Here is a 57,671-nt window from a genome sequence, read left to right on the forward strand (position 1 = left end):
ATGCCGTTTGAGTTGCTTGCGGCATTTGACCTGCTCATGGCTGTCGACACCATGAACTTGAAAAACCTGCTTTGCCAAATCCACGCCTATGCGTTTAAGTTTCATGCGGGCTCCCCCTCCGGGATTGCTTGTTTTACAACCTTCAGTCTGGCGCAATGACGCCGTAGGAGGGAGGAGTCCATCTCATTGGGCTACCGGCGTTTGCTCTGTTAGGCACACTCGCCCTGCTCGGCGGCTGCTCGACCTTCGGCGGCGGCTCGGGCAGCAGCGAAACCGGCAAGGCCTCCTACTACGGTGATCGCCACCACGGCCAGCGCACCGCCAGCGGCGAACGTTTTGATCAGAACGCGCTGACCGCCGCGCATCGCACCCTGCCCTTTGGCACACGCGTGCGGGTCACCAACCTCAACAACAACCGCAACGTGGTACTGCGCATCAACGACCGTGGCCCCTTCGTGCGCGGGCGCATCATCGACGTTTCCCGTGCTGCAGCGGTACGCCTGGACATGCTGCGCGCCGGCGTGGTGCCGGTACGGGTCGAAACACTGGACTGACCAACAATTGGCAACAAAATCTTTCTGCAGCCTCTAGCGGCCAACAATGCCATCGCTACACTAGCCGCACTTTTTCTGGAGCTACCCTGCAATGACTCTGATGACCTTCGTTTACCTGATCGCAGGCCTGGTGCTGCTGGTCGCTGGTGCCGAAGTGCTGGTACGCGGCGCCGCCAAACTGGCCGCGCAATTCGGCATTCCGCCACTGATCATTGGCCTGACGGTGGTGGCATTCGGCACCAGTGCCCCGGAAACCGCCGTGAGCGTGCAGGCGGCCCTGGATGGCAGTGGCGATCTGGCCATCGGCAATGTCGTTGGCAGCAATATCGCCAACGTCCTGCTGATCCTGGGCCTGACAGCTCTGATCGCGCCGCTGATCGTCTCGCGCCAGCTGATTCGCCTCGACGTACCGATCATGATCGGCGCCAGCCTGCTCACCTTCGGCCTGGCCTGGGATGGCTCGCTGAGCCGCCTCGACGGCGCCTTGCTGTTCGCCGGCGTACTGGCCTATACCGGTTTTCTGATCTATAGCGCGCGCAAGGACAAGGGCGGCGACGATGATGAGTTCGCCAAGGAATTCGGCCTCGACGAGGCACCCAAGCCCTACGCCTGGGCCATCAATCTGGGCCTGATCATCGCTGGCCTGGTGCTGCTGGTTACCGGCTCGAACTTCCTGGTCGAAGGCGCCGTGACACTGGCACGGGCACTGGGCATTTCCGAGCTGGTCATCGGTTTGACCGTCGTTGCGGTCGGCACCTCGTTGCCGGAGTTGGCCACCTCGATTCTCGCCGCCATCAAGGGTGAGCGCGATATCGCCGTGGGCAATATCGTCGGCAGCAACATTTTCAACCTGCTCTGCGTGCTGGGCCTGGCCTCGCTGGTCTCGCCGGCCGCCATTTCGGTGTCGCCCAATGCCCTGGCGTTCGATTTCCCGGTCATGATTGCCGTCGCCGTTGCCTGCCTGCCGATCTTCTTCGCCGGTTACCGCATCAACCGTTGGGAAGGCCTGTTGTTTCTGGCGTATTACGTGGCCTACACCCTCTACCTGATCCTGTCTTCCACGGGGCGCCCCTTCGCTGACGTGATGGGCGAAGCCATACTGGGTTACGTGCTGCCATTGACCGCTGTCACCCTGGTGGTCATCGCCGCACGCGCCTGGTGCAAACAGCGTGGCGAGCCGGTGTGACGATGAGCGAGAACCATGATCGCGGCCTGCAGGTACGGCGTGAGGTGATGGGCGACGCCTTCGTCGACCGCGCCCTGGGCAACGCCAGCGAGTTCACCCAGCCGCTGCAGGATTTCGTCAACGAGCATGCCTGGGGCGGCGTGTGGACGCGCAGCGGCCTGCCGCGCGCGACCCGCAGCCTGATCACCCTGGCGGCGTTGACCGCGCTGAAATGCCCGCAGGAACTCAAGGGCCACGTGCGCGGCGCGCTGAACAACGGCTGCACGGTGGAGGAAATTCGCGAAACCCTGCTGCACTGCGCGGTGTATGCCGGCGTGCCAGCCAGCATCGATGCCTTCCGCACGGCACAGGAAGTGATCGACGAGTACCAGAACAACGCCTCGTAGGAGCTGGCTTGCCGGCGATCCGTTAATCGCCGGCAAACCGAACCCTGAAGGACGAGCTAGCAGGCCGTTGAAAAACGTAGGCGACGACTGCATGGATGCAGGAGGTAGAGCGAAGCAGGAAGCCCGAGCCGAGGCAGCCAGTGCAATACCGATGGCGGCCCCGCAAAAACAGCCGAAAAACGACCGGGGTCGCGTCCGACTTTACGTGTTGTAAATGAGCATTTTTGACGGGGGCGCCTAGCCTGGGCTCGCACGCGAGGCTGTTTTTAACGCAGCAATGGCAACGTAGGTAGTTTTTCAACGGCCTGCTAGATCCAGCCACCCCACTGCAGCAATAGCAGGCCAATGTTGGTGGCGACCACCGCCGCCAGGGTGGTGATGACGATGATGGCTGCCGCCAGCTCATGGTTGGCGCCCACCGCACGGGCCATGACGAAGCTGGCCGCCGCCGTCGGGCTGGCGAAATAGAGAAACAGGATCGCCAGATCCGCCCCACGAAAGCCGAACAGCCAGGCGCCGAAGGTGCTCAGCAGCGGTAGCCAGACCATCTTCATCAGGCCCGAACCGATGGCCGTGCCGCTGCTGCGTCGCAACGACGCCAGGCTCAGGGTGCCGCCAATGCAGATCAGCGCCAGCGGCAGGGTCATCTGCGCGAAGTACTCGGCCGAGGTCAGGAACCACTGCGGCAGCGGAATTTTCCAGTAGGCAATCGGTACCGCCAGCAGTACGCCAATGATCATCGGGTTGGTCACGATGCTGCGCGCAATGGCCTTGGCACCAGGCTTCACGCCTGGGCTGTAGATGGCCAACACGACGGCCGAGAGCGCGTTGTAGCAGAGGATCGCCAGTGCGGCGAGCAACGAGCCGACTGACAGGCCATAGTCACCATACATGCTGGTGGCCAGCGCCAGGCCGACGATACCGTTGTTACCGCGGAAGGCCCCCTGGGTGTAGATGCCACGATCCTCGAACGGCACCCGCCAGATCGCCCAGGCCCAGGCGACGAAGAACGACGCCACGGTGGCTAGGAAGAAGTAGGACAGTAGTTGCGGCTGCATGGCCGCATCCAGGTCCGCCTTGAACACACCGAGAAACAGCAGGGTCGGCATGGTACCGCGAAACACCAGGCTCGAAGCGGTATCGATGAAGGGCGTATCGATCCAGCGCAGGCGTTTGAGTGCCACGCCGAGAAACAGCATGGCGAACACGGGCGCGGTGATGGCAAGAGTTTGTGCAGCGACGGCGAGCATGGCGACACCAGCAGGTTGTCTGACGACCTATGTTAGCTGGCTAAGTATTTATCTGCCATGGGCAAAAACCGCGCAGTTGTAGGATGGGTCAGGCGGCGATCCGCTTCAGCCCACGCGAACCCGCGTTGATGAGCTCAAGCCCATCTTGCGGCCTGCCCCCCCCTGGTGGGCTGAAGCCCACCCTACGGGTCAGAGCTTACTTCGCCATTGGCAAAAGCTACGCAATGGTAGGGTGGGCTCAGGCATACCAGGGCTCAGCGGCGAACAGGACGCTTCTGCAATTTGCGCTGCAGGGTGCGGCGGTGCATGCCCAGGGCGCGGGCGGTGGCGGAGATGTTGCCCTCGTGTTCGGCCAGCACACGCTGGATGTGCTCCCACTGCAGGCGGTCCACCGACATGGGGTTTTCCGGCACCAGGCTGTCGAGGTCGGCATGCTCGGAAAGCAGCGCCGTGAGCACGTCGTCGGCATCGGCCGGTTTGCACAGGTAGTTGGCCGCGCCACGCTTGATCGCCTCCACCGCGGTGGCGATGCTGGAATAGCCGGTGAGGATCACCACACGCATCTCGGCGTCCAGCTCAAGCAGCTTGGGCAGCAGCACCAGACCGGAGTCGCCCTCCATCTTCAGGTCGACCACGGCGTAATCCGGCAGGTCGTCCTTGGCCAGGGCCAGGCCTTCTTCGGCGCTGGAGGCGGTGGATACGCGCAGACCGCGGCGGCTCATGGCACGCGCCATCACGCGGGTAAAGGTGGGGTCGTCATCGACCAGCAGCAGATGGGGCTGCTCTTCGCCTTCGAACAGGGATTCGTCGCTCATGCTGGGTTTTCCTTGTCAGGCCACGCCATAGGCTCGCGGCAACTTCAATTCGGTAAGGGTGCCGCCTGCTTCATGGTTATACAACTTAACCGTGCCACCAGCACGGGTCACGCTGGCCTGGCTGAGGAACAGCCCCAGGCCGAACCCCTTGCCCTTGGTGGTGAAGAAGGGCCGCCCAAGCTGCTCGGCGATGGCCAGCGGCACGCCGGCGCCGTGATCGCGGATGCTCAGGCGCAGCCACTGGTGGTCCCAGTCCAAGCGAATGTCGAGTTTGTCCGGGCAGGCATCGGCGGCGTTGTTGAGCAGGTTGAGCAGCGCCTGGGTGAGATCGGCCGGTGGCATGATGCGCGGCGGCGTACCACGGCCCAGGCACTGGTAGCGGTAGCTGGCTTCCGGGCGCATCAGGTGCCAGCGATTGAGGGTGGTTTCCAACCATTCGACGCAGGACTGCTCGACCACTGCCTGACGCCGATCGTTCTCGGCGGCGCGCACCAGTTGCTGCAGGGTGAACTTGCACAGTTTCACCTGCTCCTGCAGCAGGGCCAGGTCATCCTGCAGCGCCGGTTTGTCGCGATATTCCTGGCGCAGCTCCTTGAGCAGCACGCTCATGGTGCCCAGCGGCGTGCCCAGTTCATGGGCGGCACCAGCGGCCTGAGTGGCCACGGCCAATAGCTGCTGGTCACGCAGGCTTTCCTCACGCCGTTCGGCGCGCAGCTCGTCCTGGCGGCGCAGCTCCTCGGCCATCTTGGCAACGAAGAACGTGATCAGCGCCGCAGACAGGGCGAAACTCAGCCACATGCCGTAGACCAGCAGGCTCTCACGCGCCGCCGGCAATTCGAGCGGGTGCGTCCACACCAGCAGCAGGGTGTAACCGGCCAGCGCCAGGCCCGCGAGGACGATGGTGAACATCCACGGCAGGGTCGCTGCGGCGATGGTCAGTGGCACCAGGTAATAGGACACGAAGGGGTTGGTCGAGCCCCCCGAGTAGTACAGCAGCACGCTGTGGATGATCAGGTCACAGGCCAGTTGTACGGCATATTCCACCTCGGTCACCGGCCAAGGCCCACGCAGGCGCAAGGCCGTGCCCAGGCACAACAGCAGGGAAATGCCGAGAGTGACTGACAACTGCAGCCAGGGCAGCGGTAGCATGCCGGACTTGTAGGCGAGCCCGACCGAGCCAGCCTGAGCGGCCAGCACCAGAATACGGATAAGCGTCAGGCGCCAGAGGTTCTGGCGACTGGCAGAAAGCAGCTGGACGTGTTCGAGCATGGCGACTCCAATGGTTGCGCCGAGTATAACCAAGCCTGCTGCGGCCTTGCGCCGCTGCGGCAACCGGCCGCACACCTCAACAACGCCCTGGATGAAAAAAGTTGTAGCGGCATTAACCCGGGTCGCGACTCGCCTTCGTCTAACCTCGGGAAACGGCCAAAAGGCCATCGAAAAAGGAACCGCACCATGCGCACCATGACCCGTATCGCCACCGCCCTCGCCCTCACCGCTGCCAGCCTGGCCAGCACCGGCCTGCTGGCCGCCGAGGCGCGCTACAACCAGATCGCCCTGCGCGCCGAGGTCAATCAGGAAGTGGCACACGATCTGATGCACGTCACCCTCTATACCGAAGCGCAGCACAGCGACCCGGCCAAACTGGCCGCCGAGATCACCACCACCCTCAACAAGACGCTGGAAAAAGTGCGCCAGGTCCGTGGTGTTTCGGTCAAGCTCGGCAGCCGCCACAGCTACCCGGTTTATTCTGAAAACAAGGGCGACGACAAGGGCCAGAAGATAACCGCCTGGCGTGAACGCGCCGAGGTGCGCCTGGAAAGTGCCGACTTCGCCGCGCTTTCCACGCTGACCGGCGAGCTGCTGCAATCGATGAAAATAGCCGGCATGGACTTCAGCATCGCCACCGACACCCGCAAGAGCCGCGAAGATGCCCTGCTCAAGGACGCCGTCAATGCCTTCAGGGCACGTGCGCAGCTGGCCACCGAAGCGCTCGGCGGCAATGGCTACAAGCTGGTCAGCCTGAACCTCAACACCGGTGGTTTCCAGCCACCAATGGCCATGCGCAACTTCGAAGCCAAGGGCATGGCGATGATGGACGCAGCCCCCACGCCGCAAATCGAAGCCGGCACCAGCCAGGTCACGGTCAGCGCCGACGGCGTCATCGAAGTGCAGATGCCCTGAATCACGCTCCGCAACAAAGCAGCGCCGTTATCGGCAGATAACGGCTTTTTGCCATCTTTTCCCTGCATATTTTCATAAATGCGACAGCGACTTATAACGCTGTAGCGCTAAGCTTGTTTGCCTCGAAAACGCACTTGCCTCAGGCACATGCCCTGCATATCTTGCCAGGAGGCTCCCATAAGGAGCTCCTCGACAAAAAGCACAAAAATGAAGAGGTCATGATGCGCAAGAACGCCGTTATCCAGGCTTTGCTTACCGCTGGGCTGATCGCCAGCGCTCCCCTCGCCAGCGCCGCCAACCTGGTGTTCTGTTCCGAAGGCAGCCCCGCCGGCTTCGACCCCGGCCTGTACACCACCGGCACCGATTTCGACGCCGCCGCGGAAACCATCTTCAACCGCCTGACCCAGTTCGAGCGCGGCGGCACCAAGGTCGAGCCTGGTCTGGCACAAAGCTGGGAGGTGTCCGAGGATGGCCTGGTCTACACCTTCAAGCTGCGCCCCGGGGTGAAATTCCACACCACCGAATACTTCAAGCCCAGCCGCGAATTCAATGCCGATGATGTGCTGTTCACCTTTGGCCGCATGCTCGACAAGGACCACCCGTTCCGTAAGGCGTACCCCACCGAGTTTCCCTACTTCACCGACATGGGCATGGACAGCAACATTGCCAAGCTGGAGAAGCTCGATGACCTGACCGTGCGCTTCACCCTCAACGAGGTGGACGCCGCCTTCGTGCAGAACCTGGCGATGAGCTTTGCCTCGATCCAGTCCGCCGAGTACGCCGACCAGTTGCTGGCGGCCGGCAAGGCCGCCGACATCAATCAGAAGCCTGTCGGCACCGGCCCCTTCGTGTTCAGCCGCTACCAGAAGGACGCAGTGATCCGCTACAAGGGCAACCCGGACTACTGGAAGCCCGAGGATGTGAAGATCGACAACCTGATCTTCTCCATCAACACCGACTCGTCCGTGCGCATGCAGAAACTGCGTGCCGGCGAATGCCACGTCACCCTGTTCCCGCGCCCGGCCGACATCGCCTCGCTAAAGCAGGATGCCAAGCTGAAGATGCCCGAGCAGGCTGGTTTCAACGTCGGCTACATCGCCTACAACGTTACCCACCCGCCGTTCGACAAACTGGAAGTGCGCCAGGCGCTGGACATGGCGGTGAACAAGCAGGCGATTCTCGACGCGGTGTACCAGAATGCCGGGCAACTGGCGGTCAACGGCATGCCGCCGACCCAGTGGTCGTATAACGAGGACATCAAGGACCCGGCCTTCGACCCGGAAAAGGCCAAGGAGCTGCTCAAGGCTGCAGGCGTCAAGGAAGGTACCGAGATCACCCTGTGGGCCATGCCGGTGCAGCACCCGTACAACCCCAACGCCAGGCAGATCGCCGAGATGCTGCAGGCCGACTGGGCCAAGATCGGCATCCAGGCGCGCATCGTCAGCTACGAATGGGGCGAATACCTCAAGCGCGCCAAGGCCGGCGAGCACGACGCCATGCTGATCGGCTGGAGCGGCGACAACGGTGACCCGGACAACTGGCTCGGCACCCTCTATGGCTGCGACGCGGTCGACGGCAACAACTTCTCCAAATGGTGCTTCGAGGACTACGACAAGCTGGTCAAGGCCGCCAAGCGCACCACCGACGTGGCCGAACGCACCGAGCTGTATAAGCAGGCGCAGGTGATCCTCAAGCGTGAGGTGCCGATCACCCCGCTGGCCCACTCCACCGTGTACCAGCCGATGCGCAAGGAAGTGCAGGACTTGCGCATCAGCCCGTTCGCACTCAACTCCTTCTATGGTGTAGGAATAGCCAAGTGATGGCAGGCGGCGCGCCTGCGGGTGCGCCGCCTCTACCCCGCTCAGGAGTTTCCATGTCACCCATGCCCTTTCTCCGCGGCGGCCTGCTGCTGGTCGCGCTGCTCTGCGTTCACGCTCAGGCGGCGGACAGCCTGGTGGTCTGCACCGAGGCCAGCCCGGAAGGTTTCGATATCGTCCAGTACACCGCGGCGACCACCGCCGACGCCACGGCGGAGACCCTGTTCGAGCGCCTGGTGGCCTTCGCCCCCGGCAGCACCGAGATCGTGCCGGCGCTGGCGCAGAGCTGGGAAATCGCCGCCGACGGCCTGAACTACACCTTCACCCTGCGCCAGGGGGTGAAGTTCCACGCCAACCAGGGCTTCACCCCGAGCCGCGCGTTCAACGCCGACGACGTGCTGTGGAGCTTCCAGCGCCAGCTCGACCCGGCTCACCCCTGGCACGGGCTGTCGCTGCGCGGTTTTCCCTACGCCGAGGCCATGGGCCTGGCGCAGTTGATCGAGCGCGTGGAGAAACTCGACGAGCACCGCGTGCGCTTCGTCCTCAAACACCCGGAGGCGCCCTTCCTAGCCAACCTGGCCATGGGCTTCGCCTCGATCTATTCGGCCGAGTACGCCGACCACCTGCTCGCAACGAACCAACCCGAACGTCTGAACAATGCACCCATCGGCACCGGGCCTTTCATCTTCGAGCGTTACGCCAAGGACGCCCAGGTGCGCTTTCGCGGCAACCCCGACCACTGGGACGGCGCACCGTCGGTCGAGCGCCTGGTGCTGGCCATCACCCCCGAGCCCAACGTGCGCCAGCAACGGCTCAAGGCCGGCGACTGCCAGATCGCCCTCTACCCGCGCCCGGTGGACATTCCCGCCCTCAAGGCCGACGCGAAGCTGCAGGTGCTGGAGCTGGATTCGCTGCTGACCGCCTATATCGGCATCAACACCCGCCACCCGCCGCTAGACGATGTGCGCGTGCGCCAGGCGCTGAACCTGGCCTTCGACAAGGCCGCCTACATCCGCGCGCAATATGGCGAAGGCAACGCCACGCCGGCCGTAGCGCCCTACCCGGCGACGTTGTGGGGCCACGATGCCGAGCTGCAGGACTGGCCGCATGACCCCGGGCGCGCCCGCCAATTGCTGGCCGAAGCCGGCCATGGCGAGGGTTTCAAACTGTCGATCTGGACGCGCCCCGGCGGCGGGCCGACCAACCCCAACCCCGGCATCGGCGCGCAGATGCTGCAGGCCGATCTCGCCGCCATCGGCATTCGCAGCGACATTCGCGTGTTCGAGTGGGGTGAGCTGATCAAGCGTGCCAAGAACGGCGAGCACGACCTGGTGTTCATGGGCTGGGCCGGCGACAACGGCGACCCGGACAACTTCCTCACCCCCAACCTGTCCTGCGCCGCCGCCAAGAGCGGCGAGAACCAGGCGGGCTGGTGCGACGAGCAGTTCGACGACTTGATTCGCCAGGCGCGCCAGGAAGCCGAGCAGGAAAAACGCGCCGCGCTGTATCGTCAGGCCCTGGCGATCTTCCATCAGCAGGCGCCCTGGATCGCCCAGGCCCATCCCAAGCAATTCGTCGCCCTGCGCAAAGGCGTCGAGGGTTTCGTGCTCAGCCCGATGGGCTCGAACAATTTCGCCCGAGTGAAACTGCCATGACCCCTCGCGACACCACGCTTGTGGGAGGCGCTTTAGCGGCGACAAGCTCGCGGCTGAAGCCCCTCCCACACTGCTCAGACCCAGCAGAGAGCGGCCACCTCTCGGCTACGCCCTGCCTAAAACAACGCCAGACCACGCCGTCCGGCACCCGCATCCCGCCACGGAGTAGAACCGCTTGATGCTGTCCTTTATCGCCAGACGCCTGGGGCTGCTGATCCCCACCTTCTTCGGCGTCACCCTGCTGACCTTCGCGCTGATCCGCCTGATCCCCGGTGACCCGGTGGAGGTGATGATGGGCGAGCGCCGCGTCGACCCGGAAATGCACGCTCAGGCCATGGAGCGCCTGGGGCTGAACAAGCCCCTGTATGCGCAGTATTTCGACTACATCGGTCAGCTCGCCAGCGGCAATCTGGGCGAATCACTGCGCTCGCGTGAAAGCGTGTGGAAAGAGTTTCTCACCCTGTTTCCCGCCACCGTCGAACTGGCCCTGGCTGCCCTGCTGTTCGCCGGCACCCTCGGTGTGATCGCCGGGGTAATCGCCGCCCTCAAGCGCGGCTCGCTGTTCGACCACGGGGTGATGGGCATCTCGCTGACCGGCTATTCCATGCCGATTTTCTGGTGGGGCCTGCTGCTGATCATGTTCTTCTCGGTTGGCCTGGGCTGGACGCCGGTATCCGGGCGCATCGACCTGCTCTACGACATTCCGCCGGTCACCGGCTTTATGCTGATCGACACGCTGCTTTCCGAAGAGCAAGGTGCCTTCGTCGATGCCCTGCGCCACCTGATCCTGCCGGCCGTGGTGCTCGGCACCATTCCGCTGGCGGTGATCGCGCGGATGACCCGCTCGGCCATGCTCGAAGTGCTGCGCGAGGACTACATCCGCACCGCGCGGGCCAAGGGCCTGTCGCCGACGCGCGTGGTCTTCGTGCATGGCCTGCGCAATGCCTTGATCCCGGTGCTGACCGTGTTCGGCCTGCAGGTCGGCGCCCTGCTGGCAGGCGCAGTGCTGACCGAAACCATCTTCTCCTGGCCGGGCATCGGCAAGTGGCTGATCGAAGCCATCGGCGCCCGCGACTACCCGGTGGTGCAGAACGGCATCCTGCTGATCGCCTGCCTGGTGATCCTGGTCAACTTCACCGTGGACATCCTCTATGGCCTGGCCAATCCACGTATTCGCCATCAGAAGTAAGGAAGGCGTGATGAATCGACAGACCCTAGGGTGTCGCGGGGCCGCCCAGGCCGTGCGCCCCAATAGCGGCGACCAACCATCGGTGCGCACAGCGCACCCTACCCAGGGGGTATGCCCATGACTGCAGCCACCAGCCTCGACCAGAGCCTGCTCTACCCCTCGCCGCTGAAAGAATTCTGGCAAGCCTTCAGCCATAACAAGGGCGCCGTCTGTGGCCTCGGCTTCATGCTACTGATGGTGTTCTGCGCGCTGTTCGCCCCCTGGGTCGCGCCGCACCATCCCAGCGAGCAGTACCGCGACTTCCTGCTCACCCCGCCGGTCTGGCTGGATGGTGGTCAGTGGCGCTTCCTGCTCGGCACCGACGAGCTGGGCCGCGACCTGCTCTCGCGGCTGATCCACGGAGCACGCCTGTCGCTGCTGATCGGCCTGGCTTCGGTGGTGCTGTCGCTGATTCCCGGCATCCTGCTGGGCCTGGTCGCCGGTTTTTTCCCGCGCCTGCTCGGCCCCGGCATCATGCGTCTGATGGACATCATGCTGGCGCTGCCATCGCTGCTGCTGGCGGTGGCCATCGTCGCCATCCTCGGCCCAGGGCTGATCAACACCATTTTCGCCATCGCCATCGTCTCGCTGCCCTCCTACGTACGCCTGACCCGCGCGGCCGTGATGGGTGAGCTGAACCGCGACTACGTCACCGCTGCGCAGCTGGCCGGCGCCAGCCTGCCCCGGCTGATGTTCTTCACCGTGCTGCCCAACTGCATGGCGCCGCTGATCGTGCAGGCCACCCTGAGCTTTTCCTCGGCGATTCTCGACGCCGCCGCGCTGGGCTTTCTCGGCCTCGGCGTACAGCCTCCTACACCTGAGTGGGGCACCATGCTGGCGTCGGCGCGCGACTACATCGAACGCGCCTGGTGGGTGGTGACCCTGCCTGGCCTGGCGATTCTGCTCAGCGTGTTGGCCATCAACCTGATGGGCGACGGCCTGCGCGACGCCCTCGACCCAAAACTGAAGAACGCCATCTGAGGAGGCCCATATGCACAAGATGATCTCGGTGCGCATGGCGCACCACAGCTGCGTAGGGTGGATGACGCTCTTTTCATCCACCATCAACGCACGGCGGTGGACGGGAGAAGCGTCGTCCACACTACGCACGGAGGGCGCCCGATGAGCCTGCTGGATATCCGTAACCTCTCGGTACGCTTCGGCGCGGCCGACGCCGTGCCGGTGGTCGACGGGCTCGACCTCAGCGTGGACAAAGGCGAGGTACTGGCCATCGTCGGCGAATCCGGCTCCGGCAAATCGGTGACCATGATGGCGCTGATGGGCCTGATCGACTCGCCCGGCATCGTCCAGGCCGACTGCATGCAGTTCGACAACACCGACATGCTGCGCCTGAAGGGGCGCCAGCGTCGGCGTATCGTCGGCAAGGACCTGGCCATGGTCTTCCAGGACCCGATGACCGCGCTCAACCCCAGCTACACCGTGGGTTTCCAGATCGAGGAAGTGCTGCATCAGCACCTCGGCCTTAAAGGCAAAGCGGCGCGCGCTCGCGCCCTCGAACTGCTCGAAAGGGTCGAGATACCCGGCGCGGCCAATCGCCTCGATGCCTACCCGCATCAGCTCTCCGGCGGCATGAGCCAACGCGTGGCGATCGCCATGGCGATTGCCGCCGAACCCAAGCTGCTGATCGCCGACGAACCCACCACCGCCCTGGACGTGACCATTCAGGCGCAGATCATGGAGCTGCTGCTGGATCTGCAACGCGATGAGGGCATGGCCCTGGTGCTGATCACCCACGACCTGGCCGTGGTGGCCGAAACCGCCCAGCGCGTCTGCGTGATGTACGCCGGGCAAGCGGTGGAGCTGGGCCAGGTGCCGACCCTGTTCGATGCGCCCAGCCATCCGTACACCGAAGCGTTGCTCAAGGCGATCCCCGAACACAGCGCAGGCGCTCACCGCCTGGCCACCCTGCCCGGTATCGTGCCCGGCCGTTATGACCGTCCACAGGGCTGTCTGCTGTCACCGCGCTGCCCCTACGTGCAGCCGCGTTGCCGCGACGAGCGCCCAACGCTGGACGCACACGAGCGCGGCGCCGCGCGCTGTTTCTTTCCTCTTGTACCAACGGCGGAGGTGGCCTGATGAGCACCGTACTGCAAGCCCATGAGCTGACCCGTCACTACAGCGTTTCCCGCGGCCTGTTCAAGCCGGCGGCTTTGGTGCAGGCGCTCAATGGCGTGTCTTTCAGCCTCCAGGCCGGCAAGACGCTGGCGGTGGTTGGCGAATCCGGCTGCGGCAAGTCCACCCTGGCGCGCGCCCTGACCCTGATCGAAGAGCCCAGTGCAGGCTCGCTGCAGATCGCCGGACGGGAAGTGGCAGGCGCCAGCCATGCCGAGCGCAAACAGCTGCGCCGCGACGTACAGATGGTGTTCCAGAACCCCTATGCCTCTCTCAACCCGCGGCAGAAGATCGGCGATCAGCTGGCCGAACCGCTGCTGATCAACACCAACCTGTCGCGCGTCGAACGCCGCGAGCGGGTCCAGGCGATGATGCAGCAGGTGGGGCTGCGCCCCGAGCACTACCAGCGCTACCCGCACATGTTCTCCGGCGGCCAGCGCCAGCGCATCGCCCTGGCCCGCGCCATGATGCTGCAGCCCAAGGTGCTGGTGGCGGACGAGCCGACCTCGGCGCTGGACGTGTCGATCCAGGCGCAGGTGCTCAACCTGTTCATGGACCTGCAGGAAGAGTTCGACACCGGCTACGTGTTCATCTCGCACAACCTCGCGGTGGTGCGCCATGTCGCCGACGACGTGCTGGTGATGTACCTCGGCCGCCCCGCAGAAATGGGCCCGGCCGAATTACTCTACAGCCGCCCGCTGCACCCCTACACCCGCGCCCTGCTGTCGGCGACACCGGCGATTCGCCCAGACCCGGACAAGCCCCGGATGAAGATCAGCGGCGAGCTGCCCAATCCGCTGAACCCGCCGTCTGGCTGCGCCTTCCACAAGCGCTGCCCGCACGCCGACGAACGCTGCCGCAGCGAGCGCCCGGAGCTGCGCCTGATCGATGCGCGGCAGGTGGCCTGTCACCATGTGGAGCGGATCGTCGACTAGCGCGCTGTTTGCGTCTTGCAGGGTGTGGCGCGGGTAATCCAGGCTGTAAGCACCCAGCACCTCGCTGCCCGCGGTGCGCACGGCGCACCCTACATAAGCCGGCGCCGCGTCACGGCGTCGGCGGCAGAGTCAGTTCGATGCTTTCTGCCAGCGAATCCTCCAACCGCTGCAGCTCTACGCCGACCGCAGCGGCATCATCGGCCAGGGTTTCGGCGATATGCAGGAACTCCGTCGTCGCTTCGACGAAGGCCAGCACCACCATAGGGTCGAAGCGCGTGCCGCTGGCCGCGCTGATCTGCGCCACCACCTGCGGCGGGCTGATGGGCGGCAGGTAAGGATGCCGACAGCTCAGCTCTTCGAAGTGGCCCACCAGCGCCATCAGACGCGCCGAAAGCGGAATCTGCTCGCCGAACAGCCCCTGCGGATAGCCTTTGCCATCCCAACGCTCATGCTGACCGTAGACGATGTCTTTGGCGTCGGACAGAAAGTCGGTGACGCTGCCCAGCTTGCGCTCGGCCCGTTCCAACGCGTCGCGCCCGGCGATCACACCCTCGCTCAGCAGGCGCAGGTCATTTTCATCCGGTTCGCCATGACTGAGCAGCACACGATCCGGCAGGGTCATCCGGCCGATCACATGCAGCATGGCCGACTTGCCCAACTGGGCGATGCGCTCCTCGCTCAGAGACTCCGACAGGGCCGGCTGCTGCCGCGCAAGCGCAGCGGTCAGGCAGGTCATGTAGCGCTCGATACGCTCCAGGCGACGACTGCTCGGGTTGTCACGCATGACTGCAACGCTGGCCATGGCCTCGATGGTGACATCCTGCAGGTTCTGGATATCGCGTGTGCGGCGCTTGACCTCGAGTTCCAGATACTCGCTCTTGTCACGCAGGTAGTCGGTGGCCGCCTTGAGCTGCAGCTGCGCCCGCACGCGCGCAAGCACGATGGGCGGGCTGACCGGTTTGGTGATGTAGTCGGCGGCACCGTGGTCGAAGCCCATTTGCTCGTCGGCCGCATCGCTTCTGGCCGTGACCAGGATCAGCGGGATATAGCGGGTTTGCGGATCACTCCTGAGCGCGCGACAGAGTGCGTAGTCGTCCTGCCAGCCCAGCAGAATCAGGTCTGGCTGCGGCCGCGCTCTGGCGGCGTGCAGCGCGTCCTCGCTGGCAACCAGCCTTACCTGATAGCGGTCGACCAACAGCGCGCCAAGCCGCTGGCGCGCGTCGACCGAATCGTCCACAACCAGAATCAGTTCCTGCTCCAGCCTATCGAGCATCCCGCGCATGGTGATCTCCGTTGGCACCTGCCTAACCATCATTAAAGGCGCTGGGCTGTATTTGCGCTCACGCCGTCATACAAATGACCTCGGCAGGGGTTTGAAAGTGCAATGCGGATTGGCAGAGCAGCGAGCGCAGCCGACAATCGTCAGAGGATCGTCACCGAAGGGCTGCCCCATGCTCGACCAGGAACGCTGCTGGCAAGCCGTCTGCGAACGTGATGAGGCGTTCGACGGGCGCTTCGTTTTCGCCGTGCGCAGCACCGGCATCTATTGCCGGCCGAACTGCCCGGCGCGGCGGCCACGGCGCGACAACGTCAGTTTCCATGCCGATGCAGCCAGTGCCGAGGCTGCCGGCTTTCGCCCGTGCAAGCGCTGCTCACCGCAGGGGCAAAGCCCGGCGCAGCAACTCGACGCGCTGGTCGCGGCCGCCTGTACGTTTCTAAGTGGCGAGCAACGCCTGACCCTGCCGCAGCTGGCGGCGCGTATCGGTCTGTCAGCCTCGCATCTGGCCCGTGCATTCAAGGCGCGCACGGGCATGACACCCAATGCCTGGGCCGCCGCTCTGCGCCGGCAACGCCTGGAAACCCATCTGCCACAGGCAGCTAGCGTGCTCGACGCAGCGCTGGCCGCCGGCTATGGCGGCACCCGCGCCCTCTATGCCCAGCCACAGGCCATGAGCCCGGCCCGCCGCCGCCAACAGGGCGCTGGGGAACGCCTGCGCTATACCATTGCCCCCTGCCCACTCGGCCAGGTGCTGCTGGCCACCAGCGAGCGCGGTGTTTGTGCCCTGCTGTTTGCCGATGAACCGCAACACCTGCGCAGCGAACTGCAGCAGCGCTTTGCCGCAGCGCAGCTCGAAGAGGATGCCGCGGGCCTGCGTGACTGGCTGCAGCAGGTGCTGGAGCAACTCGCAGAACCGCAGCGCGCCGCCCATCTGCCACTGGATATACGCGGTACGGCGTTTCAGCTGCGCGTCTGGCAAGCGCTGCAGAATATTCCCTGCGGAGAGACGCGCAGCTATGCCGAACTGGCCGGCCAGCTGTACAGCCACCCGCGCGCAGTGGCGCGCGCCTGCGCCAGTAATACCATCGCTCTGCTGCTGCCGTGCCACCGCGTGGTGGCCAGCGATGGCCAGCTCAGTGGTTATCGCTGGGGGCTACAGCGCAAGCGGCAGTTACTGGCGCACGAAAGCGAGGATCACTGAGCCCGTTAGGTGCCCCTTGGCCTAATGTCTGTCAGTTAAGCGTCGACGCTGCCAATGGGTAGGAGCGGCGCCCCGCCGCGAACCAGGGCGATACGCGATTGAAAAGCTTCGCCCCGGGGCGGGGCTCCTACGAAAGACCGCTTTGGCAAGCGTATCTGATCGGCATTGCCCCTTGGCCTGCTTGTAGCGACATGCCCGACACAGCCAGGGCAAAACTGTCTACCCGGTCATGAAAAGGCTGAAAAGGCCATAAATTCACCCGGCAAAACCTTGCTGGTATGATGCGCGGCTTTTGCGAAATCGAGCCATTTTCCCAGCTCATGCGGACGAATGTGCTTTGCTTTCTGCAGACCAATTTCGGCGCGTTCGCGCCTCGGGGAGCCACCATGCTGGAAAGACTGTTCCAACTCAACGCCCATAACACCACGGTGCGCACCGAGGTACTGGCCGGGATCACCACTTTCCTGACCATGGCCTACATCCTCTTCGTCAACCCCAACATGCTGGCCGAGACGGGTATGGATCATGGCGCGGTGTTCGTCGCCACCTGCCTGGCCGCCGCCATCGGCTCGCTGGTGATGGGCCTGTTGGCCAACTACCCGATTGCCCTGGCGCCGGGCATGGGCCTCAACGCCTTCTTCACCTACACCGTGGTGATGACCATGGGCTACAGCTGGCAGACCGCCCTGGGCGCGGTGTTTCTCTCCGGTGCGATCTTCTTCCTGCTGTCGATCTTCAGGATCCGCGAGTGGATCATCAACAGCATCCCACTGGCCCTGCGCGCCGGTATCGCCGCCGGTATCGGCCTGTTCCTGGCGATCATCGCGCTGAAGAACGCCGGCATCGTGGTCGATCACCCGGCCACCCTGGTCGGCCTCGGCGACATGAGCACCGGCGGCGCACTGCTGGCCTGCCTGGGCTTTTTCGTCATCGCCGCGCTGGCCTATCGCAAGGTCACCGGCGCCGTGATGATCGGCATTCTGCTGGTCACAGGCCTGTCCATCGCCCTGGGCCTGTCGGAAATGCCGAGCGTGGTCTCGATGCCGCCGTCGCTGATGCCGACCCTGTTGCAGCTGGATATCGCCGGCGCACTGGATATCGGCCTGATCAGCGTGATCTTCGCCTTCCTCTTCGTCGACCTGTTCGACACGGCCGGCACCCTGGTCGGCGTCGCGCAAAAGGCCAACCTGCTGGACAAGGACGGCAAGATGCCGCGTCTGGGCCGCGCCCTGCTGGCCGACAGCACCGCGACCATGGCCGGCGCTGCGCTGGGCACCAGCACCACCACCAGCTACATCGAATCGGCGGCCGGCATCAGTGCCGGCGGGCGTACCGGCCTGACCGCGTGCGTGGTCGCCGCGCTGTTTCTGCTCAGCCTGTTCTTCGCCCCGCTGGCCGGCTCGGTGCCGGCCTACGCCACCGCCCCGGCGCTGCTGTTCGTCGCCGTACTGATGATGAGCAGCCTGGCGCAGATCGACTGGGACGACCTCACCGTCGCCGCCCCGGTGGTGGTCGCTGCCCTGGCCATGCCGCTGACCTTCTCCATCGCCAATGGCATCGCCTTCGGCTTCATCGCCTGGACGGCGGTCAAGGTACTGGCCGGCCGCTGGCGCGAGCTGAACCCGGCGATGTGGGTGCTGTCTGCCCTGTTCATCGTCAAGCTGGCCTACTTCGCCTGATCAGCACATAAGGTAGGCGGCAATAGGTTTAGGGCGGACATCGCATTTCATGTCCACCAATACCTTCTCTCCAGGCACACAACCGGTGGATGAAAAAGCGTCATCCACTCTACGACCAGAAGTGTTATCGGTGGGCTGAAGCCCACCCTACGCGGCCGCTGCGCAAGTACGTCCTACGCCGCGCCCTGGATACTCTGAGTCATGATCGTTCCCACGCTCCGCGTCCAGCGCCACCAATGATCGACGACAACGGCACGCCGGCAACGGAATCGCTACAATGGCGCCCCGTTTTCCTGCCCGCATGAGTGACCGATGAGCCGCCCCGCATTCGACCCTGCCACCTACGACGCCCAACTCGCCGAGAAGAAGGCCCGCCTGGTCGAACTGCTGGCGCCCTTCGCCGCGCCGGAGCCCGAGGTATTCGACTCGCCACGCGAGCATTACCGCATGCGCGCCGAGTTTCGCCTGTGGCGTGAAGACGGCCAGCGTCACTACGCCATGTTCGCCCCAGGCGACAAACACACACCGATCCTGCTCGACGACTTCCCCATCGCCAGCCTGCGCATCAACGAGCTGATGCCGCGCCTGCGCGCCGCCTGGCAGGCCAGCGAAGCGCTGTCGTTCAAGCTGTTCCAGGTGGAGTTCCTCACCACCCTGGCCGGCGATGCGCTGATCACCCTGGCCTACCACCGCCCGCTGGACGAGGCCTGGCAGGCCGAGGCAGAGAAACTAGCCGCCGAACTGAACGTCAGCCTGGTGGGACGCTCTCGCGGTCAGCGCCTGGTGATCGGTCGTGACTACGTGGAAGAGGCACTGAGCGTAGCCGGACGCACGTTCCGCTATCGCCAACCGGAAGGCGCCTTCACCCAGCCCAACGGCCGGGTCTGCGAGAAGATGCTGGGCTGGGCCCATGACGTGCTCGGCGAGCGTGACGACGATCTGCTGGAGCTGTACTGCGGCAACGGCAACTTCACCCTGCCGCTGGCCACCCGTGTACGCAAGGTGCTCGCCACCGAGATCAGCAAGTCCTCGGTCAACGCCGCCCTGGCCAACCTGGCTGACAACGGCGTGGATAACGTCGAACTGGTGCGTCTGTCCGCCGAGGAGCTGACCCAGGCGCTCAATGACGTGCGCCCATTCCGCCGCCTGGCCGGTATCGACCTGAAAAGCTATGCGTTCGGCAGCGTCTTCGTCGACCCGCCGCGCGCCGGCATGGACCCGGACACCTGCGAGCTGACTCGCCGTTTCGAGCGCATCCTGTACATCTCCTGCAACCCGGAGACCCTGGCCGCCAACATCGCCCAACTGAGCGACACCCACAAGGTGACGCGCAGCGCGCTGTTCGACCAGTTCCCCTACACCCACCATATGGAAGCGGGTGTGCTGCTGGAGCGGCGCTGAACCGCTCCTCGTAGCCCGGTGCAATCCGGGCTTTGCCTGCTCGGCTCAGTGTGACACGCCGCGCAACGCCCACCAGGTCAAAGCGGCCGAGAGCACCTCGAGCAGCAGCGCGTAGAGATTGAAGGTCTGCTGCGCGCCGCCATCCAGCCACAGCCCGGCGAAGCGTGCCAGCGCCAGCACGCTGTACAGCAACACCAGCAGAAGCAGCGCCGGGCGCAACACAGCAGCGCCATCGCCAGGTAGGCTGCAAGCCCCAGTTGCAGCCCTCCGTAATAGGCACGCACTTCCGTGACAGCAGCGCTGCCCATCAGCAGTGCGCCGCTGAAGCTGGCCATTTCCTCGGGACGGATGAAATACGCCAGCCCCAGCGCAGTCAGGGCCACGATCTGGATCGACAGGATGATTCGGGCAGCATCGGCAGATTCCTGATCATCAAGGCATGGCCAGCATAGGCGTACCTGATCGCGACGCATAGTCGCAGGCACTTGGGCCGTGCCGGTAGCGGCGCTATGCTCAGCACTCAATCATCCGGAGCCTGCCATGCGTCGTCCCCTGCTCGCCCTCTGCCTCTTCACCAGCCTGGCCAATGCCAGCGAGCCCCTGAGCATCGATGTTCACCGCGATGCCAACTGCGGCTGCTGCAAGGACTGGATCAGTCACTTGCAGGACAACGGTTTCACCGTCAACGATCACGTCGAGACCGATATGCGTGCCGTCAAACAACGACTGGGCGTGCCGCCGCGTCTGGCTTCGTGCCACACCGGAGTGATCGACGGCAAGTTCGTCGAAGGCCACGTCCCGGCTGCCGACGTTCTCAAGCTGCTCGAACGTGTCGACCTGATTGGCGCCGCCGTACCCGGCATGCCCATGGGATCGCCGGGCATGGAATACGGCGACCGTGTCGATCCTTATCAGGTGATTGGCCTGGACAAGCAGCAGCAGGATGTCGTGCTCAGCGACTACCCCGGCAACTGACGCAGCTCAGACCGCGAAACGCCTGCACCACCAGGCCATGGCGCAGGCACCGGCGCCGCACAGGGCAATCACCAGCGCCATGGGCACTGCCGAACCATCATGCAGCCAAGCCACCAGCGCCGAGGCGCTGGCCGCCACGCTGAACTGCATGCTGCCCAGCAGCCCCGAGGCACTGCCGGCATGACGCCCCTGCCCGGCCATGGCGCAGGCCGTGGCATTGGGCAGCACGCAGCCCAGACAGGCCACGCAGATGAACAACGGAACCATCAACGGCCACAGTTGAGCTGGCTGCATCCAGGCCAGCACCAGCAGGCTCAGGGCGCTGAGCAGATACACCAGAACCATGCGCTGCAACCACAGCACCGGGCCACCGCGCCGCACCAGGCGTGCATTGACCTGCGCCATGATCACGAAGCCCGCCGCATTGGTGCCGAACAGCCAGCCGTAGCGCTCGGCCGGCACACCGTACAGTTCGATGAACACGAAGGGCGAGCCGGCGATATAGGCGAACATCCCGGCCATGGCGACACCGCCAACCAGGCTGTAGCCCATGAACGGAGCATTGCCGAGCAAGGCGCGGTACTGGCCGAAAGCCCCACTCAGCGGCGCCGGCTGCAGATGCTGCGGGCGCGTCTCCGGCAGCCCGAACATCACGGCCAGCAGGCACAGCCCGGAGAAAATCGCCAGGCTATGAAAGATCCATGGCCAGCCCAGCGTGTTGAGCAACAGGCCGCCCCCCAGAGGCGCCAGGATCGGCGCCAGGCCCATCACCAGCACCAATTGCGAAAAGACCTTGGCAGAGGCCAGCGGATCGCACACATCACGCACCACCGCACGGGTGATCACCATCCCGGCGCAGCCACCCAGCGCCTGAACGAAACGCGCCACGATCAGCCATTCCAGGCTCGGCGCCAGCGCACAGGCCAGCGATGCCGCCGTGAACAGTGTCACGCCTACCAGCAACGGCACACGCCGACCGAAGCGGTCGGCCAGCGGGCCATAGAACAACTGACCAATGGCAATGCCGACGAAATAGGCCGCCAGCGACAGCTGCACATGCTCGACGTCGGTGGCGAACTGCTGCGCCAGAACCGGGAAGCTCGGGAGATAGAAATCGATGGCCAGCGGGCCAAAGGCGCACAGCGCGCCAAGAATCAGAAGGGTACGCAGGTTCATGAGCATTCCGAGCTATTTGTTAGCTGGCTAATCATCTCACTGTTCGCGCCGCCCACGAAAGGCCAGCCAGTGCAACGCACTGTACCTGCGATTCCGCCAAAGTCTTGCGGCTCCGGCTCAGGGACATCGTGCCAGGTAAAACAGGGTAGCCACCAGCAAGCGGGACAAAGTCGGTAAACTCGGTAGCCTCTGAGCCCAGTTTCAACACCCGGATCACCATGCGCAGAACCAAAGAAGACGCGGAGAAAACCCGCCACGCCATCCTCGCTGCTGCGGAACAGTTGTTCCTCGAGCGTGGGGTCGCCCATACCAGCCTCGAGCAGATCGCCCGGCATGCCGGGGTTACGCGCGGTGCGGTTTATTGGCACTTCCAGAACAAGGCCCACCTGTTCCACGAAATGCTCAACCAGGTACGTCTGCCGCTGGAGCCGCTGGCCCAGCAACTGGCGGCGGTCGATGGCCTGTCATCGCTGCAGCTGCTGCGCGATCTGTGCATAGAGGCCATGGCCAATCTGGTGCTCGACGAGCAACGCCGGCGCATCCTCACCGTACTACTGCGGCGCTGCGAGTTCACCGAGGAGCTGCGCGAGGCCGAGGAGCGTCACGAGACCTTCGTCAATCAGTTCATTGACCTGTGCGAACAGCAGTTCGCCTTGCCGGCTGTGCAACCATACCTGCAGCCAGGCATCACCCCGCGCCTGGCCTCGCGCACGCTGCACGCGCTACTCGTCGGCCTGTTCAGTGACTGGCTGCGAGACCCCAACCTGTTCGATGCCCAGACCGATACCCCGACGATGATCGACAGCTGCTTTCGCGGCCTGCTGCGGCAGTGGCCTTAGCAGGCCCGAGCTCTACGCGGGGGCAACCTGGTAGCCCTCTTCGCGAATGGCGGCCTGTATCTGCGCAGCATCCAGGTTGCCCTCCACTCGTACCAGCCCCCCAGCCAGATCCACTTCGACTCTGGCCGTCTGCTCCAGCGCCTGGATCGCCTGGGTAATGGCACGCACGCAATGACCGCATGACATTCCGCTAACCTTGAATTGTTGCATTGCTGACTCCTTGAATCAGTGGTCGATGGGTGTAGTCTCAACCTTGCCACAATGGCAAGGTCAAGCCCTTGCTTCATGTCACCCGCGCCGTTTTCTGCATGAGGACCTTGCCATGCGCCTGCTCTGCTCCGCCCTTGCCCTGCTGTTGGCGACTCTGGCTCAGGCCGAACCACTGGCACCGCTGCCCTCGACAAGTCAGGGCGAAGGCTACGCAGTGCTGATCGTCTCGCGCGAACGCCTGGAGGTGGCCACCACCTGCGAGGTCGCGCTGTATCTGCATGACCAGATGGCCGCCCGCCTGCATCAGGGCCAGTCGGTGTCCTTCAACCTGCCGCCCGGCAAGGTGTCGTTACGCCTGGGCCTGACTGGCAGCGGCCGCTGCCAGGACGGTATCAACCAGCTCGCCGGTCAGTCGCTGGAACTGCAGGCCGGCGAAGTGCGCCGCTATCGCATCGCCATGGGCAGCGATGGACTGCGACTGCATGCCGCGCCGATGCTGAACTGAAGACTTGACCTTGCCATGGGGGTAAGGTTGATCCTGTAGCCACGACGTTACAGGGAGCCGAACCATGACCACCTTCGACCTGCCCATCCAGGGCATGACCTGCGCCAGTTGCGCCGGTCGTGTCGAGCGCGCGCTGCGCAAGCTGCCGCAAGTAAGTAGTGTCAGCGTCAACCTGGCCAGCGAGCAGGCGCGCATCGAAGCGCCGGCCGGAAGTCTGCCGCAACTGATCAGCGCTATCGAGGGCGCCGGTTACAGCGTGCCCAGCCAGCCACTGGAGTTGGACATCGAAGGCATGACCTGCGCCAGTTGCGTCGGTCGTATCGAACGCGCCCTGAGCAAACTGCCGGGCATCAGCCAGGTCACCGTCAATCTCGCCGATGAGAAGGCGCGCCTGCAGGTACTCGCCGGTTTCGACCCGCAACAGGCGCTGAAGGCGGTGGCTGCCGCCGGTTACAAGGCCAGCCTGCTCGATGGGCGCCCTGCCACGGATGAAGCCGGCAACCGCCTGCGTCGTGAGCGACTGACGTTGTTGGCGGCCATCATCCTGACCCTGCCACTGGTTGTGCCGATGCTGGCCGAACCCTTCGGCCAGCACTGGATGCTGCCGGCCTGGGCGCAATTCCTGCTCGCCACACCGGTGCAGTTCATCTTCGGTGCGCGTTTTTACCGTGCCGCCTGGCAAGCGCTGAAAGCCCGTGCTGGCAACATGGATCAACTGGTGGCCATCGGCACCAGCGCCGGTTACGGCCTAAGCCTGTACCAATGGGCCGTAACCCCGGCCGGGCAGATGCCGCATTTGTACTTCGAGGCCTCGGCGGTGATCATCAGCCTGATCCTGCTCGGTAAATACCTGGAAAACCGCGCCAAGCGCCAGACCGCTAGCGCCATTCGCGCCTTGCAGGCGCTGCGCCCGGACCACGCGGTGAGGCTGGTGGATGGCCGCGAGGAACGTGTCGGCATCGACGCGCTGGTGCTGGGCGACCGGATTCTGGTCAAGCCCGGCGAACGCTTCCCGGTCGACGGCCTAGTGCTGGAAGGCACCAGCCATGCCGACGAAGCGCTGATCAGCGGTGAAAGCCTGCCGGTGGCCAAACAGCCGGGCGACAAGGTCACGGCCGGCGCCATCAACGGTGAAGGTCGCTTGCTGGTGGAATCCACTGCCCTCGGCGCCGAAACCGTACTGTCACGGATCATCCGCCTGGTCGAAGACGCCCAAGCAGCCAAGGCGCCGATCCAGAAACTGGTGGACAAGGTCAGCCAGGTATTCGTCCCGGTGGTGCTACTGATCGCCCTGGCTACGCTGCTGGGCTGGCTGGCGTTCGGCGCATCACTGGAAAACGCCCTGCTCAATGCCGTCGCCGTACTGGTGATCGCCTGCCCCTGCGCGCTGGGCCTGGCCACGCCGACCGCGATCATGGCCGGTACTGGGGTCGCCGCGCGCCACGGCATCCTGATCAAGGACGCCGAAGCGCTGGAAGTGGCGCATGCCGTGCAGCACATTGCCTTCGACAAAACCGGCACACTCACCGAAGGCAAGCCACGCATCGTCCATATCGGCCTGGGCGAAGCAGACGAGGAAGAACTGCTGCGCCTGGCCGGCGGTCTGCAACAGGGCAGCGAGCACCCGCTGGCCAAGGCCGTGCTGCAGCGCTGCGCCGAACAGCACATCGCCCTGCCGGCGCTGAGCAACAGCCGTGCGTTGACCGGACGCGGCATCGCCGGCGAAATCGAGGGCCGCAGCCTGCAACTGGGTAGCAGCCGCCTGCTGGAGGAAAACCAGTTGCAGGCCGGCCCGCTGGCCGAGTCCGCCCGAGTATGGGAGGCCGAGGGCCGCACTCTGTCCTGGCTGATCGAAACCGGCAGCACGCCACGCCTGCTTGGCCTGCTGGCCTTCGGCGACCTGCTCAAGGACGGCGCCGCCGAAGCCATCGCCGAACTGCGTGCACAAGGCATCACCAGTCACCTGATCAGCGGCGACAACCAGGGCAGCGTGGCGGCGGTGGCCAGCGTTCTGGGTATCGACGAACCCCACGCCCAGGTATTGCCGGCAGACAAGGCGCGACTGATCGGTGAACTGCGCCAGCACGGCACCGTGGCCATGGTCGGCGACGGCATCAACGACGCGCCAGCGCTGGCCGCCGCGGACGTCGGCATCGCCATGGGCGGCGGCACCGATGCCGCCATGCACGCGGCCGGCATCACCCTGATGCGCGGCGACCCGCGTCTGGTGCCGGCCGCGCTGGAGATCAGCCGGCGCACCTACGCGAAGATCCGCCAGAACCTCTTCTGGGCCTTCATCTACAACCTGATTGGTATCCCGCTGGCCGCCGCCGGCCTGCTCAACCCGGTGTTCGCGGGCGCTGCCATGGCGCTGTCCAGCGTCAGCGTGGTGAGCAACGCACTGCTGCTCAATCGCTGGAAACCGCGTACATGAACATCGGCCAAGCCGCCAAACATACCGGCCTTAGCGCCAAGATGATTCGCTACTACGAGTCCATAGATCTGCTGCCCCATGCCGGGCGGTCGGAGAGTGGTTATCGGCAGTACAGCGCATCGGACCTGCACCGCCTGGCCTTTATCAAGCGGGCGCGGGATCTGGGCTTTTCGCTGGAGGAAGTCGGCAAACTGCTGGCGCTGTGGCAGGACAAGCAGCGCGCCAGTGCTGATGTAAAAGCACTGGCCGAAGATCACATCGCCGAATTGGAGCGCAAGATTGCCGAGATGACGGCCTTGCGCGACACGCTGGTGGATCTGGCGAACAGTTGCCAGGGCGATAGCCGGCCGGATTGTCCGATTCTGCAGGGGCTGGAGGAAGGAGTGAGTTGCGGCGCGGCGGGATGTTCGTCGCACCGTCAGCCGTAGGGCGGGTGAAACCCGCCAGACCGACAACGGCGGGTTGCACCCGCCCTACGTCAGTGGCGCCGCCAGTTCTAAAGCCCCTCCCATAGCACCGGGCGCAACGTGAGGATGTGCGCACGGCGCACCCTACGGAGCAGAGCCCGGCAAAAGCTTTATCAGCGCATCCAGGGCGGGATCGGCTCGGCGTCCTTGGGTTCGTCTTCGGCGTTGAGCAGGGCCTGCTTTTTCGCCTCTTCGGCCAGGGCGGCCTTGATCTCGCGCATCACCGCGTCGATATCGGCAGCGTCCTCGGGTTCGGCGAATTCGCCGGTCAGCTGCGTATCGGGCAGCAGTTTGCCGGCCTCGTAGAGCGCCCACATTTCCTTGGCGTACTTGGTGTATCTCAGCTCGGGGGCGAACTGGCCGAAGTACTCGGCCATGTTGCGTACGTCACGTTCGAGCATGCTGAAGGCATGGTTGTTGGCGGCGGCATCCACGGCTTGCGGCAGATCGATGATCACCGGGCCTTCGGGGCCAAGCAGCACGTTGAACTCCGACAGGTCGCCGTGCACTAGGCCGGCGCAGAGCATCTTGACGATCTCCTGGATCATGAAGGCGTGAAATTCACGCGCGTCGTCCGGGTGCAGGTCGACGTCATTGAGCCGCGGCGCAACATCACCCTCGCCATCACCGACCAGTTCCATCAGCAGTACGCCGTCGAGAAAGTCGTAGGGTTTGGGTACACGCACGCCGGCATTGGCCAGGCGAAACAACGCAGCGACCTCGGCGTTCTGCCATGCGCTTTCCTGCTCCTTGCGACCATATTTGCTGCCCTTGGCCATGGCCCGCGCCTGGCGACTGCCGCGTACCTTGCGGCCTTCCTGGTACTCGGACGCCTGGCGGAAGCTGCGTTTGTTGGCCTCCTTGTAGACCTTGGCGCAGCGCAATTCATCGCCACAGCGCACCACATAGACCGCTGCTTCCTTACCGCTCATCAGTGGTCGCAGCACCTCATCCACCAGGCCATCCTCGACCAGGGGTTCAATACGTTTGGGCGTCTTCATCGGTGTGGATCACGGGTCCTTTCTGACGGAGAAAATAATTACGGCGCCATCCTCGCATAGCCAGAGGCGTATGCCGACTGTTGATCATCATGCACTGACCAGATGACGCCTGAGCGCCTCGATGGCATAGCGCACTTTGGCCGGTTGCGCATCGCGCCGTGGCGTAACGATATGCAGGCCGATAGGCTCGAGTTGCCAATCCGGCAGCAGCGGCAACAGCTCGCCGCGAGCCAGCAGTTCACGGACTTCCGGCACCGGCTGCAGCGACACGCCCATACCCGCCAGGGTGAATTGACGCGCGGCCAGGATGTTGTTGCAGCTGATGCGCGTCTCCAGCCGCAGGCGCTGCTGCACGCCACCGGGGCCAAGCACGGTCAGGTGCTGGCTGCGCTCCAGATGCAGGCCGATCCAGTCGAGCTTGAGCAATTGCGACGCCTGGAGGGTATCGTCGGCAGTCACTTCGAACGCTTCGCCTGGCAGGAGGAGCTGACTCTGGACTGGCAGCCCATCTGATCCCTCAAAGCGCATCCAGCCGAGCGCGCAAACGGCGCAACACCGCCAGCAACTCGGGGTTGTCGCCATGCACGCAGAGGCTGTCAGCCCGCAGCCGCAGCGGCTTGCCATCGATATCGGCAAAGGACTCGCCGCTGGCAATGGCCAACGCCTGGTCCAGGGTTCGCTCGGGATCATGGTGCACCGCGCCGCTGAGCCGGCGTGGCGCCAGTTGCCCATCTGACAGATAGGCGCGGTCAGCGAACGCCTCGAACATCAGCGGCACATCGGCCTCGTCAGCCAGACGCAGCTCCCGATCATTGTCAGCCAGCGCCAGCACCATCAGCGGCAGACCCTTGCGGTAGCTGGCACAGGCATCGAGTACCGCGGTGAGCAGCGCATCATCACGAACCAGATCGTTGTAAAGCGCGCCATGCGGTTTGACGTAAGCCAGCTGACAGCCGCGCGCTCGGCAAAAGGCATCCAGCGCCCCCACCTGATACAGCACCAGCGCGCGAACCTCTTCCGGCGAGCACTGCAGATGACGCCGACCAAAGCCCTGCAGATCCGGATAGGAAGGATGCGCGCCAATGCTCACGCCATGCGCCACCGCCAGTTCGACGCTACGCGCCATGATCAGCGGATCGCCCGCATGGAAGCCGCACGCCAGGTTGGCCTGATCGATCAGCGGCATGGCCAGTTCATCGTCGCCCATGCGCCAGGCGCCGAAGCCCTCGCCCATGTCGCAGTTGAGAAGAATAGGGTTCATGCCGGCAGCTTAGAGCGCCAGGAAAGCCTGCGTAAAGCTCGCCGATCACTCGATAATTAATCTCATTTACAAAATTTACACCTGCCTGCAGCCCAACCACCACGGCCTCTCCAGCCGGTTGCCATGCCCACCGATATCATCCGCAATTGAACCTTATATGCAAATCACTATCATCCCGGCCGTTTGCAACCGTTCCGCCTGCACCCTCTTACTGCCAGGAGTAGATCGATGTCCGCCCTCAATTCCCGCACCGCCTTGGCCAGCGCCATTGCCTTGATCGCCAGTTTCGGCGCCCAGGCCAACGAGCCTATCGCCCTGGGCGATGTGGTAGTCAGTGCTTCCGGCTTCGAGCAGAAGATCACCGAAGCCCCGGCCAGCATCAGTGTGATCAGCCGCGAGGAGTTGCAGCAGAAGCGCTACAACAACTTGGCACAGGCATTGGGTGACGTTGAGGGCATCGATATCGGCCAGGGCACTGGCAAGACCGGCGGGCTGAACATCAGCATCCGTGGCATGCCTAGCCAATACACCCTGATCCTGATCGACGGCCGCCGTCAGAATGCAGCCGGCAATGTCACCCCAAATGGTTTCAATGAGACCTCCACCAGTTTCATGCCGCCGATGTCCGCCATCGAGCGTATCGAAGTGATTCGCGGGCCTATGTCGACCCTGTATGGCTCCGACGCCATGGGCGGGGTGATCAATATCATCACCCGCAAGGTTGGCAAAGAGTGGACGGGCTCTTTGACCCAAGACTACACCTATCAGGAAAATCGCGATTTCGGCGATACCCGCAGCACCAGCATCTACGCCAGCGGTCCGCTGATCGACGAGCTGCTGGGCCTGCAAGTACGGGGAAGCCTGTTCAATCGCGAAGAATCCGACCTGAGCTACGGCAACGGCGTGGAAGTCAGCAAGCGCGGCCCATCCCCAGTCGATGGTGGTACCAACAATCTGGGCGCACGCCTGACTCTCACGCCGCACGAGAATCACGACTTCGGTCTGGACATTGAGCGCAGCCGCCAGAAGTACAACGAAGTACAACAACGATGAGTGCCAGCTCGGCAGTCTCGATGGCTTGAACCGCGACTGCACTGCCAATGCCACCACCGCCAATGGTTATGCCGACGAGTTACGTTTCGAACGCGAGCAGATCGCCATGACCCACACCGCGCGTCTGGACTTCGGCACTCTGGATTCCAGCCTGATGCACAACCGCACCGAAACCATCGGCCGTACCATTCCAGGTAACGTTATCGGCAATAGCTCCGGCATCCCAGGCACGCTGATTGGTGATGATCGCGATCTGGAGACAACCAACCTGGTTTTCGACAGCAAACTCGTAGCACCAATAGGTGAGTCGCACATTGCAACCCTCGGCGGTCAGTGGTGGAAAGCCGAAATGACGGACGGCATCGCACTGGACGAGTTCGAGCAAAAAACCTGGGCACTCTTCGCCGAAGATGAATGGCGCCTGCGTGATGATCTGGCCCTGACCTTGGGTGCTCGTTATGACGACCACGAAGCCTTCGGCGGCCACGTCAGCCCGCGCGCCTATCTGGTGTGGAATACCACTGACAGCTGGACACTCAAAGGAGGCATCAGCCGTGGGTACAAGACTCCGGATCTGAACGACCTGCATGGCGGCATCAACGGTGTCACCAGCCAGGGACAAGTCGTCACCATCGGCAACCCAAACCTGAAGCCTGAGACGACCACCAGCACCGAATTTGGCGTCTACTTCGACAGCCTGTCCGGCTTCAACGCCAACGCCACGCTGTTCCACAACAAATTCAAGGACAAGATCGCCAGCGGTGATCCGGTCGCAGATCCGCTGTGCAGCGGTAACGCTGCAAGTGGCGGACTCCGGCTGGCACCTGCTCGCAGCAGATAAATATCGACGAGGCGGTCACCCAGGGCCTGGAACTGGCTGCCAGCTGGAACTTCGCGCCGGCCTGGACACTTTCTGGCAATTACACCTACACCGACAGCGAACAGAAAAGCGGCGACAACAAGGGTGAACCGCTAACCAACACGCCGGAACACCTGGCCAATGCGAAGCTCGCCTGGCAGACCACTGATCGTCTCAACCTCTGGCTGAAGAGCGAATACCGTGGTGAGCGTGCTCGCTTCACTTCGAAATACGAGAACCTGGCCAACACCAACGGCAGCTACTCCACCAACCAGTCCATCTACGACACCCTGGGCAAGAACACCAAGGCCTATACCTTGTTCCATCTGGGTGGCTCGTTCAAAGCCTCGCAAAACGTGACGCTCAATGCGGCAATCTACAACCTGCTCGACAAGGACTTCGTCAAAGGTAAGGCCTACACCACTTACGCCAATAGCGGTGCAGCCAATGGCACGGCCTACGGTACGGACTATATCCAGAGCACCCAGTCCACCACAGGCGTAATGGAAGAAGGCCGCCGCCTGTGGCTGTCGGCAGTAGTCGAATTCTGACGGTCACCCCACAACGCAAAACGCCAGCCCTGGGGCTAATGCCAGTCAGTTAAGCCGTCGCACTCGATCTTTGTAGGAGCCGGCTTGCCGGCGATCCGCCATAAAAAGCATCGCCAGCAAGCTGGCTCCTACGAAAAACGCCCCCTCTACTGCAAGTAGGAGGGGGTGGTAAAGAACTTATCTGATCAGCATTAGCCCTGAGGCTGGCGCTCTGCTTTCTAGCAATTGCCGACCCTGCAGGTGGGAAGCCACACCACTGCAGTCATCAGCGGCAGATCATCGAACAGTAAGCCGCAGCCAACTCGACATGGCGCGAACATTGGCCGTAGAAGCCATCTGCCAAAGAATGTTGGTCTAGCGAGTGGCAGGACGCCAGATCACATCCGGCCCGATGCTGGCCAGGTCGGCGCAACCGGTCAGGGCCATGGCCACCTCCAGCTCCGCGCGCAGCAGCTGCAGCACGTGCGCTACCCCGACCGCACCGGCCGCTGCCAAGCCAAAGACGTAGGGCCTGCCAACCAGCACGGCGTCCGCTCCCAACGCCAGCGCCTTGTGGATATCGCTGCCACGGCGAATGCCACCATCGAGCAACAGTGGCATCCGTCCTTGCACAACTGCCGCGATTTCGGGCAGCACGTCGATGGTAGCCGGCAGGCCGTCCAGCGTACGTCCGCCATGGTTGGAGACGATCAGGCCATCCACGCCCGCCGCCAGCGCCTGTTCGGCATCAACTCTGCTCATGACGCCTTTGAGCAGAATCGGCAAACGCGTCTGCTCGCGCAGCCAGGTGAGGTCGGCCCAGGTCGGCGCCGCGGCCAGCAGTGGGCCGCCCAGGAGCAGGCTGCTGTTCTGCGAGTCGGCCTGCGCCTGCAAGGGTCGCATCCCACGCAGATTGACTGCCTCGACGCCCGCCGGCAGGGCGAAGCCGGCGCGCTGTTCGCGATTGCGCACGCCGTTGACCGGGGCATCCACCGTCAGCACCAGCGCCTGGTAGCCGGCGCTTTCTGCACGGCGGATCAAGGCCGCAGTGAACTCGCGATCAGGCTGGATATACAGCTGGAACCACAGCGGTGCCTGCGCCTGCGCCGCAATGGCTTCCAGCTCGACACTGGCCTGGGTGCTGACCACCATGCCCGCGCCCAGTGCAGCCGCCGCAAGTACGCTGGCCAACTCGCCATCGGGATGGGCGAGCTTCTGGTACGCCACTGGCGCAAGAAAGATCGGGTGGGCGAAATCCTGGCCGAACAGACTCAGGCGCGTATTGCCGCCGCTCAGGTCTTGCAGCACTCGGCTACGCAGACGCAGACGCTCGAACGCCGCCCGGTTGTCCGCCAGGGTCAGCTCATCCGCCGCGCCGCCGGCCAGGTAGGCCCATGCCTGTTCGCTCATGCGTTCGCGGGCATAGGGCTCGTAGTCGACGACGGCGGCGATGGTCGGCGGAATCTGCTGCAGCGTGGGCAATGGCATGCTGTTTCTCGGCGGGTCGGTGCGTGGAGGACAACGTTCGATCAGGGTGATGGATCGAGCGCTCAGGTCTGCGTCCATTGCCGCAGCAGGTTGTGGTAAATCCCGGTCAAGCGCACTAGCTCTGGGCTGTCTGGCACCTGCTGGCGCAGCGTCTGGATGCTGTCATCGAGTTCCAGCAGCACGTTGCGCTGCTCGTCCTGGCGCACCAGGCTCTGCACCCAGAAGAACGAAGCCAGACGCGCACCGCGGGTCACCGGTTCGACCCGATGCGGGCTGCCGCTGGAATAGAGAACCAGATGGCCGGCCGGCAGTTTGATGCGCTGGTCCTGCACCACCAGTTCACCGCCTTCGTACTCGTCCGGCTCGCTGAAAAACAGGGTGGCCGACAGGTCGGCACGAATACGATGCGGCGTGCCCGGCACGCTGAATACCGCATTGTCGATATGGTCGCCGTAGGCGCCACCCCCGGCATAGCGATTGAAGCGCGGCGGTACCACTTTCAGCGGCAACGCGGCAGCCATGAAACGCGGATGCTGGGCCAGGCAGGCCAGGATGAAATCGCCCAGCTGCTGCGTCAGTGGATCATCCTGAGCGAGCTGCTGGTTGGCCTTGACGTTCACCGCCTGGTGCCCAGCCGTCAGCCGGCCATCCTGCCAGTTGCCGCCTGCGAGCGCGGTGCGGCACTGCTGCAGCTGTTCGGCATTCAGCACGTCGGGAATGCTCAGCATCATGTTCGGGGTTCTCCAGGCCAATCGCCGTTGCGAATGATTCTAAAGGGCTGCAGCACTCGGACAGAAGCCCGATCTGCTGTCGCCACCAAAATGAAAACGCCCCGAGAGCGCTGCAATCGGGGCGTTGTACCACTCAAGCGTGCTTAGAAGCGGAAGTTGGTGCTCAGGGTGAAGGTACGCGGGTCGCCCAGCAGCACGCGGCGACCGTTCCAGTTGCTGGAGACGGCGTATTCCTCGTCGGTCAGGTTGTCGACGTTCAGGCGCACGTCCACATTGGCATTGACCTCATAGCTGGCCATGGCGGCGAAGGTGGTGTAGCTCGGCAGTTTGCCATGCAGGCCGTTGGCGACGATGCGGCTGGCATCGTCCGGGCGGCCCAGGTAGGACGAACCGACGTGCTGAGCGCCCAGGCCCAGGGTCAGGCCGACCGGCAGGCGGTAGGTCGTCCACAGGTTGCCGGAGACCTTGGGCGTGAAGGCCAGCTCGTCGCCGTCGGTGCGCAGCGCAGTGCCGTAGTCGCCGGCGTTGGCACGGCGACGCACCTCGTCCAGATAGGCGCTGTGCTTGCGCTCGCTGTCCATGAAGACGATGCCGCCGTAGACGTTCCAGGCCTCGGTGATCTGGCCCGAGGCGCCCAGTTCCAGGCCCTTGACCACCTGCTCACCATAGCCCTTGAGGCTGTCGCTGGTCTCGCCGGCGTCGCGGCCGGTGATGGCCACATCCTTCTTCACCGTGTAGAACAGCGCCGCGGTGGTGGACAGGCGCTTGTCGAAGAAGTCCCACTTGGTGCCGACTTCGTAGTTGTGCGCGCGCACCGGATCGGCGCCCGGGACGAAGCCGGGGAAGGCCTGGCCGTTGACCCGCGAGATGTCCGGGTTGGACAGGTAGGAGCCGGGCGGCTGGGTGGACACGCCGTAGGCGGCATACAGGCTGCCGTTCTCCGCCGGCTTGTAGACCAGGCCGAGTTTGCCGCCAATGCTGAACTCGCGGTCGTCGAAGCCGTCGGCGCCCACAGCGGCGCCGGTCTGGACGTTACGGCTGCGGATATCGACGTCGTACTGCTCCAGGCGCAGGCCGCCGGTCAGTTGCCACTGCGGGGTGAACTCCAGGGTGTCGTAGACGTACAGCGCCACGGTGTCGACGGTCACGTCGCTGCGCTCGCGCAGGCGGCTGTTCTTGGAAACCGGCCCGCTACGCTCCCAGTCCGGATCGAAGATATTGACGTTGCCCGGGTTGACCTCGGCGTAGGTGCCGGCCTCGGACTCCTCGCGGGTCAGCTCCAGGCCGGCTGCCAGGTTGTGCTTGATAGAACCGGTGGCGAACTGCGCCGAGAGGTTGGTCAGGTTGCTCAGGCTGGTGTTGACCCGGTCGTAGAACTGGGTGTCGGTACGCAGCTGGTCGCCGCCCAGGTACTGGAAAGGCACGGTGTAGCGCGCCTGGCGGTCGACGCGCGCCCAGCGGGTCTGGTTGCTCAGGGTCATGCCGGTCGAGAGGTCGTGTTCCAGACGCACCAGCAGCGCATCGCTGGTGGTGTCGTCGAAGTCCGACTTGAGGCCGTAGAACTCGTCACGGTCGACCCCGGACAGCGCCGGGTTGTAGGGCGTGTCGCCCTTCATGCCCTTGACCGACGCGCCGGAAACGCCCCAGTCCGGGCGGTCGTTCATCTGCACGTGCTCGTAGGCGAAGATCGCGCGGGTGTCGGTGCCCAGGCCGAAGGCCAGCGACGGGGCGATACCCCAGCTGTTCTTCTCGGCGTGCTCACGACCCGCCACGCCGCTGTCTTCCACCAGCAGGTTGAGGCGGAAGGCGGCGCTGTCGTGGATGATCTGATTGGTGTCCAGGGTGGCGCGGCGGCGCGCCTCGGAGTCGTACTGGTCGAAGCCGAAGCTGGCGCCGCCGGCGACGAAACTTTCCAGAGTCGGCGTCTTGGTCACCAGGTTGACGTAACCACCGGCGCCGCCGCGGCCGTTGTCGGCGGCCGGGCCCTTGGCCACTTCCACCTGCTCAACGTTGAACACGTCGCGGGTGTAGCTGCCGTTGTCGCGGGCGCCGTCGATGAAGATGCTGCCGGTGGTGTCGAAACCGCGCAGGCTGAAGTTGTTGGTGCCGCTGGAGAAGCCGTTTTCACCGGCGTTGAAGCTGATGCCGGGGGTGTTCTTCAGTACATCGGTCAGGGTGCGCGCGTTCTGCTCGCGAAACAGCGCCTCTGGGATGATGTTGATCGTCTGCGGCGTATCCAGCAGCGGCGCGGTCTGCTTCGGCGAGGACGCCTTGTCGACTTTATAGCCCTGATCCTGCTGGCCCTTTACGGTGACGCTGTCCAGCTCCACCGTGCTGTCCTGGGCCACGGCGAAGCCGGAAGCCAGGGCCAGGCCGATGGCCGAGGCGAGCAGGCGACGCTGGGGAAAAGGTGCACGCTTGTTATGCTTATCGCTCACGAGAATCACTCCTGATTGGAATCAGCGCGCAATACTAGATGAGACTCAATCTTAATCAATCCTTGCGAAGGATTTACATGAACTTATTTGTAACAAAGATGTCACCGACACTCCCCTGCAGCAAGCCAAGCGCTCTAGCCCGGGATGCAGCCGAGCCGGGAAAACCCGCAGAAACCTGACGCCAGAAATGCCAACGCCCACACGAGGTGGGCGTTGGCGAGGCGCGGATGCCTTACAGGTAGTAGGACTTCAGCGGCGGGAAGCCATTGAACTCCACGGCGCTGTAGCTGGTGGTGTAGGCACCGGTGGACAGCCAGTACAGGCGGTCGCCGCTGGCCAGGTTGAGCGGCAGGCCGTACTTGTAGTGCTCGTACATGATGTCGGCGCTGTCGCAGGTCGGGCCGGCGATCACCACTTCTTCCATCTCGCCCTTCTTCTCGGTCCAGATCGGGAATTTGATCGACTCGTCCATGGTTTCGATCAAGCCACTGAACTTGCCGACGTCGGCATACACCCAGCGCTCGACGGCGGTACGCGACTTGCGCGCCACCAGCACCACTTCCGAGACCAGCACACCGGCGTTGGCGATCAGCGAGCGGCCCGGCTCGAGGATGATTTCCGGCAGATCATCGCCGAAATCTTCCTTGAGGAAGCGGGTGATTTCCGCTGCGTAGGTTTCCAGGTCGTTGGTGCGCTGGATGTAGTTGGCCGGGAAGCCGCCACCCATGTTGATCATCTGCAGGGTGATGCCGTCCTCTTCCTTGAGGCGCTCGAAGATCACCTTGACCTTGGCGATGGCGGCGTCCCACACATCGATGTCGCGCTGCTGCGAACCGACGTGGAAGGAAATGCCGTACGGCACCAGGCCCAGTTGCTTGGCCAGGATCAGCAGGTCCAGGGCCATGTCCGGCTGGCAACCGAACTTGCGGCTCAGCGGCCAGTCGGCGCTGGTGGAGCCTTCGGTGAGGATACGCACGTAGATCTTCGAACCCGGCGCGGCCTTGGCGATGTTGCGCAGGTCGGCTTCGGAGTCGGTGGCGAACAGGCGCACGCCTTTTTCATAGAAGTAGCGAATGTCGCGCGCCTTCTTGATGGTGTTGCCGTAGCTGATGCGCTCGGGGCCGACGCCGGTGGCCATGACCTTGTCCAGCTCGTAGATCGAGGCGATGTCGAAGCTCGAGCCCTTGTCACGCAGCAACTCGATGATCTCGACGGCCGGGTTGGCCTTGACCGCGTAGTAGATCTTGGCGAAGGGGAAGCAGGTGCCCAGCTGATCGTAGGCATCAGCGATGATCTGTCGGTCGATCACCACGAACGGGGTTTCGTGCTGATCGGCGAATGCCTTCATGCGCTGGAAAGTGGCGGGTGCGTAATAGTCTTCGACCTTGATCGACATGCTGGGGACTCCAATGGCAAAACCGGGAACACATTGATTCGGGCAGCAGAACCGCTTACAGGTTCCGCTACGTGTCGGGGCTGGCCGCGCTAAACGCTGGCCTGAACGTCTGACAGTTTCCCCACTTTGGTTCGCCTACTTCCCAAGGCATGTCGCCGAGCATCACCGGTACCGACCATTAGCCGGCCGGCAACCTCTCGTCGTCAGTACTTGAGCCGGATGGATCGTTTCCAGCATGGACGTTCGGGCGCGGACTTTAAGACCATGCGCCCCTCAGATCAACCGGAAATTCCTGCTAATTTCATCTCGTTCCGGATATCACACAAAACGTTCTGAAATGCTGAACAGGCGGGGCTTTCAGCCAGTTTGGCGCAGCCGTGTTTCAGGGCCATTGCAGCACCTCACGGCGAGCGGCTTGCACCGCTCGCCCACCGGCTCAATACACGTCGCGCCGATAGCGCCCTTCCTCGATCAAATCGTCCACCACCTCGTCACCGAGCAGCTTGCGCAATGCCGCATCGACGCCACCGGCCATGCCCTGCAGGCTACCGCAGACATAGATCGCCGCACCCTCGGCCAGCCAGGCACACAGGCGCTCGTGCTGCTCACGCAGCAGATCCTGCACATAGCGCTTCTGCGCCTGGTCGCGGGAGAAGGCCAGATCCAGGTGCTGCAGCTCGCCCGCTCTCAGCGCCGCTTGCAACTCATCACCACAAAAGAAATCCTGCGCGCGGTTGCGCTCACCGAACAGCAGCCAGTTGCGCCCCTGCCCGGCCAGTGCCCGCGCGCGCAGCAACGAACGCAGTCCGGCCAGGCCGGTGCCATTGCCGATCAGAATCAGCGGCCGCTCGTCGTCCGGCAGATGGAAACCACTGTTGCGCCGCACCCGCGCCAGCACCTGCCCGCCTGTAGGCAGATGTTCGGTCAGCCAGCCGGAGCCCAGGCCGAGGCTGCCGTCGGCCTGCACGGCCTGGCGCACGATCAACTGCAGCACGCCATCGGCCGCCACCGAGGCGATGGAGTATTCCCGCGACCCCAGCGGCGCCAGGGCATCGACCAGCGCCTGGGCATGCAGGCCGACCAGATGCGCGAGGCTTTCCGGCAACTGACGCTCGGCCAGGGCTTCGCTCAGGCTCATCGCCTGGCCATCAAGGGTCACCGGCTCGAGGCCGTCGCAGCCGCAGTGCTGCAGCCAGGCCTGCACCCTCGCCGGGTCATGACGCGGGCGAATCTGCAGGATGTCGCCCGCCTGCCAGGCGCTCTGCGCAAGCGGCATCAGGCCGATGAAGAACACCGGCGCGCCCTGGCTGCCAGGATTGAGCAGACGCCGTTCGATCAGTGTCCAGCTCTGCCAGGGCACCTCTTCAAAGCGTACTGGCGCGGCGCCGGTCAACTCGCTCAGTTGCTGCTGCCAGCGCTGCAGCGCGACCTGGTCAGCGCCATCGACTTCGATGCTGTCGAACAGACGCTGCGCCCCCTGCAAGCCCAGCCAGTCGTTGATCCGCCGGGCGAAGCCGCAAAAGTGCTGGTACTGCCGATCCCCCAGCGCCAGCACGGCATAGCTCAGCTGTTCGAGCGGCAGCGAGCCGCCCAGCACCTTGCGCTCAAAACCCTGCGCAGCATCCGGCGCCTCGCCATCGCCAAAGGTGCTGACCACGAACAGCGCCTTCTGCGTCTGCCGCAGCCTGTCAGCGTCGAGGCGCGACAGCGGCTCGACCCGCACCGGGATGCCGGCGGCCTGCAACTGCCCGGCGCTCTGCCAGGCCAGTTGCTCGGCGAAGCCGCTCTGGCTGGCGAAACCGACCAGCCAACCGTCACCGGCATCGTCGCCCTTTAACGCAGAGCGTGCCGCCAGCGCCACGCGCTTCTTGCGCCGGCGATCCAGATACAGCAGCCAGCCGGTAATGAAGAACAGCGGCATGGCCGCCGTCGCCAGCATCATCAGGATGCGCCCGGGCATACCGAAGTACTCGCCCACATGCAGGGCGTAGACGCTGGTCAGCAATTGCGCCTTGAAGCTCTTGTCGGCGTAGCGCTCATGGCGGCTGACTTCGCCGCTTTTCGGATCGACCTGAAACTGGTTGAAGGCACGCACATGCTCGGCGCCATCGAGCATGTAGAAGACCGTCGCCGGCTGCCCGGCCACCAGCGGCAGGCGCAGATTCCAGGCGACCATCTTGGGCCCGGCGGTCTGCTGGATGCTCTGCCATACAGCATCGTAGTCGACCTCGGGCGCGGGGCCGCTGGGCGCCTGACGTACGCGACGATCACGCTCACTGCGCTGCTCGAGCGGCGTGTCGGAGAGCAGATGCGTCAGTCCTTCGCGATACCAGTCATAGGACCAATACAAACCGGTGAGCCCGGCACACAGATAGAACAGTAGCGCCCAGGTGCCGGCTATGGCATGCAGATCCCAGTTGAAGCTACGGCCCTTCTTCTTCCAGTCCAGGGTCAGCCAGGTGCGCCAGCTCAGCGCCTTGCGCGGCCAACGCAGATAGAGGCCGGAGAGACAGAAGAACAGCAGCGCCAGAGTGCTGGCAGCGGTGATCTGCTTGCCCACTTCGCCCATGGACAGGAAGCGGTGCAACATCAGCATCAGGTGAAAGAAGTCCTGGCCAACGGGCTCGGCCAGTACTTCACCAGTGTAGGGGTCGAAGACGATGCGCGGCCCGCGTCGCTCGCCCGGCGGGGGTACAAGAAAAGCGGTGCCAGGACCGTCGTGGCGACCATCGATCCACAGTGCGGTGACGCGATCGGCGGTAGCGGCCTCGATCTTCGCAGTCAGTTCGCCTGGCGTGAGATGCCCCTGCGCACTGGGCTGAATCTGCCAGCGCTCGGCGTTGAGCGCCCGGGTGATCTCGCCCTCGAAGCTGTAAAGGGCACCGGTGATGCCCATGACGGCCAGCACCAAGCCGGCACTGATGCCAAAGAACCAGTGCAACTGAAAGATGATTTTCTTGAACACGACGGAGCCACCCTTGCCCTGACCCACTGCGACGGGCGGCCACTCTATATGGGAATAATTTTCATAACCATTCATTTACGCATTATTTACGCGTCTACGGCACGGTCCGGCAGCATCACCTACCGGCCCATCTGAAAACCGATAGCCGCTCTCCGCCAGAGCTCGCAGTTATCGGTATAATCCCGCGTTTTACGGGTGCCAGGTTCTGTACAAAGGTCGTCGAGCGAAGGTCAGGCAAGGCAAAAACAGGCGAAGAAGCGGAGTTTACGTGCTGTAAATGAGCATTCTGAGGCTGTTTTTAACGCAGCCTCACCGAGCGCAGGCACCTTTCGTACAGAACCTGAGGCGCCTTCAACGATTCCATCCAGGCACATATTCATGACCACCCAGGCCGCCGAAGTCGCCAAGCGCCGTACCTTCGCCATCATTTCCCACCCGGACGCCGGTAAGACCACCATCACCGAAAAGCTGCTGCTGATGGGCAAGGCCATCGAGGTCGCGGGCACGGTGAAGTCGCGTAAATCCGACCGTCACGCCACCTCCGACTGGATGGAGATGGAGAAGCAACGCGGCATCTCCATCACCACCTCGGTGATGCAGTTCCCCTACCGCGAGCACATCATCAACCTGCTCGACACCCCCGGCCACGAAGACTTCTCCGAAGACACCTACCGCACCCTGACCGCGGTGGACAGTGCGCTGATGGTGCTGGACGGCGGCAAGGGCGTGGAGCCGCGCACCATCGCCCTGATGGACGTGTGCCGCCTGCGCGACACGCCCATCGTCAGTTTCATCAACAAGCTCGACCGCGACATCCGCGACCCGATCGAACTGCTCGACGAGATCGAGGCGGTGCTGAAGATCAAGGCGGCGCCCATCACCTGGCCGATCGGCTGCTACAAGGATTTCAAGGGCGTCTACCACCTGACCGGCGACTACATCATCGTCTACACCCCAGGTCACGGCCACGAGCGCACCGAAGCCAAGATCATCCAGAAGCTGGATTCCGACGAAGCCCGTGCCCACCTGGGCGACATGTACGAGCGCTTCGTCGAGGAGCTGGAGCTGGTGCAGGGCGCCTGCCATGAGTTCGAGCCCGACGCTTTCCTCAAGGGCGAGATGACCCCGGTGTTCTTCGGCACCGCGCTGGGCAACTTCGGCGTCGACCATGTACTCGACGCCGTGGTCGACTGGGCGCCGCGTCCGCTGCCGCGCGCCGCCAACGAGCGCATTGTGGAGCCGACCGAGGAGAAATTCTCCGGCTTCGTGTTCAAGATCCAGGCGAACATGGACCCGAAGCATAGGGACAGGATTGCCTTCATGCGCATCTGCTCGGGCAAGTACACCCAAGGCATGAAGATGCGCCACGCGCGCCTGGGCAAGGACGTGCGCGTTGGCGACGCGCTGACCTTCTTCTCCAGCGAGCGTGAGCACCTGGAAGAAGCCTACGCCGGCGACATCATCGGCCTGCACAATCACGGCACCATCCAGATCGGCGACACCTTCACCGAAGGCGAGAACCTGAGCTTCACCGGCATCCCGCACTTCGCCCCGGAACTGTTCCGCCGCGTGCGCCTGAAAGATCCGCTGAAATCCAAGCAACTGCGCCAGGGCCTGCAGGAACTGGCCGAGGAAGGCGCCACCCAGGTGTTCTTCCCCGAACGCAACAACGACATCATCCTCGGCGCAGTCGGTGTGCTGCAGTTCGACGTGGTCGCCAGCCGCCTGAAAGAGGAATACAAGGTCGAGTGCGCCTACGAGGCGATCAACGTCTGGTCGGCGCGCTGGATCGAGTGCAGCGACGAGAAGAAGCTCAAGGAGTTCAGGGACAAGGCCTACGAGAACCTCGCCATCGACGGCGGTGGCCACCTCACCTACCTGGCCCCGACCCGCGTCAACCTGAGCCTGATGGAAGAGCGCTGGCCGGAGGTGAAATTCCGCGCAACGCGTGAGCATCACTAAAGGCTCAAACGTGTAGGAGCCCGCTTGCGGGCGATCAGCTTCTGAACCACGCTTAACAGGCCGTTGAAAACGTAGGCGAGGCAGCCAATGCAAGGCAAAAACAGCCGAAAAAGCGCAGTTTACGTGTTGTAAATGAGCATTTTGACTGGGCTCGCACGCGAGGCTGTTTTTAACGCAGCAATGGCAACGCAGGTAGTTTTTCAACAGCCTGTTAACCCTGATCGCCGGCAAGCCGGCTCCTACATTTGATAGCGAGAGACTTGGAATGGATTCCAGCCGTTTTACCCATCATGGCCATGCCCTGCGCTCCGGGCGCGTTTCCGAAGCGAATCGTGCCTACCTGCTAACTACCGTAACCCATCAACGACATACGATCTTCCAGGACTGGCGCCTTGCCAGGCTGCTGATTGCAGAAATGCGTCGCCTGCATGATCAGCAGCTCGTCCACTCCCTCGCCTGGGTAGTAATGCCCGATCACCTGCACTGGCTCGTCCAACTGCAGGCGATGCCACTGTCAAAACTGGTGTTGCGGCTCAAATCCCGCAGCGCTATCGCCATCAACAAAGCTCGTGCAACCAGTGGTCACGTCTGGCAGAAGGGTTTTCACGATCATGCCCTGCGCAAGGAAGAAGATCTGGCCGCCACGGCGCGATACGTTGTCGCCAATCCGCTGCGTGCCGGATTGGTACAACGCGTCGGAGACTATCCGCACTGGGATGCGATCTGGCTGTAATGCACACCCTGTAGGAGCCGGCTTGCCGGCGATGCTTTTTCGTCAGCCATGATCGCCGGCAAGCCGGCTCCTACGAAGAGGAATCGCTGACCAGCAAACTATCGTGCTCGCAGGTACAGAGCAGTCGCGTCGCAGTTGGCTCAGCCAACAGCCACTCGGCAATTGCCGGTTCCAGCTCGGTACGTATACGGCGCGCCAGGGCCCTGGCTCCGAAGCGAATGTCATGCTCGCGACACAGCCAGGCGCGGGCGCTCTGATCCACCTGTAGCGCACGGCCCTGAAGGCCCAGGCGCTGATTGAGCTTGTCCAGTTCAATGTTCAGCAAGGCATCGAGCCACTGCTCATCGACACGTTCGAACACCAGAATGCGGTCGAGGCGATTGAGCCATTCCGGCTCGAAGCGCTCGTGCAGCACCTGTTCCAGCAATGCACCCTCGCCCTTCGGTGCCAGCCCCAACCAACGCCGCCAACCACGGGTGAAACGCTCGCGGTAGCGCTGCGCCTGCTGCGCACCGACATTGCTGGTCATGAAGATCAGGCTGTTACGAAAGTCCAGGGTGCGGCTGCCCGCAGTCAACGTCAGGCGGCCATGTTCGAGAATCCCGAGCAGGCTGCGTAGCACCTCGGGGCTGGCCTTCTCCAGTTCATCGAACAGCACGATACCGGGCCGGCCGAAACTGCCGGCGATGGCTTCGGCATCGAACAGCGTGGTGCCTTCCTTGCTGCCAACGTAACCAGGCGGCGCGCCGGTCAGCGCGGCGGCGTAATGCTCCTGGGCCAGGGTGTGCATGTCGATGCGGCACAGGGCATCGGCGCGACCATGAATGGCCTGGGCCAGCAGGCGCACGATCTCGGTCTTACCAACACCGGTGGGGCCCATGAACAGATTGACCGCCAACGGCCGCTCGCGCTCGCCGATATCGGCCTTGACCACCTTGAGCATGGCCTCGACCTGCGCCAGCACCGCATCCTGGCCGACGATGGAGCGCTGGGAAACCAGTCGCCTGATTCGCCGCAACACGCGCTGCCGGGCGCCGATCATCGTCATTTCCGCCAATGCATTCACCGACGACCGCGAACGCAGCATCGCCGCTGACTGCGACGACTACGTGACCAAGCCGATCAACCCCGAGGAGGTGCTCGCCCGCGTCGCCTCGCACCTGCGTACATCCTGCAGGCTGCACGCGCGGCGTCGAAACCCGCCAGCCTCAGCCTCGACGATGCTCCGGCGCATGCCAAGCTATCGGCGCGCTTCCAGCTCACCGAGCGCGAAGTGCAGGTGCTGCGCTGGGTCGCCTGCGGCAAGACCAACCGCGATATCGGCGACATCCTCGGCCTCAGCCCGCGCACGGTGAACAAGCACCTGGAGCATGTCTACGTGAAACTCGGCGTGGAAACCCGCACCGCCGCCGCCTCGGTGGCGCTGGCGGCGATGAGCGAGCGCGCCTAAGGCGGGTGCCCCGCCAATTGCTAAAGCGCAGCACGCCTTGCCCTACCATCGGCCACCCTCCTACGAGCTGCAACACCCCGTAGGAGCTGGCTTGCCAGCGATCATGGCTGACGAAAAAGCATCGCCGGCAAGCCGGCTCCTACGAAGAGCACACGGCATTGCAATTGGCTTAGAGTTGCAGCAACGCACCTGCTTCGGAGCCAGCATGCCCCAGCCCAATATCGTCATTCTCACCGGCGCCGGTATATCCGCCGAGAGCGGCATTCGCACCTTCCGCGCCGCTGACGGCCTCTGGGAAGACCACCGCATCGAAGAGGTGGCCACGCCCGAAGGCTTCGCTCGCAACCCGTCACTGGTGCAACGTTTCTACGACATGCGTCGCGCCCAGTTGCGCGACCCGGCCATCGCGCCGAATGCAGGGCATCTGGCCCTGGCCGAGCTGGAAGATGGTTGGCAGGGCGAGTTTCTGCTGGTCACGCAGAACGTCGACAACCTGCACGAACGCGCCGGCTCCAAACGCTTGCTGCACATGCACGGCGAGTTGCAGTCGATGCTGTGCAGCAACAGCCAGCAGCGTTTTCCGCTACTGGATGACATGCCGGTCAGCCAGGCGTGCGCCTGCTGCGGGCTGGTCGGTACGCTGCGCCCGGATATCGTCTGGTTCGGCGAGATGCCCTATCACATGGAGCGCATCTATGACGCGCTGGAGCAGTGCGAGCTGTTCGTCAGCATCGGCACCTCGGGGCATGTCTACCCGGCTGCCGGTTTCGTCGAGCAGGCACGTCGCGCGGGCGCGCATACCCTGGAGATCAATCTGGAGCCCAGCCAGGGCTATTCGCTGTTCGCCGAGAAACGCTACGGCCCGGCCACCGAGCAGTTGCCCCGCTGGGTGGCGGAGCAACTGGCCTGCCGAGAGAGAACGTAGGGCGGGTGAAACCCGCCAATACGCAAATGGCCGGCCGGCTAAGCATTCCAACCCCCAGGAGTGGCTTCAGCCACGAACAGCTTTCGCGGCTGAAGCCGCTCCTACAAGAACCCGGCATGTAGGGCGGATCGGGACGCCCTACCCGGCTGGGTGACAGAGCTGTTGGCGGGTTGAGCGGGAATGTAGGGCGGGTGAAACCCGCCAATTATCGAGCCGGCGGGTTGCACCCGCCCTACGCTTATCAGCTGACTGCCCCTCTCCCACAAGCGGGAGAGGGGGAGACGAGCACCTACTGCGCAGCGGCGTCGACAGGCGCCGCCGCTTCGGCCGGCACCTCCGGCTCCGGGCTGAACACGCCGTTGCTCCAGGCGTAATAGCCCAGCCCCAGCGCCAACAGCAGAGCGATGATCCAGGGCCATACCAGCGGCTTGTTGGCATAGGGATCGCGCAGTGCACGGTCGCTGCCCTTGGGCAGTTCCGCCATTTGCGTCAGCGCGGTGCCGAACGGGATGCTGATACGCGCCTGGGCATTCACCGCCCAGCCGTTACCATCGAGGATCGGCCCCAGGCTGCGCCGGCGCAGCTTGAACCAGGCCAGCAGCATCGACGGCCCGGAGATGGCCAGCAGCACGCCGAGCAGCAGCAGCGGAACCTGCCACCAGGCCAGCGACAGAATCCCCGTGACCACCGCCGCCAGTGCCGTGCCCAGGGCACCGACCGCCAGGCCGATGGCCGCGAAGATACCGGCGAACTTGGCGATATCGAAGGCCGGGGTAGGTGTGGCGGCTGGAGCAGAGCCGGTTTCGCCGACCTTGGCTGCGGTCTTGCTGACCATGTCGGCGTCGCGACTGGCTGCAAGCTTCTGCACCTGATCGGACACCAACTTGGAAACGCGTCGATACGGCGACCAGAACGCCTCGCGAATGCTGATCGCATGCTGTACCACCTTGACCACAGTGGCATCCCAGTCGTTACCGTCGCGGTCGTAGAACAGACCATGGCGACCGGCCTGCAGGTCGCCCTCGCTACCGGCGGTCACCGCCACCACGATGTTCAGCGCCTCCTTGCCCCGCACCGGCTCGCCGCGACGGGTGCAGGCGCAGTAGAGCAGGAAGCACTCACTGGCCGCCGCCACCTTGGCATGGGCCTCGACATCACCGACCTCAACCACCAGCTCGCAACTCTTGCCGTCGATATAGAGGACGCCAGCCTGGAACACGGCCTTTTCCTGCCGCGAATAAAAGGCCTGGAAAGACACGAAGTTGCGCAGCAGTCGGACCAGGCCATGACGCAGGCGAATCAGCTTGTCCAGCTCGACCAGCCCGTCCGCCGCTTCGGCCACGGTCTTGTCCTCTTCCACCAGCGCCAGCAGGCGCGCTTCGGCCCCCTGCTCCACCAGTTCGAGAATACGTCCGCGCTCGAGCACCTCGGCAATCGCCACTTTCGGCGTCTCGGCGCGCCAGGCCAGGTAGTTGCCGCACAGCGCGACCAGATGCTGCCACTGCTCGCGCGACAGGCTGTCCTGCTCGCCATACACCGGCACCACCACACGCTGGCGGAATTCATCGACGGCGTGCTGCCAGGCCGGGTTGAGGCCCTTGCTCAGCGGCAATTCGTCGCCATGCTGCACCACCGCCAGGGGCAGACCGGCCACTTCGCCAGCATCGGCCAATGACAGCGATGCCAGACGCACCAGCTCTTCTTCCTTGGCGTTCATCAGGGCCGCGGCGCGCGGGTCGAACTCGGCCATGGCCACACGGGTGAAATAATCGTCGATCTTGGCGCGCACGGCGCTCAGCGCTTCGACCGCCGCCACCGTGCCTTCACCGAAAGCGTCCAGCCCCTGTTCAGCTGCACGCGCGTGCCAGGCGTGCAACTGGCGCGCCTGGTCGAAGAAAGCGGTGATCTGCTCGGCACCGATGGCGGGCTCGCCACTGCGGTCGGTCTGTGCACCCAGGCAGGCGATGATGTCGGCGATGGCGGCCTTGAGCTCGGCATCATCGGTCATGCTGGCTGGCACCAGGCCATCGCCATTGGATTCGTGAGGCGGGAACAGCAATGCCAGGTCAGCGGTATCGGCCGGGGTCAGGCTGTCGCCATCGGGCCGGCCGAGTACACCCAGCAGACGCTGCGCAGCCAGACGCAGGCGTGTGCCCACGGCATCGTCGGTGAGCGAGGACAGCAGCAGCGGGCCTTGCTGAAACAGCACGGCAGGATCGGCCAGGCGCGCCAGAGTCCAGTCGACCACATCGAGCATTTCCGGCGCCCGAATACGCCCGTCCCTGTTCAGGTCGATGTAATCGAGCATGCGCCGGTCCAACTCGAGGTTCTGCACAGGGCAGGCCAGGCTGGCCCAGAGTTTCTGATCCAGGCCACGCAGGGCGGCGAGGTCGGCAGGGGTTTCCAGTTGCACCTGATCGAAACCGCCGGCACGGAAGAAGCGCCAGCGATGCGCGAGAGTTTGGGTCATCTAGAGCAGTTCCTTTCTGGGTGAAGGTGTCACGCCACGGGGCAGAGCAGTACAACGCCACCCCAAATCCCGGCGTCAGTGCAGCCAGTGTAACCGAGCCTCGTCACCTTGCACTCATCATGCCCCAACTGCCTGCGGCTGCACCTCGGGCTGTTTGATTAACGCGTAGAGCACACCCGTGACCAGGCTGCCGGCGACGATGGCGAACAGGTAGGGCAGCGCATGGTTGATGGCGTTGGGAATCAGCAGCACGAACAAGCCGCCGTGCGGCGCCATCAGCTTGCAGCCGAAATACATCGACAGCGCGCCGGTCAGCGCTCCACCGGCGATACTCGCCGGGATCACCCGCAGCGGGTCTTTCGCCGCGAAGGGAATCGCCCCCTCGGAGATGAAGCACAGCCCCAGTACCCCAGCGGCCTTGCCGGCCTGGCGTTCGCTCTCGGCAAACTTGCGCCGCGCCAGCACGGTGGCGATGGCCATGCCGATGGGCGGCACCATGCCGGCAGCCATGGTCGCGGCCATCGGTGCATAGCTGCTGGAGGCCAGCAGACCGACGGAGAAGGCATAGGCCGCCTTGTTGACCGGCCCACCGAGGTCGACGCACATCATGCCGCCGAGCAGTACGCCAAGCAGGATGGCATTGGTGCTGCCCATGCCATCGAGAAAGGCGGTGAGCCCCGCCAGCATACCCGCCACCGGGCTGCCGACCAGATAGATCATCACCAGCCCGGTAAACAGGCTGGCCAGCAGCGGGATGATCAGAATCGGCTTGAGCGCTTCGACGCTGGCCGGCAGACGCACCCCATGGGCGATGGCCTTGGCCGAATAGCCGGCAAGAAAACCGGCGACGATACCGCCGATGAAACCGGCACCCAGTGAACTGGCGAGCAACCCGCCGATCATCCCCGGCGCCAGGCCCGGACGGTCGGCGATGGAATAGGCGATATAGCCGGCCAGCAGCGGCACCATCAGTTGAAAGGCGCTCTCGCCGCCGATCTGCATCAGCGCGGCGGCCAGGGTGCCCTCCTCCTTGAACGCCTCGATACCGAAGACGAACGAGAGGGCGATCAACAGACCGCCGGCCACCACCATCGGCAGCATGTAGGAAACACCGGTGAGCAGATGCTTGTAGGGGCCGGTTTTCTCGCCACTACTGGCGACGGCCTTGCCCCCGACTGGCGCGGCTTCGCTCAGCGGTCGCGCCTCGCTGAGCGCCCGCTCGAGCGTCTGTTGCGGCTGCTTGAGCGCCACGCCAGTGCCGCAGCGGTAGACCTTCTTGCCGGCGAAGCGGCTGGTGTCCACCTCGATATCGGTGGCCAGCAGCACGGCATCGGCCGCATCGATTGCCGCATCGTCGAGCAGGTTGCGCGCACCGACCGAGCCGCGGGTTTCCACCTGCAATTCGATACCCATGCGCAGCGCCGCCTGTTGCAGCGCTTCGGCGGCCATGAAGGTATGCGCTACGCCGGTCGGGCAGGCAGTGACAGCGACCAGCCGACGACGCCCGCTCGGGACGGGTTCTCTGTTTTCACCATAGGGCTGAGCACGCTCGGCGGCCTCACGCAGAAAACGCTGCGGGTCGGCCAGTGCCTCGGCCGGCGTAGCCTGAAACAGGCGCTTGCCGGCAAAGCGGCTCAGCGGCAGCTCACCGGTCTTGACCACCAGCACCCAGTCGGCAGCGGCGATCTGCGCCTCGCTCAATGGCGAACCAATGGCGCGCGCGTCGTGCACCTCGACACGGGTTTGCCAACCCAGGCGCTCGGCGGCGGCCTGCAGCAGGCGCGAACACAACACGCTGGTGACCTGGCCATTGGGGCAGGCGGTGACGATCAGCAGATTCATGGTGGGTGCCTCTTATTCTTCTATGGAGTGCAAGTGCACGGCCGCTTCAAGACGGGCCAGCTGCTCGCGATCATGGATGCCGAAGCCGATCTGGGTGACCGCCTGCGCCGCCACCGCCGTGGCCAGACGCAAGGTGCGTTCGGCTGGCCAGCCTTCGAGCAGGCCGTGCAGGCTGGCCGCCAGCAGCGAATCACCGGCGCCGACCGTACTGGCGACCTCGACACGCGGCGGTATGGCGCGCAGGGCGATGTCCGGGCCGTGCCAGTCGACGCCAGCAGCGCCGCGCGACAGCAGCACGTGCTCGATACCCTGCGCACGCAGCGTCTGCACGGCGGCAGGCAGATCGCTGCCGCATACCTCAGCCAGTTCTTCTTCATTGGGTTTGATCAGCCAGGGCGCGACGCCCAGGGCCGCCTGCAACGCGGCACCGCTGCTGTCCACCGCCAGCGGCACGCCACTGGCCTTGATCCGCCGCAGCAGGCCGGCGAACCATTGCGGCGTCACCCCACGCGGCAGGCTGCCGGCGACCACCACGGCGTCATGCCCGGCGAGCAGCGGCTCCAGCTCCTCTTCCAGGCGTTGCTGGTGTTCGACCTCGACCTGCGGGCCGGGGCCGTTGAGGTCGGTGATGCAGCCGTCGGCTTCGGCCAGTTTGATATTGCTGCGCGTCTCCCCCGGCACACGGACGAACAGGTCGTGAAAACCGCGCTTGTGCATCAGACTCTCGAACGGTGCGGCATTGGCGCGGCCGAGAAAGCCGCCGACGCTCAGGCTGTGGCCAAGGTCGGCCAGCACCTGGGCGACGTTCAGGCCCTTGCCGGCGGCGTGGCTGCGCAGCTCATGGCAGCGGTTGATCGCGCCGGGCTGCAGGCGGTCGAGACGCAGGGTCAGGTCCAGCGCCGGGTTCAGGGTCAGGGTCAGGATTCGGGCCATCAGTGCATCTCCGCCACCAGCGCGCGCACGGCGCTGGCACTGTCCAGGGTCAGGGCGCGGTCGGCCAGGGTTCGCGCCTGGCGGCTGTCCAGCTCGCGCACGCGCGCCTTGACCAGGGCAATCGAACGCGGCGTCACGCTCAGCTCGTCGACACCCAGGCCGACCAACAGCGGCACGGCCAGACGGTCACTGGCCAGTTCGCCGCAGATGCCGACCCACTTGCCCTGGGCATGGGCAGCGGTCACGGTCATCTCGATCAGGCGCAGCACGGCCGGGTGCAGGCCATCGGCCTTTGCCGACAGCTGCGGATGGCCGCGGTCGATGGCCAGGCAGTACTGGGTCAGGTCATTGGTGCCGATGCTGAAGAAGTCCACCTCGCGCGCCAGCACCGGCGCCAACAACGCTGCCGAGGGCACTTCGATCATGATGCCGATCTGCAGGTCGCGTACTTCGATCTCTTCGCGCAGGCGCTGCACCATGTCACGCGCCGCGCGCCACTCCTCCACCGAACCGACCATGGGGAACATGATCCGCAGCGGCCGGCCATCGGCCGAGGCGAGCAAGGCGCGCAGCTGGGTTTCCAGAATCTCCGGGCGCTGCAGGCTCAGGCGAATGCCACGCACACCAAGGAAGGGGTTTTCCTCGGCCGGCATCGGCCAGTACGGCAGGGGCTTGTCGCCGCCGACATCCAGCGTGCGCACCACCAGCGGGCGCCCGGCCAGCGCATCGAGCACGCGTCGATACTCACGCTCCTGCGCGGCGTGATCCGGCGCCTGGGCATGCTCCATGAACACCAGCTCGGTGCGCAGCAGGCCCACCGCTTCTGCGCCCAGCTCCACGGCGGCGGCGGTTTCACCGCTGGCACCGATATTGGCCGCTACTTCCACACGTACACCATCGCGCGTCTGCGCTTCGCTAAAGCGCTCGGCATGCGCCTGCTCGCGACGCTGCTGCGCCGTCTCACGTTCATGCAGCGCTTGGTCGCGCTCGGCCGCATCCGGGGCGATGCGCAGCAGGCCGCTGTCGCCATCGAGCAGCAGCGGCGTGCCTTGCGCCAGCGCCAGCACACCATCGCCGGCACCGACCACGGCGGGAATCCCCAGGGCGCGAGCGATGATCGCGCTGTGCGCGGTGGCGCCCCCCTGCGCGGTCAGGATGCCGGCCACGCGCTGACGGTCGAGGCCAGCGACGTCCGACGGCACCACTTCAGCCATCACCAGGATGTACGGCTCGTTCGGCTCACTGGGCAGCTCTACGCCACACAGATGCGCCAGCACACGGTTGCCGATATCACGCAGGTCAGCCGCCCGTTCGGCCAGCAGCGGGTCATGCAGCGCCTCCTGACGCTTGGCCGCGGCCTCGACCTCGACCTGCCAGGCCGCTTCGGCGCTCGCGCCCTTGACCAGGCGGGCGTCGACGTCCTCGCGCAACGCCGGGTCAGCGAGCATGGCCAGGTGGGCACTGAAGATTTCCCGAATGCTCGCCACACCGGCACCATCGACCAGACGCTGGATCTGCGCGGCGACAGCCGCCAGGGCTGAACCCAGTCGTGCACGCTCCTGCTCGACACCCAGGCCTTGCTCAGAGAAATGAAACGCCGGCGGCGTGCGCACCAGCGCCGGGCCGATGGCGATGCCAGGTGAGGCACCGACCGCCTGCAGACGGCTACCGGCAACAGGGGCGACCGCTTCGACCGGTTCCAGTTGCGCCGCGACCTCGGGCAGCGCTTCATTCAGCGGCTCGACCGTTTCGCCCAGGCCACTTTCCAGCGCGGCGCGAATGGCCGGCAGCGCGCTGTCGGCAATCGCCGGTTCGGCGCTGAATTCGAGCATCTGACCACGCCGCGCGCCCAGTGCCAGCAGGCGGCTGAGGCTCTTGGCCGAGACCCCGGCGCCCGTATCGCCGAGCAGGCGCACACGGATCTCACCGGCGAAGTCCTGCGCCAGTTCGCTCAGCGCCTTGGCCGGACGTGCGTGCAGACCATGGGCATTGAGCAGCGGCACGCTGAGGCTGGGCCAGTCCGGCGGCACTTCACCGCCCAACGCCTCGATCACCTGGCGGCTGTCGCTGGCTTCACTGAACGCCGCCGCGCGGCCACCGATCAGCACATCGCACAAACGCTCCAGCGCCTGACGGTGCGCCTCGCCCTGGCTGGCCAGGCAGAACAGACCACGCAGCGCTTCACCACGAAAACTCAGCGGCTGCGCCGGGGTGACGAAAGCCAGGCCGGGCCGCTCGACACTGGCCTCGCTGTGCAGCCACCACAGGCCATCGCCCAGCGGCAGCGGCTCGCCACGGGCCAGCCCGAGGGCGAAGCCACTGCGTGCGCAGCCAGCCTGGCGCAACAGGCGCGCGCCCTGCCAGAGCAATTCGTCGAAGTCTTCGGCGGGCTGCGCCAGCGCCACCAGTTGACCGTCCAGTGCCAGCGCCTGCGGTGCGCCCTGCAGCAGTTCGAGTATCTGCGCCGGCTCGCGGGCTTCACGCAGCGCCTGGCTCAGGTCCCCCTCGCCGAGGGCACGGGTCAGCAGTTGCAGCAGGTGCAGGTGCTCGTCGGATTGGGCGGCAATGGCAATGGCCAGGTAGACCTGCTGGCCGTCGCCCCAGTCCACGCCCGCGGGGAACTGGATCAGGCTGACGCCGGTGCGCAGCACCTGATCGCGGGTCTGCGGCGTGCCATGGGGGATGGCGATGCCCTGGCCGAGAAAGGTCGAACCCTGGGCTTCGCGCGCCTGCAGGCCTTCGAGGTAAGCCGCAGTGGCCAGGCCGGCACTGGCCAGCGCATCGCCGAGCATGGCCAGGGCTTCGCCCTTGTTCGCCGCCGCCCGGCCCATCTGGATTTGGCTGGCATCGAGTTCGAGCATGGTGGTCTCCGGCTTGTTGTTTTGGCTAAGACTAGCCGATGAATCCGCCTTGCTGAAACGATTCATCAAGCGCTGGCACCTTATCCGATAATGAGTGATCCTTGAAGCCCGGCCGTCGCCGAGTCGCGTAGACTCGCGGCGCTCGCACGCCCTCTCACTTAGCGATTCAGGATGCGCCCGTGAAACTCAGCGACATCGCCCGCCTGGCACAGGTCTCGGTGACCACCGCCAGCTACGTGATCAACGGCCAGGCCGAACGTCGGCGCATCAGCCCTGCGACCGTGGCCAGGGTCTTGGCCGTGGTCGAGGCGCATGGCTATCGTCCGGATCAGCAGGCCGCCAGCCTGCGCCGCGGGCAGAGCCGCTGCCTGGGTTTCATCCTGCCGGACCTGGAAAACCCCAGTTATGCGCGCCTGGCCAAGCTGCTCGAACAGAAGGCGCGCGCCGCCGGCTATCAGTTGCTGATCGCCAGCTCCGACGATGACCCGAGCAGCGAGCGGCAGTTGCTCGAGCTGTTCCGCTCACGCCGCTGCGAGGCGCTGATCGTCGCCAGCTGCCTGCCTGCGGACGATCCGCTGTATCCGGCCATCGTCGCCGCCGGCCTGCCGGTCGTAGCCGTGGACCGCGCGCTGTCGCCCACTCACATCCGCTCGGTGGTCAGCGATGACGAACAAGCCGGGCGCACCCTGACCGAAAGCCTGCTGACGCCCAAACCCCGGCATATCGCCCTGCTCGGCGCGCGTGCGGAGCTGGTCATCAGCCAGGCGCGCGAACGCGGCTTCCGTTCGGCACTGGAAGGTTTCGACGGGCGCGTCAGCGTCTATCACGGTGAGCTGTTCAGCCGTGCTTGTGGCTACCGACAGATGCAAACACTGCTGGAGGAAGTCGGCTCGCCGGATGCGCTGCTGACCACCGCCTACGTGCTGCTCGAAGGGGTGTTCGATGCGCTACGCGAACAGGGCAGCGAACAATGGCCTTCAGTGCGCCTGGCCACCTTCGGCGATACCCAGTTGCTGGATTTCCTGCCGCTGCGGGTCAATGCCATGAGCCAGCAGCACGAACGCATTGCCGAACGGGTATTGGCCTGGACCTTACAGGCGGTGGAGAACAACGACTATAGCCCCGGCATCGAGGCCATCGAACGCAGTTTCAAGGCGCGCCTGTAGTTTCTGACGCCCGCTGGCGGGCGATCATGACGGGTAGTAGACGTATCCACGCCTGGCATCTGCCTGAAAAATCACCGAAGCTTGGCCCATGCGCCTGATCGACACCCATACGCACCTGGACTTCCCCGACTTCGACGCCGATCGCGACGAAGTACTCGCGCGCAGCCACGCGCTGGGCGTGCAGCGCATGGTCGTGCTGGGCGTCTACCAGGCCAACTGGCAGCGGCTGTGGCAGTTGGTCGAAGAGGATGAAGGCCTGTACGCAGCCTTCGGCCTGCATCCGGTCTACCTGGAAGACCACCACCCGCAGCATCTCCTTGAGCTGCGCGACTGGCTGGGCAAACTGGCCGGGCACCGCAAGCTGTGCGCCGTCGGTGAGTTCGGTCTGGATTATTACCTGGAACACCTGGATCGCCAGCGCCAGCAAGCGCTGTTCGAAGCGCAGCTGCAACTGGCTGCCGAGTTCGAGTTACCGGTGCTGCTGCACGTGCGCCGTGCCCATGCCGCGACCATCGCCACACTCAAGCGTTTTCGCCTGGCACGCGGCGGCATCATCCACGCCTTCGCCGGTAGCTATGAGGAAGCTCGCGAGTACATCAAGCTGGGCTTTCGCCTCGGTCTCGGCGGCGCCGCCACCTGGCCGCAGGCCAATCGCCTGCGCAAGGTGGTGGCGCAGCTGCCGCTGCAGACCATCGTGCTGGAAACCGACGCCCCGGACATGGCCCCAGCCATGTACCCCAACCAGCGCAACAGCCCGGAGTACCTGGCTGACATCTGTGCCGAGCTGGCAGCGTTGCGTGGCGTTACAGCCGAAGAGCTGGCTACGGCCAGCAGCCGTAATGCGGATGAGTTGTTCGGCTGGGCATAGACCTCAGGCAAATCATCCTACATGACCATCTGTAGGAGCCCCGCCCCGGGGCGAATGTTTCCAGACCGTGTCGCCCATATTCGCGGCGGGGCGCCGCTCCTACACGTGCCATCTGTGCTTCCGGTTGTTATGGAACAACCTTCACCGTCACTCCCGCGAAGGCGGGAGCCCAGGAGCTACAGAGACTCTGGATTCCCGTCCTCCGACCAGGAACGCTTCGAGGACAGGCTCTGCGCAGGAAAGGCGACTGGAGAGAGTCGCCCAAGCTCGCGGCGGGGCGCCGCTCCTACAGGGTCAGAGCAATGGCCAAGGGAAGCCTGTGGGAGGAGCGATCAGACGCGAAACGCGCCGATCAACTGCTTGAGACGCGTAACCAGCTCGCTCAGCTCGCGGCTGGCCTGCTCGGTCTGGCTGGCACCGGCAGCGGTGCGCTCACCCGCATGGTTGATCTCGACGATGTTCTGGTCGATATCGTGCGCCACCGCCGTCTGCTGCTCGGCCGCCGCGGCGATCTGCTGGTTCTGATCGACGATCATGCCCACTGCGCCGAGGATGTTCTCCAGGGCCTGCTGCACCTTGGCCGACTGGCTGACCGTGCCATCCGCCATCTGGTGACTGGCGTTCATCGCCTTCACCGCCGCCCCCACACCGCCCTGCAGCTTGGCGATCATCGCTTCGATCTCTTCGGTGGACTGCTGCGTGCGCTTGGCCAGGTTGCGCACCTCGTCAGCCACCACGGCGAAACCGCGACCCTGTTCACCAGCCCGCGCCGCCTCGATGGCAGCATTGAGCGCCAGCAGGTTGGTCTGCTCGGCGATACCCTTGATCACATCGAGCACCTGGCTGATCGCCGCACTGTCGCTGGCCAGTTGGTTGATCACCGCCACTGACTGGTCGATTTCACCGGCAAGACGCTGGATCGCACCGACCTGCTGCTCGACCAATGCGCGGCCACTGACCGTTTCCTGATTCACGCTCTGCGCACTACCCACCGCAGCGGCGGCGCTGCGCGCCACCTCCTGGGCAGTGGCGGACATCTGGTTCATCGCCGTGGCCACCTGCTCGATCTGTGCACGCTGACCAGCCACCGCCTGGTTGCTCTCGCCTGAAACCAGCTCGACGCGATCCGCCTGGCCGCCGACCTCGCCCACCGTATGTCCGACGCGCTCGATCAGATCATGAATGCGCAACACAGTCTGGTTGAATACCTGCCCCAGCTCGCCCAGCTCGTCTCGGCTCTGCGCCTGGAAGTTGGCCGTCATATCGCCTGCGGCAACCCTGTCCATCACCTTGCCGAGGTTTTTCAGGGTCGAACGGGTGGACACGTAGAAGCCGCTGTAGAGGTAGACGATCAACAGGAACACCACCACCAGCGCCACCACCAGCAACACCATCTGCGCACGGTTCTCGGCCAGCCGCTCACTCAACTGGCTGTCGAGGAACGCCAGCAGGCCGTCGTTGAAGGCGTAGGTCTTGGCCATTTCCTGGCTGACCTGATCGTAGAACTGAGCCCAAGGCGTATCCAGGCTGTCGGCGATGATCACCTGATCCTCGAACAGCACGCCGCTGTCCTTCAGACTCTGGCGACTGGCTTCGGCCAGACTGCCCAGCCCGTTCTGCGCAGCGACGTTACCGGCCAGTGCCTCCTGCAGATTCAGGCCGTACTCGGCGTGCAGCTTCTCCAGCTGCAGCAGCAGGTCATCGAACTGGGTGCTGGCTGCGGAATTGAGAAAACCCTGCCCCAGGGAATAGGCGCCGATAGCACGGCCTTGGCTGAGCACATCGGTGATCTGCGGGGTGACGTTGGTGATCAGCTCGGTGATCTGCCGCACCTGGCGTTGCGGGTCCTGGCTCAACCCCGCCTGACTGGCCACCAGTTTGATGAAGACCTGGGAAGACCCCAGCAGCTTCTCGACGATGACGGTCTTGCTCTGCAAGGAGGTCTCGGCCTCTGCGCCTTTCAGCTCGGCCAGCAATTCGTCGCGCTTGGCGACGAACTCCGCTGCCTGCTCGGTATCGCTGGTCACCGGCTGCAGCCCTTGCAGGCCGGCATTGAGCGACTGCTGCAGTTGATCTATACGCCCCTCCAGATCCCCCGCCTGACCGGACTGACCGATCATCGAGTTGATCTGCACCAGATCGTTGAGGCTTTCAAGATCACGGCGCAGTTGCAGGCTGCTGCCGAGTAGCTCGAGGCTTTGCAGGGCAGTCTGGGTGCCGACGAACTGACGATAGGAGTCGCGCACCAGATAGAAGTTGGTGACGAGCATGGGCAGGAAGAATAAAACGCTGATCAGGCTGAACTTCATGCCGAAGCTGAGGCGATTCATCAGCGCGATGGCCGGATACAACACGGTCTTCACTAGACGTCTCCAGTTGCCATTATTGTTATAGGTATCGCTTGGATCGCCGACGAGCCTCTCACGGGCT

43 protein-coding genes and 5 pseudogenes are annotated in these 57,671 nt (G+C 64.4%); 26 read left to right on the top strand and 22 right to left on the bottom strand.

Annotated features, from left to right (window positions below; all coding sequences use genetic code 11):
- Positions 1-105: pseudogene (locus tag PSOLE_RS23820) on the bottom strand (IS110 family transposase); the annotation flags it as partial.
- An 80-nt stretch (positions 106-185) separates the two neighbouring features.
- Here PSOLE_RS23820 and PSOLE_RS16595 point away from each other — a divergent pair.
- From PSOLE_RS16595 to PSOLE_RS16605, 3 genes are all read left to right on the top strand, one after another.
- Positions 186-554, top strand: coding sequence for a septal ring lytic transglycosylase RlpA family protein (locus PSOLE_RS16595; protein ID WP_074857833.1), 369 nt, complete (start codon positions 186-188; stop codon positions 552-554).
- A 91-nt stretch (positions 555-645) separates the two neighbouring features.
- A complete protein-coding gene (locus PSOLE_RS16600; RefSeq protein WP_004424824.1) occupies positions 646-1,740 on the top strand; it encodes a calcium/sodium antiporter in 1,095 nt (364 codons plus the stop codon).
- 2 nt (positions 1,741-1,742) lie between these two features.
- Positions 1,743-2,126, top strand: coding sequence for a carboxymuconolactone decarboxylase family protein (locus tag PSOLE_RS16605; RefSeq protein WP_074857830.1), 384 nt, complete (start codon positions 1,743-1,745; stop codon positions 2,124-2,126).
- 308 nt (positions 2,127-2,434) lie between these two features.
- Here PSOLE_RS16605 and PSOLE_RS16610 read toward each other — a convergent pair whose 3' ends face one another.
- From PSOLE_RS16610 to PSOLE_RS16620, 3 genes are all read right to left on the bottom strand, one after another.
- Positions 2,435-3,376: an AEC family transporter gene (locus PSOLE_RS16610; RefSeq protein WP_004424832.1), complete on the bottom strand. Its 942-nt coding sequence runs from the start codon at positions 3,374-3,376 to the stop codon at positions 2,435-2,437.
- Between the two features lie 254 nt (positions 3,377-3,630).
- Positions 3,631-4,191, bottom strand: coding sequence for a response regulator transcription factor (locus tag PSOLE_RS16615; protein WP_004424835.1), 561 nt, complete (start codon positions 4,189-4,191; stop codon positions 3,631-3,633).
- Positions 4,192-4,206: 15 nt separating this feature from the next.
- On the bottom strand, positions 4,207-5,460 hold the full coding sequence (locus PSOLE_RS16620) for an ATP-binding protein (protein ID WP_084344008.1): 1,254 nt from the start codon (positions 5,458-5,460) through the stop codon (positions 4,207-4,209).
- A gap of 186 nt (positions 5,461-5,646) precedes the next feature.
- Between PSOLE_RS16620 and PSOLE_RS16625 the strand changes: the two genes are divergently transcribed.
- The 7 genes from PSOLE_RS16625 (at position 5,647) to PSOLE_RS16655 (ending at position 14,143) form a co-directional block, all read left to right on the top strand.
- Positions 5,647-6,375, top strand: coding sequence for an SIMPL domain-containing protein (locus PSOLE_RS16625; RefSeq protein ID WP_074857825.1), 729 nt, complete (start codon positions 5,647-5,649; stop codon positions 6,373-6,375).
- A 221-nt stretch (positions 6,376-6,596) separates the two neighbouring features.
- Positions 6,597-8,195, top strand: coding sequence for an ABC transporter substrate-binding protein (locus PSOLE_RS16630; protein ID WP_088339330.1), 1,599 nt, complete (start codon positions 6,597-6,599; stop codon positions 8,193-8,195).
- 53 nt (positions 8,196-8,248) lie between these two features.
- Positions 8,249-9,847, top strand: a complete 1,599-nt coding sequence (locus PSOLE_RS16635; protein ID WP_172480656.1) for an ABC transporter substrate-binding protein — start codon at positions 8,249-8,251, stop codon at positions 9,845-9,847.
- 178 nt (positions 9,848-10,025) lie between these two features.
- On the top strand, positions 10,026-11,036 hold the full coding sequence (locus tag PSOLE_RS16640; protein ID WP_074857822.1) for an ABC transporter permease subunit: 1,011 nt from the start codon (positions 10,026-10,028) through the stop codon (positions 11,034-11,036).
- Positions 11,037-11,153: 117 nt separating this feature from the next.
- On the top strand, positions 11,154-12,056 hold the full coding sequence (locus tag PSOLE_RS16645; protein WP_004424851.1) for an ABC transporter permease subunit: 903 nt from the start codon (positions 11,154-11,156) through the stop codon (positions 12,054-12,056).
- A 141-nt stretch (positions 12,057-12,197) separates the two neighbouring features.
- Complete coding sequence (locus PSOLE_RS16650; protein ID WP_074857820.1) at positions 12,198-13,172, top strand: ABC transporter ATP-binding protein; 975 nt, start codon at positions 12,198-12,200, stop codon at positions 13,170-13,172.
- Positions 13,172-14,143 (top strand): peptide ABC transporter ATP-binding protein, encoded by a 972-nt coding sequence (locus tag PSOLE_RS16655; RefSeq protein ID WP_074857818.1) that lies wholly within the window; start codon positions 13,172-13,174, stop codon positions 14,141-14,143. The genes PSOLE_RS16650 and PSOLE_RS16655 overlap by 1 nt, the downstream gene beginning before the upstream one ends.
- A gap of 109 nt (positions 14,144-14,252) precedes the next feature.
- Here PSOLE_RS16655 and PSOLE_RS16660 read toward each other — a convergent pair whose 3' ends face one another.
- Positions 14,253-15,425, bottom strand: coding sequence for an HD-GYP domain-containing protein (locus PSOLE_RS16660; protein WP_074675915.1), 1,173 nt, complete (start codon positions 15,423-15,425; stop codon positions 14,253-14,255).
- Positions 15,426-15,594: 169 nt separating this feature from the next.
- Between PSOLE_RS16660 and ada the strand changes: the two genes are divergently transcribed.
- The 3 genes from ada (at position 15,595) to trmA (ending at position 19,703) form a co-directional block, all read left to right on the top strand.
- Positions 15,595-16,623, top strand: coding sequence for a bifunctional DNA-binding transcriptional regulator/O6-methylguanine-DNA methyltransferase Ada (gene ada / locus PSOLE_RS16665; protein WP_074857816.1), 1,029 nt, complete (start codon positions 15,595-15,597; stop codon positions 16,621-16,623).
- Between the two features lie 386 nt (positions 16,624-17,009).
- Positions 17,010-18,302 (top strand): NCS2 family permease, encoded by a 1,293-nt coding sequence (locus tag PSOLE_RS16670; protein WP_074857813.1) that lies wholly within the window; start codon positions 17,010-17,012, stop codon positions 18,300-18,302.
- A 312-nt stretch (positions 18,303-18,614) separates the two neighbouring features.
- On the top strand, positions 18,615-19,703 hold the full coding sequence (gene trmA, locus PSOLE_RS16675; protein ID WP_074857809.1) for a tRNA (uridine(54)-C5)-methyltransferase TrmA: 1,089 nt from the start codon (positions 18,615-18,617) through the stop codon (positions 19,701-19,703).
- A 45-nt stretch (positions 19,704-19,748) separates the two neighbouring features.
- Here the strand turns inward: trmA and PSOLE_RS16680 are convergent.
- Positions 19,749-20,101, bottom strand: a pseudogene (locus tag PSOLE_RS16680) (DUF4345 family protein).
- Between the two features lie 142 nt (positions 20,102-20,243).
- On the opposite strand from PSOLE_RS16680, the gene PSOLE_RS16685 reads away from it, so the two are divergent.
- Positions 20,244-20,678 (top strand): DUF411 domain-containing protein, encoded by a 435-nt coding sequence (locus tag PSOLE_RS16685; protein ID WP_074857807.1) that lies wholly within the window; start codon positions 20,244-20,246, stop codon positions 20,676-20,678.
- Between the two features lie 6 nt (positions 20,679-20,684).
- On the opposite strand, the gene PSOLE_RS16690 is transcribed toward PSOLE_RS16685, so the two are convergent.
- Positions 20,685-21,854: a Bcr/CflA family multidrug efflux MFS transporter gene (locus tag PSOLE_RS16690; protein ID WP_074857802.1), complete on the bottom strand. Its 1,170-nt coding sequence runs from the start codon at positions 21,852-21,854 to the stop codon at positions 20,685-20,687.
- Positions 21,855-22,072: 218 nt separating this feature from the next.
- Between PSOLE_RS16690 and PSOLE_RS16695 the strand changes: the two genes are divergently transcribed.
- Entirely contained in the window at positions 22,073-22,693 is a 621-nt protein-coding gene (locus PSOLE_RS16695; protein ID WP_004424885.1) for a TetR family transcriptional regulator, read from the top strand.
- A gap of 12 nt (positions 22,694-22,705) precedes the next feature.
- Here PSOLE_RS16695 and PSOLE_RS16700 read toward each other — a convergent pair whose 3' ends face one another.
- On the bottom strand, positions 22,706-22,903 hold the full coding sequence (locus tag PSOLE_RS16700) for a heavy-metal-associated domain-containing protein (protein WP_004424888.1): 198 nt from the start codon (positions 22,901-22,903) through the stop codon (positions 22,706-22,708).
- Between the two features lie 112 nt (positions 22,904-23,015).
- Between PSOLE_RS16700 and PSOLE_RS16705 the strand changes: the two genes are divergently transcribed.
- The 3 genes from PSOLE_RS16705 to cueR all read left to right on the top strand — a co-directional run bounded on the left by PSOLE_RS16705 (position 23,016) and on the right by cueR (position 26,270).
- On the top strand, positions 23,016-23,408 hold the full coding sequence (locus tag PSOLE_RS16705; RefSeq protein WP_074857799.1) for a hypothetical protein: 393 nt from the start codon (positions 23,016-23,018) through the stop codon (positions 23,406-23,408).
- Between the two features lie 64 nt (positions 23,409-23,472).
- Complete coding sequence (locus PSOLE_RS16710) at positions 23,473-25,842, top strand: heavy metal translocating P-type ATPase (protein ID WP_074857796.1); 2,370 nt, start codon at positions 23,473-23,475, stop codon at positions 25,840-25,842.
- On the top strand, positions 25,839-26,270 hold the full coding sequence (gene cueR / locus PSOLE_RS16715; RefSeq protein WP_074857792.1) for a Cu(I)-responsive transcriptional regulator: 432 nt from the start codon (positions 25,839-25,841) through the stop codon (positions 26,268-26,270). The genes PSOLE_RS16710 and cueR overlap by 4 nt, the downstream gene beginning before the upstream one ends.
- A gap of 152 nt (positions 26,271-26,422) precedes the next feature.
- On the opposite strand, the gene PSOLE_RS16720 is transcribed toward cueR, so the two are convergent.
- On the bottom strand, positions 26,423-27,310 hold the full coding sequence (locus PSOLE_RS16720) for a PA4780 family RIO1-like protein kinase (protein ID WP_074857790.1): 888 nt from the start codon (positions 27,308-27,310) through the stop codon (positions 26,423-26,425).
- Between the two features lie 87 nt (positions 27,311-27,397).
- Positions 27,398-27,748, bottom strand: a pseudogene (locus PSOLE_RS16725) (LysR substrate-binding domain-containing protein); the annotation flags it as partial.
- Here PSOLE_RS16725 and PSOLE_RS16730 point away from each other — a divergent pair.
- Positions 27,707-27,823, top strand: a complete 117-nt coding sequence (locus PSOLE_RS16730) for a DUF2218 domain-containing protein (RefSeq protein ID WP_115288480.1) — start codon at positions 27,707-27,709, stop codon at positions 27,821-27,823. The pseudogene PSOLE_RS16725 and the gene PSOLE_RS16730 sit on opposite strands and share 42 nt — an antisense overlap.
- 4 nt (positions 27,824-27,827) lie before the next feature.
- Here the strand turns inward: PSOLE_RS16730 and PSOLE_RS16735 are convergent, their stop codons facing one another.
- Positions 27,828-28,571 (bottom strand): 5-oxoprolinase subunit PxpA, encoded by a 744-nt coding sequence (locus PSOLE_RS16735; RefSeq protein WP_074857787.1) that lies wholly within the window; start codon positions 28,569-28,571, stop codon positions 27,828-27,830.
- 228 nt (positions 28,572-28,799) lie between these two features.
- On the opposite strand from PSOLE_RS16735, the pseudogene PSOLE_RS16740 reads away from it, so the two are divergent.
- Positions 28,800-31,034 (top strand): annotated as a pseudogene (locus PSOLE_RS16740) (TonB-dependent receptor domain-containing protein).
- Between the two features lie 354 nt (positions 31,035-31,388).
- Here PSOLE_RS16740 and PSOLE_RS16745 read toward each other — a convergent pair.
- The 5 genes from PSOLE_RS16745 to PSOLE_RS16765 form a co-directional block, all read right to left on the bottom strand.
- Positions 31,389-32,501, bottom strand: a complete 1,113-nt coding sequence (locus PSOLE_RS16745; RefSeq protein WP_074857785.1) for an alpha-hydroxy acid oxidase — start codon at positions 32,499-32,501, stop codon at positions 31,389-31,391.
- Positions 32,502-32,563: 62 nt separating this feature from the next.
- On the bottom strand, positions 32,564-33,232 hold the full coding sequence (locus tag PSOLE_RS16750; protein ID WP_074857782.1) for a Fe2+-dependent dioxygenase: 669 nt from the start codon (positions 33,230-33,232) through the stop codon (positions 32,564-32,566).
- Between the two features lie 143 nt (positions 33,233-33,375).
- Positions 33,376-35,670 carry a TonB-dependent receptor gene (locus PSOLE_RS16755; RefSeq protein ID WP_004424913.1) on the bottom strand — a complete coding sequence of 765 codons (2,295 nt, stop codon included), beginning with the start codon at positions 35,668-35,670 and terminating at the stop codon, positions 33,376-33,378.
- 232 nt (positions 35,671-35,902) lie between these two features.
- Complete coding sequence (locus PSOLE_RS16760) at positions 35,903-37,066, bottom strand: type III PLP-dependent enzyme (RefSeq protein WP_004424916.1); 1,164 nt, start codon at positions 37,064-37,066, stop codon at positions 35,903-35,905.
- Positions 37,067-37,502: 436 nt separating this feature from the next.
- Complete coding sequence (locus PSOLE_RS16765) at positions 37,503-40,031, bottom strand: sulfite reductase flavoprotein subunit alpha (RefSeq protein WP_175472281.1); 2,529 nt, start codon at positions 40,029-40,031, stop codon at positions 37,503-37,505.
- 378 nt (positions 40,032-40,409) lie between these two features.
- Between PSOLE_RS16765 and PSOLE_RS16770 the strand changes: the two genes are divergently transcribed.
- A complete protein-coding gene (locus tag PSOLE_RS16770; RefSeq protein ID WP_074857777.1) occupies positions 40,410-41,993 on the top strand; it encodes a peptide chain release factor 3 in 1,584 nt (527 codons plus the stop codon).
- 265 nt (positions 41,994-42,258) lie between these two features.
- The gene (locus PSOLE_RS16775; RefSeq protein ID WP_074857775.1) at positions 42,259-42,726 is read left to right on the top strand and encodes an REP-associated tyrosine transposase; all 468 of its coding nucleotides are present in this window, start codon (positions 42,259-42,261) and stop codon (positions 42,724-42,726) included.
- A 70-nt stretch (positions 42,727-42,796) separates the two neighbouring features.
- On the opposite strand, the gene PSOLE_RS16780 is transcribed toward PSOLE_RS16775, so the two are convergent.
- The gene (locus PSOLE_RS16780; protein WP_074857772.1) at positions 42,797-43,768 is read right to left on the bottom strand and encodes an AAA family ATPase; all 972 of its coding nucleotides are present in this window, start codon (positions 43,766-43,768) and stop codon (positions 42,797-42,799) included.
- A gap of 58 nt (positions 43,769-43,826) precedes the next feature.
- Here PSOLE_RS16780 and PSOLE_RS16785 point away from each other — a divergent pair.
- Both PSOLE_RS16785 and cobB read left to right on the top strand, forming a co-directional pair.
- Positions 43,827-44,176: pseudogene (locus PSOLE_RS16785) on the top strand (LuxR C-terminal-related transcriptional regulator); the annotation flags it as partial.
- Positions 44,177-44,381: 205 nt separating this feature from the next.
- Complete coding sequence (gene cobB / locus PSOLE_RS16790; RefSeq protein WP_074857769.1) at positions 44,382-45,101, top strand: Sir2 family NAD+-dependent deacetylase; 720 nt, start codon at positions 44,382-44,384, stop codon at positions 45,099-45,101.
- A 289-nt stretch (positions 45,102-45,390) separates the two neighbouring features.
- Here the strand turns inward: cobB and PSOLE_RS16795 are convergent, their stop codons facing one another.
- The 4 genes from PSOLE_RS16795 to ptsP form a co-directional block, all read right to left on the bottom strand.
- Positions 45,391-47,571: a hypothetical protein gene (locus PSOLE_RS16795; RefSeq protein WP_074857766.1), complete on the bottom strand. Its 2,181-nt coding sequence runs from the start codon at positions 47,569-47,571 to the stop codon at positions 45,391-45,393.
- Between the two features lie 117 nt (positions 47,572-47,688).
- Positions 47,689-49,413, bottom strand: a complete 1,725-nt coding sequence (locus tag PSOLE_RS16800; protein WP_074857763.1) for a fructose-specific PTS transporter subunit EIIC — start codon at positions 49,411-49,413, stop codon at positions 47,689-47,691.
- 12 nt (positions 49,414-49,425) lie between these two features.
- The gene (pfkB, locus tag PSOLE_RS16805) at positions 49,426-50,346 is read right to left on the bottom strand and encodes a 1-phosphofructokinase (protein ID WP_074857760.1); all 921 of its coding nucleotides are present in this window, start codon (positions 50,344-50,346) and stop codon (positions 49,426-49,428) included.
- Complete coding sequence (gene ptsP, locus PSOLE_RS16810; protein WP_074857839.1) at positions 50,346-53,207, bottom strand: phosphoenolpyruvate--protein phosphotransferase; 2,862 nt, start codon at positions 53,205-53,207, stop codon at positions 50,346-50,348. The genes pfkB and ptsP overlap by 1 nt, the downstream gene beginning before the upstream one ends.
- A gap of 179 nt (positions 53,208-53,386) precedes the next feature.
- Here ptsP and cra point away from each other — a divergent pair, with 179 nt between their 5' ends.
- Together cra and PSOLE_RS16820 are read left to right on the top strand one after the other, a co-directional pair.
- Positions 53,387-54,373 carry a catabolite repressor/activator gene (cra, locus tag PSOLE_RS16815; protein ID WP_074857757.1) on the top strand — a complete coding sequence of 329 codons (987 nt, stop codon included), beginning with the start codon at positions 53,387-53,389 and terminating at the stop codon, positions 54,371-54,373.
- Positions 54,374-54,461: 88 nt separating this feature from the next.
- Positions 54,462-55,241: a TatD family hydrolase gene (locus PSOLE_RS16820; RefSeq protein ID WP_074857753.1), complete on the top strand. Its 780-nt coding sequence runs from the start codon at positions 54,462-54,464 to the stop codon at positions 55,239-55,241.
- A gap of 332 nt (positions 55,242-55,573) precedes the next feature.
- On the opposite strand, the gene PSOLE_RS16825 is transcribed toward PSOLE_RS16820, so the two are convergent.
- On the bottom strand, positions 55,574-57,604 hold the full coding sequence (locus tag PSOLE_RS16825) for a methyl-accepting chemotaxis protein (RefSeq protein ID WP_074857750.1): 2,031 nt from the start codon (positions 57,602-57,604) through the stop codon (positions 55,574-55,576).
- Positions 57,605-57,671 lie beyond the last annotated feature (67 nt).

Source organism: Pseudomonas oleovorans subsp. oleovorans (assembly GCF_002197815.1).
GTDB lineage: Bacteria > Pseudomonadota > Gammaproteobacteria > Pseudomonadales > Pseudomonadaceae > Aquipseudomonas > Aquipseudomonas oleovorans.

What these genes read in the sequence shown, in the direction of transcription:
- PSOLE_RS16600 (WP_004424824.1), top strand. Translation starts at nt 646, where the DNA reads ATGACTCTGATGACCTTCGTTTACCTGATCGCAGGCCTGGTGCTGCTG.
- PSOLE_RS16605 (WP_074857830.1), top strand. Translation starts at nt 1,743, where the DNA reads ATGAGCGAGAACCATGATCGCGGCCTGCAGGTACGGCGTGAGGTGATG.
- PSOLE_RS16610 (WP_004424832.1), bottom strand. Translation starts at nt 3,376, where the DNA reads ATGCTCGCCGTCGCTGCACAAACTCTTGCCATCACCGCGCCCGTGTTC.
- PSOLE_RS16615 (WP_004424835.1), bottom strand. Translation starts at nt 4,191, where the DNA reads ATGAGCGACGAATCCCTGTTCGAAGGCGAAGAGCAGCCCCATCTGCTG.
- PSOLE_RS16620 (WP_084344008.1), bottom strand. Translation starts at nt 5,460, where the DNA reads ATGCTCGAACACGTCCAGCTGCTTTCTGCCAGTCGCCAGAACCTCTGG.
- PSOLE_RS16625 (WP_074857825.1), top strand. Translation starts at nt 5,647, where the DNA reads ATGCGCACCATGACCCGTATCGCCACCGCCCTCGCCCTCACCGCTGCC.
- PSOLE_RS16630 (WP_088339330.1), top strand. Translation starts at nt 6,597, where the DNA reads ATGCGCAAGAACGCCGTTATCCAGGCTTTGCTTACCGCTGGGCTGATC.
- PSOLE_RS16635 (WP_172480656.1), top strand. Translation starts at nt 8,249, where the DNA reads ATGTCACCCATGCCCTTTCTCCGCGGCGGCCTGCTGCTGGTCGCGCTG.
- PSOLE_RS16640 (WP_074857822.1), top strand. Translation starts at nt 10,026, where the DNA reads ATGCTGTCCTTTATCGCCAGACGCCTGGGGCTGCTGATCCCCACCTTC.
- PSOLE_RS16645 (WP_004424851.1), top strand. Translation starts at nt 11,154, where the DNA reads ATGACTGCAGCCACCAGCCTCGACCAGAGCCTGCTCTACCCCTCGCCG.
- PSOLE_RS16650 (WP_074857820.1), top strand. Translation starts at nt 12,198, where the DNA reads ATGAGCCTGCTGGATATCCGTAACCTCTCGGTACGCTTCGGCGCGGCC.
- PSOLE_RS16655 (WP_074857818.1), top strand. Translation starts at nt 13,172, where the DNA reads ATGAGCACCGTACTGCAAGCCCATGAGCTGACCCGTCACTACAGCGTT.
- PSOLE_RS16660 (WP_074675915.1), bottom strand. Translation starts at nt 15,425, where the DNA reads ATGCGCGGGATGCTCGATAGGCTGGAGCAGGAACTGATTCTGGTTGTG.
- ada (WP_074857816.1), top strand. Translation starts at nt 15,595, where the DNA reads ATGCTCGACCAGGAACGCTGCTGGCAAGCCGTCTGCGAACGTGATGAG.
- PSOLE_RS16670 (WP_074857813.1), top strand. Translation starts at nt 17,010, where the DNA reads ATGCTGGAAAGACTGTTCCAACTCAACGCCCATAACACCACGGTGCGC.
- trmA (WP_074857809.1), top strand. Translation starts at nt 18,615, where the DNA reads ATGAGCCGCCCCGCATTCGACCCTGCCACCTACGACGCCCAACTCGCC.
- PSOLE_RS16685 (WP_074857807.1), top strand. Translation starts at nt 20,244, where the DNA reads ATGCGTCGTCCCCTGCTCGCCCTCTGCCTCTTCACCAGCCTGGCCAAT.
- PSOLE_RS16690 (WP_074857802.1), bottom strand. Translation starts at nt 21,854, where the DNA reads ATGAACCTGCGTACCCTTCTGATTCTTGGCGCGCTGTGCGCCTTTGGC.
- PSOLE_RS16695 (WP_004424885.1), top strand. Translation starts at nt 22,073, where the DNA reads ATGCGCAGAACCAAAGAAGACGCGGAGAAAACCCGCCACGCCATCCTC.
- PSOLE_RS16700 (WP_004424888.1), bottom strand. Translation starts at nt 22,903, where the DNA reads ATGCAACAATTCAAGGTTAGCGGAATGTCATGCGGTCATTGCGTGCGT.
- PSOLE_RS16705 (WP_074857799.1), top strand. Translation starts at nt 23,016, where the DNA reads ATGCGCCTGCTCTGCTCCGCCCTTGCCCTGCTGTTGGCGACTCTGGCT.
- PSOLE_RS16710 (WP_074857796.1), top strand. Translation starts at nt 23,473, where the DNA reads ATGACCACCTTCGACCTGCCCATCCAGGGCATGACCTGCGCCAGTTGC.
- cueR (WP_074857792.1), top strand. Translation starts at nt 25,839, where the DNA reads ATGAACATCGGCCAAGCCGCCAAACATACCGGCCTTAGCGCCAAGATG.
- PSOLE_RS16720 (WP_074857790.1), bottom strand. Translation starts at nt 27,310, where the DNA reads ATGAAGACGCCCAAACGTATTGAACCCCTGGTCGAGGATGGCCTGGTG.
- PSOLE_RS16730 (WP_115288480.1), top strand. Translation starts at nt 27,707, where the DNA reads ATGCAGGCCGATCCAGTCGAGCTTGAGCAATTGCGACGCCTGGAGGGT.
- PSOLE_RS16735 (WP_074857787.1), bottom strand. Translation starts at nt 28,571, where the DNA reads ATGAACCCTATTCTTCTCAACTGCGACATGGGCGAGGGCTTCGGCGCC.
- PSOLE_RS16745 (WP_074857785.1), bottom strand. Translation starts at nt 32,501, where the DNA reads ATGCCATTGCCCACGCTGCAGCAGATTCCGCCGACCATCGCCGCCGTC.
- PSOLE_RS16750 (WP_074857782.1), bottom strand. Translation starts at nt 33,232, where the DNA reads ATGATGCTGAGCATTCCCGACGTGCTGAATGCCGAACAGCTGCAGCAG.
- PSOLE_RS16760 (WP_004424916.1), bottom strand. Translation starts at nt 37,066, where the DNA reads ATGTCGATCAAGGTCGAAGACTATTACGCACCCGCCACTTTCCAGCGC.
- PSOLE_RS16770 (WP_074857777.1), top strand. Translation starts at nt 40,410, where the DNA reads ATGACCACCCAGGCCGCCGAAGTCGCCAAGCGCCGTACCTTCGCCATC.
- PSOLE_RS16775 (WP_074857775.1), top strand. Translation starts at nt 42,259, where the DNA reads ATGGATTCCAGCCGTTTTACCCATCATGGCCATGCCCTGCGCTCCGGG.
- PSOLE_RS16780 (WP_074857772.1), bottom strand. Translation starts at nt 43,768, where the DNA reads ATGATCGGCGCCCGGCAGCGCGTGTTGCGGCGAATCAGGCGACTGGTT.
- cobB (WP_074857769.1), top strand. Translation starts at nt 44,382, where the DNA reads ATGCCCCAGCCCAATATCGTCATTCTCACCGGCGCCGGTATATCCGCC.
- PSOLE_RS16795 (WP_074857766.1), bottom strand. Translation starts at nt 47,571, where the DNA reads ATGACCCAAACTCTCGCGCATCGCTGGCGCTTCTTCCGTGCCGGCGGT.
- PSOLE_RS16800 (WP_074857763.1), bottom strand. Translation starts at nt 49,413, where the DNA reads ATGAATCTGCTGATCGTCACCGCCTGCCCCAATGGCCAGGTCACCAGC.
- pfkB (WP_074857760.1), bottom strand. Translation starts at nt 50,346, where the DNA reads ATGGCCCGAATCCTGACCCTGACCCTGAACCCGGCGCTGGACCTGACC.
- ptsP (WP_074857839.1), bottom strand. Translation starts at nt 53,207, where the DNA reads ATGCTCGAACTCGATGCCAGCCAAATCCAGATGGGCCGGGCGGCGGCG.
- PSOLE_RS16820 (WP_074857753.1), top strand. Translation starts at nt 54,462, where the DNA reads ATGCGCCTGATCGACACCCATACGCACCTGGACTTCCCCGACTTCGAC.